This is a genomic window from Arthrobacter sp. Leaf69 (assembly GCF_001422645.1).
GTDB lineage: Bacteria > Actinomycetota > Actinomycetes > Actinomycetales > Micrococcaceae > Arthrobacter.
Window position 1 is genome coordinate 1 of record NZ_LMLR01000002.1, and the last position, 57,377, is coordinate 57,377.

A 57,377-nucleotide genomic window follows, 5' to 3' on the forward strand; every position below is an offset into this window, starting at 1 on the left:
TACCGGCCCCCGTACTACCACCCCGGCATGGACTCCCCCGAGATCCAGTACCTCATGGACCGCCGCCGCGCCCTCGGCGGCTTCGTCCCCGAACGCCGTTCCAAGCACACCGACGTCACCCTCCCGGATGACAAGGTGTACGAAGTCGCCAACCGCGGCTCCGGCAAGCAGCTGGCCGCCACCACCATGGCGTTCGTCCGCCTGCTCAAGGACCTCATGCGGGACAAGGAGTTCGGCAACAGGATCGTCCCGATCATCCCCGACGAGGCCCGCACGTTCGGCATGGACGCGTTCTTCCCGACGGCGAAGATCTACAACCCCAACGGCCAGAACTACCTGTCCGTGGACCGCGAACTCGTCCTGGCGTACAAGGAGTCCATCTCCGGCCAGATCGTGCACGCCGGCATCAACGAGGCCGGTTCGGTGGCGGCGTTCACTGCCGCGGGAACGTCCTACGCCACGCACGGCGAGCCGCTGATCCCGATCTACGTCTTCTACTCGATGTTCGGTTTCCAGCGCACCGGCGATTCCTTCTGGGCCGCCGCGGACCAGATGACCCGNATGACCCGCGGGTTCATCATCGGCGCCACCGCCGGCCGCACCACCCTCACCGGTGAAGGCCTGCAGCACGCCGACGGCCACTCCCCCATCCTGGCCGCAACCAACCCGGCCGTGCTCACCTACGACCCCGCGTACGGCTACGAGATCGGCGTCATTATGCGCGACGGCCTCAACCGCATGTACGGCCCGGGACCGGCGGACAACGACCCGTCGCGGAACGTGATGTACTACATCACGGTCTACAACGAGCCGATCTCCCAGCCGGCGGCGCCGGCGGAAATCGACGTCGAGGGCATCGTCAAGGGCATCTACCTGCTGGCTCCCGCCAAGATTGACGGCCCCCGCACGCAGATCCTCGCCTCCGGCGTTTCCGTCCCCTGGGCCCTCGAGGCCCAGCGGATCCTCGCCGAGGACTGGGGCGTTTCCGCCGATGTCTGGTCCGTGACGTCCTGGAGCGAACTGCGCCGCGACGCCATGGCCGCCGAGGAAGAAGCCTTCCTCAACCCCGGCCAGCCCGCCCGCGTGCCGTTCGTCACCGAACAGCTCGCCGGCGCGACCGGTCCGATCGTGGCAGTCACCGACTACATGAAGGCCGTGCCGGACCAGATCCGCCAGTTCCTCCCGAACGAGTTCGCCTCGCTCGGAGCCGACGGCTTCGGTTTCTCCGACACCCGCGCCGCAGCGCGCCGCTTCTTCAAGAACGACATCCACTCCGTGGTTGTCCGTTCACTGCAGATGCTGGCCCGCCGCGGCGAGGTGGATGCCCAGGCTCCGGCCCAGGCAATCGAGAAGTACCGCCTGCACAACGTCAACGCCGGCACCACCGGCAACGCGGGCGGCGACTCCTAGGTCCTCCCCGCAACGTACGACGGCGGTCCCCACCGGAAGGCGGGGGCCGCCGTCGTCGTTTAACCCTGATGGCCGCACCCGCGCGGCACGCCGGTCCAGCCGGGCGCCGGCACTGCGGTCCGGCACTGCGGTCCGGCGCTGCGGTCCCCCACTGTGATCCAGCACTGTGATCCAGCTCTGTGATCCAGCTCTGTGATCCAGCACAAGGCGCGTTGTAGCCTTTGCACAAATGGAGCTTGGACGGCGGGCACCGTATGCTCAATGCATGGCCGAGCCGATCACCACTCCTGTAAAACGCACGCCCACATCCAGGGCGATGCCCCCGGAGAAGGTGGAAACCCTCAAGAAGCTCCGTTCGAGCGTCGGCCAGCTCTCCACAACCACCCTCCGCCAGCTGGAGAAATCCCTGCCCTGGTACAGCCGGCTGAACTCCGACGAGCGCTCGGCCTTGGGGATGGTGGCCCAGAACGGCATCGCCGCCTTCGTCACCTGGTACGAACGGCCCAGCTCACCGTCCTGGATCCTGTCCGACGTTTTCGGCACCGCGCCCACCGAGCTCACCCGTTCCATCAGCCTGCAGAAGGCCCTCCAGCTGATCCGGATCGTCGTGGAGGTGGTGGAGGACCAGGTCCCCGTGATTGCTCCGGAGGCGGACCAGGGCGCGCTGCGTGAAGCGGTGCTGCGATACTCCCGCGAGGTGGCCTTCGCCGCGGCCGACGTCTACGCCCGCGCCGCCGAATCCCGCGGATCGTGGGACACCCGGCTGGAAGCCCTCATTGTGGACGCCATCCTGCGCGGCGAAAACACCGATGCCCTGCGGTCGCGGATTGCCGCCCTGGGCTGGAAGGCACAGGAGCGCTTCACCGTTATGGTGGGCAATTCCCCGTCCGAACCGAGCGCCAGCTACGTCAGCGAACTGCGCCGCACGGCCGGGCGCTTCGCCGAGGACGCCCTCGTCGGCATCCAGGGCGACCGGCTCATCCTCATCCTCGGCGGCGTCCACGACCGCGAGACCGCCTACCTGAAACTCGCCGAACTCTTCGCGCCCGGACCGGTCGTCTACGGCGCCGAAGCCGGATCGCTGCTCGAAGCCAGCGGCTCTGCCCAGTCCGCGTTCGCGGGACTGACCGCCGCGCGCGCCTGGCCCGCCGCGCCGCGCCCGGTGGCAGCCGATGACCTCCTGCCGGAGCGCGTGATCTCAGGCGATGATGCCGCCCGGCGCTCCCTCGTCAAGAACATCTACCGGCCCCTGCTCGCGGCGTCCAACGGCCTCGTGGAGACCCTCGGCACCTACCTCGAACTGGGCCATTCGCTGGAGGCCACGGCCCGCGAGCTCTTCGTCCACGCCAACACCGTGCGCTACCGGCTCAAGCGGGTCTGCGACGTCACGGGCTGGGATCCGCTGCTGCCGCGGGAGGCCTTTGTCCTCCAGACGGCCCTCGTCGTCGGCCGGCTTGCGGCCCCGCCGAAGCCCGCCACGGAACGGCAGCCGACGCGCAACAGCACCTGAGCGGTTGTAGACTTCCTACAAAGTGACCCTGTGAGCTTGGTGTATGAATGCACCGATAATCACGCCGCAATTTGGAAAGCTGGATACGTGCTTGCAATCGTCTGCCCTGGACAGGGCTCCCAGACCCCCGGTTTTCTGGCCCCTTGGCTGGAACTCCCCCCCGTAGCAGGCCAGTTGGCCTCCCTCAGCGAAATCGCAGGCATCGATCTCACCGCCCACGGCACCACCTCGGACGAAGAGACCATCAAGGACACCGCCGTCGCGCAGCCCCTGATCGTCGCCGCCGGGCTGGTGGCCGCGAAGTCCCTGTTCGACGTCGAGCTCGGCACCCTGCCGGTGATCCTCGCCGGCCACTCCGTCGGTGAAATCACCGCCTCCGCCCTGGCCGGCGTGCTGACGGAAACCGAAGCCATGACCTTCGTCCGCGAACGCGCCAACGGCATGGCGGCCGCGGCCGCTGCCACCCCCACCGGCATGAGCGCCGTGGTGGGCGGCGACCCCGCCGAGGTCCTCGCGGCCATCGAAGCCTGCGGGCTTACCCCGGCCAACGTCAACGGCGCCGGCCAGACCGTCGCGGCCGGGACGCTGGACCAGCTCAAGGCCCTCGCCGACAATCCGCCGGCCAAGGCCCGCGTCATCCCGCTAAAGGTCGCCGGGGCGTTCCACACCTCGCACATGTCCCCCGCCGTCGCGGCGCTGCAGACCCTCCGGCCGACACTGCACCCGCGGAACCCGCAGGTCCCCCTGCTCTCCAACTTCGACGGCGCAGAGGTCACCGATGGTGCCGCCGCCGTCGAAAGCCTGATCGCCCAGGTTTCCCGCCCGGTCCGCTGGGACCTCTGCATGGAGACGCTCGTGAAGCGCGGCGTGACCGGCCTGATTGAACTGGCCCCAGCCGGGACGCTGGCCGGACTCGCCAAGCGCGGCATGCCCGGCGTGAAGACCGTCACCGTCAAGACCCCGGACGATCTGTCCGCCGCCCTGGCCCTATTCGCAGAACTGGAAGGACAGGCATGAGCGTTCCCACCCTGAAGCAGGCGCCCCTGCACGAGAACACCCGCATCATGGGAGTCGGCGCGTACCGGCCCGACGTGATCGTCACCAACGATGACGTCTGCCAGTGGATCGACTCCTCCGACGAGTGGATCCGCCAGCGCACCGGCATCATCACGCGGCACCGGGCCCCCGCCGACGTCAGCGTGATCGACATGGCCGAAGGCGCCGCCCGCGAGGCCCTGCAGAAGGCCGGGATCGAGGCCTCCCAGCTCGGCGCCGTCATCGTCTCCACGGTGACCCACCCCTACGCGACGCCGTCCGCCGCCGCGAGCCTCGCCGACCGCCTCGGCGCGACGCCGGCCCCGGCCTTCGACATCTCCGCCGCCTGCGCCGGTTACTGCTACGGCATCGCCCAGGCTGACGCGCTGGTGCGCTCCGGCGCCGCCGAGTACGTCCTCGTGGTCGGTGCGGAAAAGCTCTCCGACGTCATCGACAACACCGAACGCACCATTTCCTTCCTGCTCGGCGACGGCGCGGGCGCCGTGGTGATCGGCCCCTCCGACACCCCGGGCATCGGCCCGTCAGTGTGGGGCTCGGACGGCAGCAAGTGGGACGCGATCGGCATGACCCACTCGATGTTGGACCTCCGCGAGCTCGCCTCAGCGGGCAAGCAGGGCGGCGCGCTGAGCGCCGAGGAAGCCGCCGTCACGGACGCGGCCTCCTGGCCGACGCTGCGCCAGGACGGCCAGACGGTCTTCCGCTGGGCCGTCTGGGAAATGGCCAAGGTGGCCCAGCAGGCGCTGGACGCCGCCGGCATCTCCGCCGAGGACCTCGCCGCGTTCATCCCGCACCAGGCGAACATGCGGATCATCGACGAGATGGCCAAGAAGCTCAAACTCCCGGAAAACGTCATCATCGCGCGGGACATCGCCGACGCCGGCAACACCTCCGCGGCCTCCATCCCCCTGGCTACCCACCGCCTGCTGCTGGAAAACCCGCAGCTCAGCGGCGGGCTTGCACTGCAGATCGGCTTCGGCGCCGGTCTGGTCTTCGGTGCCCAAGTGATCGTGCTTCCGTAGGCGTTCCTGCTTTCCGTTTTCCTGTTTTTCCTGTCTTCAAATCCCACAGCAAACCGAACCCTCGGTTTGAATCATTACCGCCCGAAGCCGCCGGCACACCGGCAGCCCACGGCAACAACTAGAAAAGGAGCCATCAATGGCTAGCAACGAAGAGATCCTGGCCGGCCTGGCTGAAATCGTCAACGAAGAGACCGGCCTGGCCACCGAGGCTGTCGAAATGGACAAGTCCTTCACCGAGGACCTGGACATCGACTCCATCTCGATGATGACGATCGTTGTCAACGCCGAAGAGAAGTTCGGCGTGCGCATCCCGGACGAAGAGGTCAAGAACCTCAAGACCGTCGGCGACGCTGTCAGCTTCATCGCCAGCGCACAGGCCTAATTCAGGCCCGGGCCGGTCCGGGGGCGCAGCTGCACCCCCGGACCGCGCCCTCTGCAGCACCATCCACTGCACCACCCCAGAGTTTTTCAAACGCAGGCCCCGGCAACCGCCCCCAGGTTCCGGATAAAGCAGGCGCACCGACAGAGAGTGATCCCATGGCACGCAAAGTAGTCATTACCGGTCTGGGTGCCACCACACCCATTGGCGGCGATGTCCCCACGATGTGGAAGAACGCGCTGAAGGGCGTCTCCGGCGCGCACACGCTTGAGGACGACTGGGTGGCCAAGTATGAGCTGCCCGTCCACTTTGCCGCCCGCGCTTCCAACCCCGCGACCGAGGTCCTGAGCCGGGTCGAGGCCAAGCGCATGGACCCCTCCACGCAGTTCGCCGTGGTTGCCTCCCGCGAGGCATGGGCCGACGCCGGCATCACCGAAATCGACCACGACCGGCTGGCAGTGGCATTCGCCACCGGGATCGGCGGCGTCTGGACGCTCCTGGACGCCTGGGACACCCTGCGCGAAAAGGGCCCGCGCCGCGTCCTGCCGATGACCGTGCCCATGCTGATGCCCAACGGCCCGGCCGCTGCGGTGAGCCTTGACCTGGGTGCCCGCGCCGGCGCCCACACCCCGGTCTCCGCCTGTGCGTCCGGCACCGAAGCCGTTCACATGGGCCTGGACCTGATCCGCTCCGGCAAGGCCGACGTCGTCGTCTGCGGCGGCGCCGAAGCCGCCATCCACCCGATGCCGATCGCCGCGTTCGCCTCCATGCAGGCACTCTCGCGCCGCAATGACGATCCCGAGCACGCCTCCCGCCCCTACGACATTGACCGCGACGGCTTCGTTATGGGCGAGGGCGCCGGTGCCCTTGTGCTCGAAGCCGAGGAACACGCCTTGGCCCGCGGCGCCCGGATCTACGCCGAGCTGGCCGGCACGTCGGTCACCGCCGATGCCTACCACATCACTGCCCCGGACCCCGAGGGCCTCGGCGCCACCCGCGCACTGAAGGCCGCCATGTTCGACGGCCGGATCCAGCCGGAGGACGTGGTGCACGTCAACGCGCACGCGACCTCCACCCCGGTCGGCGACAAGCCCGAGTATGCGGCCCTCAAGGCCGCCCTCGGCAAACAACTGGACAGCGTCGCCGTCTCGGCCACGAAGTCGCAGATGGGCCACCTGCTGGGCGCCTCCGGTGCGGTGGAAGCCGTGCTGACCGTTATGGCCATTTACGACCGCAAGGCCCCCGTGACCATCAACCTGGAGAACCAGGATCCGGAGATCCCGCTCGACGTCGTCACCACCGCCCGCGAGCTGCCGTCCGGCAGCATCGCGGCGCTGAGCAACTCCTTCGGCTTCGGCGGCCACAACGCCGTGATCGCGGTGCGGAGCATCTAGCCCGACCCGCGCGCAGCACGCCGAGATGACAGATGGCGGCAATGTTCTTGGTGAACATTGCCGCCATCTGTCATCTGCCGTAGCTATGGAGTGTTGTTGCCGGTCCTGCGGAGGAGGCTTAGCCCACTTGGTGGAGCCAGCGCACGGGAGCGCCTTCGGCGGCGTGCCGGAAGGGCTCGAGTTCCTCGTCCCACGCTTCGCCGAGGGCCAGGGACAGCTCGTGGTAGACCGCCGAGGGGTCGCCGGCGCCGGATTCGTAGGCGTAGCGGATGCGGTCCTCGGAGACCATGATGTTGCCGTGCACGTCCGTGACGGCGTGGAAGATGCCAAGTTCGGGCGTGTGGGACCAGCGGCCACCGTCAACGCCCTGGCTGGGCTCTTCCGTGACTTCGTAGCGCAGGTGCGCCCAGCCCCGGAGAGCCGATGCCAATTGAGCCCCCGTGCCCGGGTTACCGGTCCACGACAGCTCAGCCCGGAACATTCCGGGCGCTGCTGGCTGAGCAGTCCACTCAAGGTCCGTCCGCTTGTCCACAACCGACCCTATGGCCCACTCTACGTGGGGGCACAGGGCAGTCGGGGCCGAGTGAACGAACAACACACCGCGGGTCAGTGCAACAGACATTCCATCCTCCATAGCTGTAGGTACGTCTTCCCCAACGACCTCTGCCTGGATGTCTGTCTGTTGCGCGGGTCCGTAGTGATGCGGTGGTCCTGGCCAGACTATTAAGTTATTGCCCGGATTCTCCGTGCGACTTGATGCGTGGGAGCTTCAAGCAACACTTGAAAGTTGCCGGGCATGAGTCTTATTCTGCCGTACCCTACCTAATTACGCCAGTGCAATTCGGCGCGTCTTTTCCGGCGCGCCGCGCGGTGTCCTGGCGCGGATCGTTCGAGGCAGCCGGCGCGGCCCGTGGTGGCGACTTCAGGCCCTCGGATGGGCCTGCTGGTAGCTCTGCCGGAGCCGCTCGACCGAAACATGGGTGTAGATCTGGGTGGTGGCCAGGCTGCTGTGGCCCAGGATTTCCTGCACCGCGCGGAGGTCGGCACCGCCGTCGAGCAGGTGCGTGGCGGCGGAGTGCCGGAGGGCATGCGGTCCGGTGGCGGCGGTGTCCCCCAGCGCTGCCAGCAAGTCGTGGACAACGCTGCGGACCTGCCGCTGGTCGACCCGTTTGCCGCGCACTCCAAGGAACAGCGCCGGGCCGGAGGTCTCCGTGGCGAGGGCGGGCCGGCCCCGGCGCAGCCAGTCGTCGACGGCGAGCGCCGCCGGCAGACCGTAAGGCACCGTGCGTTCCTTGTTGCCTTTGCCGAGTACCCGGAGGGTCCTGCGGTCGGGATCGAGGTCGTCCACGTCGAGGCCCGCCAGTTCGCCGACCCGGATGCCCGTGGCGTAGAGGAGCTCAACCATGGCCCGGTTACGCAGGGGCAACGGCCCACCCTCGGCGGCAGCGGCTTCGGTGCCTTCGACGAGCCGGAGGACCTGCTGCTGGTGCAGCACACCGGGCAGGGACTTCTCCCGCTTCGGTGCATTCAGCCGCAGCGCAGGGTCCGCGTCGATCAGTTCCTCGCGGACGGCCCAGGCCGTGAACGCCCTGGCAGTGGCGGAGCGGCGGGCCAGAGTGGCGCGCGACATCCCGGATTCGCTTTGCGAGCCGAGCCAGCGGCGCAGGGTTCCCAGTTCCAGGCCCGCGAGGTCCTCCACTCCCTCCGAGGCCGCGAAGCCCAAAAGGCTTCCGACGTCGGCGAGGTACGCGCGCACGGTGTGGGCCGAACGGCCGCGTTCGGCCTCCAGGTAGCGGCCGAAACCCTGGGCGGCGGTGGCCAGTGCGGCCGGGATCTGCTGTGTGGGCACTCCCCTACTCTCGCAGGATTCACCCGGCGATCAAGGAGCCCGGCGGCGAGCCGCGGGTCCGGTCGTACCACCGCTGCCTGTTAGCCGATGCGGCCGGAGCCATGCCTCCGGGTTCCACCCGCCGGTCATCCTGCCTTGCCCGACCGTTTCCAGCCCCCGCCGCGCGACTCGGCCAGGCCCAGCAGCCCAAGCCGGCCGAGTCCGGCCTTGACCGAGTCAGCGCTCAGTCCCGCCACGGCGGTGAGCTTTTCGACTGAACTGGTGGTCCGCAGCGGCAGCGCATCGAGCAGGATGAGGTCCTCCAGGGTCAGTCCGTCGTGGATGGCCGCTGGGCCGGACCTAACCTCGGGCAGCGATTCGCCACTGGGCGCGGCGAGCTCCGCGATCTCGCCCGCGTCGGTGACGCAGACTCCCCCGCCTTCGCGGAGCAGCCGGTGGCAGCCCGCGGAATTGGCGCTGTGTACCGAGCCCGGCACCGCGCCGACGGCCCTGCCCAGGGTCTCCGCATGGTGGGCCGTGTTCAGGGCGCCGGACCTCCACCGCGCTTCCACAACGACCGTCACTGAGGCCAGCGCGGCGATCAGCCTGTTGCGCTGCAGGAACCGATACCGCGTGGGCGCCGAACCTGGCGGAACTTCGGCCAGGACTGCGCCCTGGTTGGCGACGGCCCGCAGCAGATCCTCATTGCCCGACGGGTAGAAGCGGTCCACTCCCCCTGCCATCACGGCGATGGTGGGCAGGCTCCCGGAGGTGGCGGCGGCCAGGGCCGCCCGGTGGGCGTGCGCATCGATGCCGTAGGCGCCGCCCGAGATGATCGTGAACCCCCTCTGGACCAGCGAATACGCGAGGTCCCCCGTCACGGACGAGCCGTAGGAGGTGCTGTCCCTGGAACCGACCAGCGCGACGGACGTGGCGGCCGGAGGCAGCTCCTGCTCGATGCCGCGCCACCAGAGGCAGATCGGTTCCTGCAGTCCAAGGTCGGCCAGTTGCCGGGGCCAGAGTCCGTCCGATGGAATGATCATGCGTCCGCCGAGCCGCTGCATCGTCGTGAGGTCCCGGTCCGGTGCAAGATCCTGGATCCTCGGCGCCCAGCGTTTGCGGGCCGTCCCCAGGCCCGTCCAGCCACCGCCCGAGCCGTTCTCGTCCAGAAGCCGGAACAGCTCCTGTTCCAGTTCGGCACCGGCTGTCAGCTGGCCGGTGGCGATCCTCAACGCGTCCTCGGCCCCGGCGACGCGCACGAGCGCGAGGCCCGCGGCGTCCTGCGGTTCGAACAGCCGGGACAACGCCGCCCGCGCGGTCCGCTCGCTCTCTGTCATGGTGTGGTCCTTTCACGGGCCTGCGATGGGTGGTGGCACTGCGGCGTTCGAGGCACCGCCATGGGCGTAGAGCCCTGCTAGGCGGCGACGGCGGCCTGCCGAAGGTTGAGGGCAAGCCCGATATCGTCCGCCTCCGGTACCTCACGGAGGGCCAAATCCGCCAGTGTCCACGCCAGACGCAGCACGCGGTCGTAGCCGCGTGCTGTCAGCACCCCTCGTTCCAGGGCGTGGTCCAGGATACGCGTAGTGGGGGCGCCGAGCCGCAGGGCACCCCGGAGGACCCGCCCCGGTACCTGGGCGTTGGTTTCCAGGCTGAACGGCAGCAGCCTCCCGAGCTGGCGCTCCCGTGCGGCCTGGACACGGGCCGCGATGGTGGCGGTATCCTCCTCCGCCGCGGGCTGGCCAAAGTCCGCCAGCGACACCCGTTCCACCTGTAGCTGAATGTCCACCCTGTCCAGCAGCGGGCCGGACATGCGCGCCAAATACCGCCGGCGCATGGTGGGAGTGCAGATGCAGTCGACTCCCTTGCCGGTGGCCTTACCGCAAGGGCACGGGTTGGCGGCAAGAACCAGCTGGAAGCGGGCGGGGTAGGCCGCTGTGCCCGCCGACCGGTGAAGGACCAGCTCTCCGCTCTCCAGCGGCTGCCGGAGCGCGTCGAGGACGCGTCGTTCGTATTCAGGGGCCTCATCGAGGAACAACACCCCGCGGTGGGCCCGGGACGCCGCCCCGGGCCGCGGCAGCCCGGAGCCCCCTCCGATGATGGCCGCCGGAGTGGCCGTGTGATGCGGGTTCTCATAGGGCGGCCGGCGCACGAGATGCAGGGAGGCCGAGGTCAGCGAGCAGAGCGAATGGATGGCGGTCACTTCCATGGCCTCCGCGTCTCCCAGGTCCGGCAGGAGCCCGGGAAGCCGTTCAGCAAGCATCGTTTTACCCGCCCCCGGAGGACCTGTGAGCAGCAGGTGGTGCGCGCCGGCGGCGGCCACCTCCAGCGCCCTCCGTGCATCTCCCTGCCCGGAGACATCGCGCATGTCCGGCGGCACCAGGGAAGGCACTCCAGCTTCGGCCTCCGCTTCGCTAGACTCGGGCGCGGGATCGAAGTCCAAGGCCAGGTCCTGCGGATCGGCGCCGAAATCGAACGCCAGGCGGGCCAAGGTGGCGTAGCCCTGCACGCGGGCGCCTGGCACCAGCTGCGCCTCGGCGGCGTTCGCCTGCGCCACGACGACATCGGCATAGCCAGCGCGTACCGCGGCCATCACCGCAGGGAGGACTCCACGGACCGGCCGCAGCCTGCCGTCGAGGCCCAGCTCGGCGATGAACACTGTCCGGCCCGTGGACCGGACATCGTTCGAGGCCAGCAGCGCGGCCATGGCGATGGCGAGGTCGAAGCCGGAGCCCCGTTTAGGCAACGACGCCGGGATGAGGTTGGCCGTGATCTTCCGGCGGCTCAGGGGAATACCGGAGTTCTGAGCGGCCGAGCGGATCCGTTCCTTGGCCTCGTTCAGCGAGGCGTCCGGCAGCCCCAGGATGATAAATGCAGGCAGGGTCTGGCCGATATCGGCCTCCACCTCCACGATGTAGCCGTTCAGCCCGACGAGGGCCACCGAGTAGGTCCGGCCGAGCGCCACCTACCCCACCCCCTTGAGGTGCTCCACGGCGGGCTCGCCGATACCGTCGTCGAGCACGGCGACCACGTCGACCCTCCTCAGCGGCATGCGGAGTTCATGGTCGCGGCACCAAGCCGACGCCAGCCGGTGCAGCCGGGCCAGTTTGTCCACACCGACGGCCTCAAAGGGATGCCCGTAGGCGAGGGACTTGCGCGTCTTCACCTCGGCGATGACCAGCGCGTCGCCGTCGAGCGCCACAATATCGATTTCGCCTTCGGAGCACCGCCAGTTGCGGTCCACGATCCGCATGCCCTGGGCTTCGAGGTATCCGGCGGCGAGTTCCTCCCCGCGCCGGCCCAGCACGTCCTTAGCTCTCATGACCCCAGACTGCGCCGCCACGCGCAAGCAGCACAGAGGGTCAGGCCGCTATGTGGGAAACCGAGCTCGAGGGTGGCGGTGTGGAGGAAGAGTTCACAGACGTTGCCCGGCCACCACCAAAATCAGTTCCCGAGGCCCTCCACCTTGGGCAGGGCGAGCTCCTCGCTCCGCGGGAGTTCTTCGACGTTGACGTCCTTGAAGGTGATTACGCGGACGCTCTTGACGAAGCGGGCGGAGCGGTAGACGTCCCAGACCCAGGCATCCTGCAGCGTCAGGTCGAAGTAGACCTCGCCGTCGGCGCTGCGTGCCTGCAGGTCAACGTGGTTGGCCAGATAGAATCGCCGTTCGGTCTCGACCACGTAGCTGAACAGTCCGACAACGTCGCGGTATTCGCGGTAGAGCTGCAGCTCCATGTCGGTCTCATAGTTTTCAAGGTCCTCGGCACTCATGGTTCCATCTTGCACCATCCGGCGCCGCCCGCGCGCCACGGGACGTCCCGCGGCGCCCGCGGGACTATCGCGGAGCCGGCGTCAGTCCGCGAGCAGCTGCCAGCTCACACGGTGGTAGGGCGTGGGGCCGGCGGCGCGGAGGGCATCCTTGTGGATGGCGGTGCCGTAGCCCTTGTTTACGTCCCAGCCGTAGGCCGGGTATTCGCTGTGCAGCGCGCGCATCATGCCGTCGCGTTCCACCTTGGCCAGGATGGACGCCGCGGCGACGCTCAGGCACTGCATGTCCGCCTTGACCAGCGTGTGCACCGGGGCGTCGCAGCCTGGCTCCGCCGGGCCGTCGTCGAACAGGGAGGGCTGGGTCTCGGGCGAGAGCCAGTTGTGACTGCCGTCCAGGAGCACAACGTCCGGGGTCACGCCGGCGGCCAGCACCGCGAGCCAGGCGCGGGTGCCGGCGAGTCGCAGCGCGGCCACAATGCCGACGTCGTCGATCTCCTTCGCCGAGGCATGCCCGACGGCGGAGGCCACACTCCAGCTCCGGACCAGCGGTACCAGGCGTTCCCGGTCCGCCACCTTGAGCAGCTTGGAGTCCCGCACATCGGCGAGCAGCTTCAGCTCGTGCAGGTCCACGACGGCGATTCCCACACTGACGGGGCCGGCGAGGGCGCCGCGGCCCACCTCGTCGATGCCGGCAAGGAGCCGGGCGCCGGACCCGAGGAAGCGGCGCTCGTAGTCGAGGGTGGGGGCTTCGGACATAACTCGTGACGCTACTTTCCGGCCGGGGCGGGCACGTCGCGGAAGACGTCGGGGTAGTTGTCGAGGGCGGTGATGCGGTTGAGCGGCCAGGCGATGACGGCGGCCTTGCCTTCGATGTCGGCGATGTCCACGAAGCCGCCGTTGGTGTCCGTGTGGGCGCGCGAATCGGCCGAATGGTTCCTGTTGTCGCCCATGACCCAGACCTTGCCGTCGGGAACCACGACGTCGAACTCGCGAACCTGGGGCACTTCGGCGGAGTTGATGTAGGGCTCATCGAGCGGGACGCCGTTAACGGTAAGCCGGCCGCCGCCGTCGCAGCAGGCCACATGGTCACCCGGCAGTCCGACAACGCGCTTCACCAGGTGCTGTTCCGAGTTGTCCGGCAGGAGCCCGATGAATGTCAGCCCGTCCTGCACCCACGTGAACGGACCCGCATCCTTCGCGGCCGCGGGAACCAGCCAGCCCTGTGTGTCCCTGAAGACCACAACGTCGCCGTGCTCCAGGGCGAAGGGCTCCGGGACCAGCAGGTTGACGAAGATCCTGTCGTTCACGTCCAGGGTGTTGACCATGGATTCGGACGGGATGTAGAAGGCCCGGAAAAGGAAGGTCTTGATCAGGAAGGACAGCACGATCGCGACGAGCACCACCGTGGCCACTTCCTTGGCCCAGAGGAACATGGGGCTGTGGTTCTCCCGGGCCTTCGCCCGGCGCGCCCGCTTCGACGCGGCGCCCGCATGGGCAGGTCCCCCCGCGGCCGGAACGTCCCGGACATCGGCATCGGGGCCGGACGCGTCGGGGCCAGTGGCGCCGGTGCCGGAAGCGTCGGTGTCAGAAGTGCCATGGCCAGTAGCGTCGGGGCCGGAAGTGACGCGGGACCGGGCGTCCGGGGCAGCACCGTAGCCGCCGTCCACGGGGGCCTCCGGGGCGGGGATCGGGGAGGAGGTCACCCGGGGCTGGTCCTGCCCCCGCGGATCAGGAGTCCGGGGTCCGGTCTCGGGCATCTACTGTCCGTTCTTCGCTGTGGTCGTGGTGGTTTCAGGAGGCCGTTCTACTGCCGTAAATCTATCAAGCGGCCAGATGATCTGTACGGGTCTGCCGATCACCCGGTCCAGCGGCACCATGCCTCCGCCGGGGGCACCCAGAAGACTGCGGGAATCTGCCGATTGTGAGCGGTGGTCCCCCATCAGCCAGAGCCGGCCCGGGGGAACGATCACACTGAACTGCAGTTTGCTCGGGGAGTCGCCCTCGTGGAGGTAGGGTTCCGCGACCGGCTGTCCGTTGATGGTGAGTTTGCCACCGGCGTCGCAGCAGATGACCCGGTCTCCGGGGAGCCCGATCACCCGTTTGATGTAGGTGTTGTCGCCTCCGGACAGGCCTATCCAGTGCCCGACGCCGCTGAGAAAGTCCAGCACGGGGCCGTTGCCGCTGTTCAGCGGGGCGAAGGAGCCGCGTCCGTCGAAGACGACAATGTCGCCGCGGCCCACAGGGTCGTCCCGGAAGTCCGTCCGCGACACAACGATCCGGTCGCCCTCCTGGAAGAGCGGCTCCATCGAGGCAGAGGGGATGTAGTAGACATCGAGCCACAGTGACCGGACCAGCCCGCCGATGAGGACGGCCAGGACCACGGCCGGCAACACAAAACGCCAGCCGAGTTTCCTGGGCTGGCGTTTTGTGTGTTCCATGAGCCGTATCCTTCTAACGCTTTTCTGAAGTGAACAGCGCTGTTGCGGATGCTCCGGCGCTGGCCGGACACGGTCCGTGGACCCGCGATGGAAGACTCCGGAGAAAGACTCCGGAGAAAGCCGGAAGAGTCTTACTTTCCGGTCTGGAAGTCGCGCTTTTCCTTGATCTTCGCGGCCTTGCCGCGCAGGTTGCGCATGTAGTACAGCTTGGCGCGGCGCACGTCACCCTTGGAGACGACCTCGATCTTGTCGATGATCGGGGAGTGCACCGGGAAGGTACGCTCCACGCCGACGCCGAAGGAGACCTTGCGGATGGTGAAGGTTTCGCGCAGGCCGTCGCCGTGGCGGCCCAGGACGAAGCCCTGGAAGACCTGGACGCGGGAGTTCTTGCCTTCGATGATGTTCACGTGAACCTTGAGGGTGTCACCCGCACGGAAGACGGGAACATCGGTGCGCAGCGAGGCTGCGTCTACGGAATCGAGAATATGCATTGATTCACTCCTGGTGAACGCCACAGGTCCTTCACGTTGGGTCACGGCGGCCAAGCCCGGGCGCGGATACGGCCCGGAAATTCCCGCCGAAAATTTGTCGATCCGGCTCCGCCAGGACTTGGCGGCGGCCGGGGTGCCGCGCTGTTGGTGACGCTCCCCCTGTGGCAGGTTCGCACCCAGCAGGCACAAGGACTAATTTTGCCACACCCGGGGCCTTCCAGCCAATCCGGTCAGGCGGAGTCCCCAACGGCGTCGGCGCGGCGCTTGAGGTGACCGTCGACGACGTCGTACCCGAGGTCCGCGAAAGCGGTGCGGTCCGCGCGGGGCAGCTTGGCGGCGTCGAACTCCTCCAGCAGGTCCGGGCGCCGTTCGGCGGTGCGCCGGTACTGTTGGTGCCGGCGCCACTGGGCGATCTTGCCGTGGTTGCCGCTGAGCAGCACGGCCGGGACGTCGCGGTCCCGCCAGCTGGAAGGCTTGGTGTAGACCGGGTACTCCAGCAGCCCGTCCGAGTGCGATTCCTCCACGAGGGACTCGGGGTTGCCGACGACGCCGGGCAGCAGACGCCCGATGGCTTCCACCATGGCCAGCACCGCCACTTCACCGCCGTTCAGGACGTAGTCGCCCAGGCTCATCGGCCGCACGGTGAAGTGCTCGGCGGCCCATTCCATCACGCGCTCGTCGATGCCTTCATAGCGTCCGCAGGCGAACACCAGCCGGTCTTCTCCGGCCAGTTCATGGGCCGCGGCCTGGGTGAAGCGCTCCCCCGCCGGCGACGGAACAATGAGGACCGGCTTCGACGCTTCCGGCCCGGCTTCCGCTTGTCCGGCGGCGTCGGGTCCGGCAGCGCCCTGCCCGGAAGTGTCCTCGCCGGCCGCGTGCTGGCCGGCGGCCGCTACCGTGGCCAGCGCCTGCGCCCACGGCTCGGGCTTCATGACCATGCCGGCGCCGCCGCCGTACGGGGTGTCATCCACGGTCCGGTGGCGGTCCGTGGTGAAGTCCCGGAGGTCGTGGACGTTCAGCTCCAGCAGGCCGTCCTGGCGCGCCTTGCCGATCAGCGAAAGTTCCAGCGGGGCCAGGTATTCGGGGAAGATGCTGACGACGTCGATCCTCATTTAGGCGTTGTCTCCGGCGTCGGCGCGGTCTCCGGAGGTGCCGGCGGCTGCGGACGTCTGCGCGTCGCCGGACTTGGCCTCGTCCTCGGCGTTGACGTCAAAGAGGCCCGGCGGAGGGGTGACCAGCACATAGCCCTCTCCGACGTTGACCTCGGGAACGATCTGCTCCACGAAGGGGATCAGGATTTCCTTGCCGTCGGTCGCGGTAACCACCAGCAGGTCCTGGACCGGGAGGGTGTGGAGGCCGGAAACCTTGCCCACCACCTGGTTACCCACGCGGACCTCCAGGCCTTCGAGCTCGTGTTCGTACCAGCCTTCGTCGTCGTCATCGTCGTCGAGGTCTTCGGTTTCGATGAACAGCTTGGCGCCGCGCAGGGTCTCCGCCTCGTTGCGGGTCTCAATCTCCTCGAACGCGAGCAGCAGGATGTCCTTGTTCCAGCGGGCGCTGAGGATGGTGAGCGGGCCGGCCGAGGCTGGCTCAACCACGAACATGGTGCCCGGGACGAAGCGGTCGCCGGGCGCATCGGTGAGCACCTGGACGGTTACTTCGCCGCGGATGCCGTGGGGCTTGCCGATTCGTGCCACCTGAAGCTGCATCTGTTCCTCTGTTCGGGGTTGGTGAGTCTGGGTCTACTGGTAATGACCGGGAAATCCGGGGAAAACAGTCCGGCCCCTCCACCATTATCTGGTGAAGGGGCCGGACTCAAGACAAGTGTTGCTGAAAGCGTTACCGGCGGCGGTCGGTGTCGACGACGTCGACCCTGACCGGCTCGCCATCCGCCAGTGCTGCCACCACAGTGCGCAGTGCGCGTGCGGTGCGGCCCTGGCGTCCGATCACCCGTCCGAGGTCGTCCTGATGAACGCGCACTTCGAGGGTGTCCCCGCGGCGGTTGTTCTTCGCACTGACCTTGACATCCTCAGGACTGTCAACGATCCCGCGGACGAGGTGTTCGAGCGCTTCTGCCAGCAATTTACTCAGCCTCGGTGGTCTCTGCTTCGGCGTCGGCGGGAGCCTCGGCTGCGTCGTCCTTCTTGGCCTTCTTGGTGATGGCTTCCGGGATGATCACGGAACCCTTTTCCGGGGCAACGAAGGCAGCCTTGGGAGCCTTGGTCTTCAAGGTGCCCTCCTGGCCCGGGAGACCCTTGAACTTCTGCCAGTCACCGGTGATCTTGAGGATCGCGGCAACCTGCTCGGACGGCTGTGCGCCGACGCCGAGCCAGTACTGGGCACGGTCCGTGTCGACCTCGATGTACGAGGGCTCTTCGGTCGGGTGGTACTTGCCGATCTCTTCGATGGCACGGCCATCACGCTTGGAGCGTGCATCCATGACGACGATACGGTAGTACGGTGCGCGCATCTTGCCAAAGCGCTTAAGGCGAATCTTTACGGCCACTTTTGTGGTCACTCCTGTTTCTGAAACGGGGTCGAGCCCGGCGTTCTGCACCCGTGGGGCGGGCCATACTAGGGGGTTCTAAAAGGACAAGATCCAGACGCGGAGAGAGGGGCCACGCAGATCGAGTACCTGTTTATTGTGCCAGATCAGCGGCGGGATTTCGACTTGACACCCGCAACCGGTCCATTCAGTGGCCTGTCAGTGCCCCAGGTGCGTCAGGAAGTCCAGACGTAGAGGCCGGTTTTGCTGGCGGGATCGACGGCGGTGGCCAGTTCGGCGAGTTGCCGGACGTAGCGCGCAGCCTGCTCCGCGCCGAAAGGCATGTCCTCCTCGGCGGCCCAGGATTCGGCGACGTCGTCCAGCACGACCTCCTCGCCCTCCGTCTCATAGGTGAGCAGCTCGGCCAGGGCGCGGACCATCGCCGGCGGCACGCCGAGAAGGGAGTCGCTGGCCACATCCACCATGGCCAGCTCGTAATCGGCGCCGGACGCGTGGACGGCAGTACCGGCAAGGTCACCCAGGCGCTCGACTTCGAAGTCGGTGATGTCCGCGATCCGGACGGCCCCGGGCGCCGCAGCGGCCCCGCCGTCGAGGGCGGCGGCACGCTTGAGGGCTTCGGCGTGCGTGGAGACAAAGACTTCGGTGAATCCCATGGAACTCGTCCTTAGCTGTTCGGCGGCGCTGGTCCGCTGTTTGAGGCGTCGCTTCAGCCTAGCCGCTTCAGCCCACGCCGGCGCCCGGACGGGACTTGCCCTCCCCTGGCCGCGGCCAATGAACATAGACCCACCATGTCCGTTCCTGGCAGCGAAAAGTGGACATGCTCCGCGTTGCTGCTAGCCACACCGGCGCCCGGACGGGACATGCCCTCCCCTGGCCGTGGCCAATGTACATGAAGCCACTTTGTCCATTCCTGGCCGCGCCCCGTGGGCATGCTCCGCGTTATTGCCGGCGAGAACTGGACATGCGCCGCGTTCCTGCCAGCCACTCCGGCGCCCGGACGGGACATGCCCTCCCCTGGCCTGCGCGAATGAACATAGACCCACTATGTCCGTTCGCTGACTCCTGCGCTGGACATGTCCCTGAAGTCAGGGCGACAAAGTCCAGCACTCCGAGTACAGCAGGCCGGCGCCGCAAGGAAAGACTGGCACTCAGCGGACGGCGACGCGGATCCGGTTACGCCACGGGTCTTCGAAGCGAAGTTCGGCTCCGGTGTGGTGGGACTGGACGCCGGCGGTCTTGAGTCGGTCGGCGAGGGATCCGAGGTCGTCTCCGGCCGGTACTTCGATCAGCACCTCGCCGAGGCCCAGGGTGTCGCGGCGCGGACCGGCGCCGCGGCTGTTCCAAACGTTCATGGCCATGTGGTGGTGGTATCCGCCGGCGGAAACGAACAGTGCCTGGCCGTGCCAGCCCGCCGTCTTTTCGAACCCGAGGGTGCCGACGTAGAAGTCCTGCGCCGACTGGACGTCGCCCACCTGCAGGTGGACATGTCCGACGCCGGCCTCCGCCTCGCGCTGGCCGGCCAGGGACGCCTCGGTCAGGTGCTGCTCGAGGTAGCGCTGCGGCGGCAGGGCGAGGCTGTCCATCACAACGTTCTTGCCGTCCCAGGACCAGGCGTCGCGGGGCCGGTCCCAGTAGAGCTCGATGCCGTTGCCTTCGGGGTCATTGAAGTAGAAGGCCTCGCTGACGAGGTGGTCGGCGCTGCCGGTAAAGGACTGCGGCTCGAACTGCGCTGCACTGGCGACGGTGGCGGCCAGCGAGGACTGGTCCTCGAACAGCAGGGCGGTGTGGAAGAGGCCGGCCTCGCCGCGGGAGGGAAGGTTCAGCCCGGGCGCCGGGGCCAGGTGCACCAGCGGCTTCTGCCGCCGGCCGAGGTAGAGGCCGCCGTCCTGCTCGGCCACGATGTCGAGGCCGAGGGCGCGCTGGTAGTAGTCGGTCATGAGCTTCATGTCGCCGACCTTAAGCATCACAGTGCCCATGGTGAGTTCGGCGGGAAGGAGATCCTGGGTGCTGGCTTCTGGGGTCATTTCATCGCTCCGGTGCTACGGGGGCCACCGTCCGTCGATGACCCTTCATAGATATAAATTACTTGAAGCTTCAATTTATTCCTAATGGAGCCGGCAGGTTCCTACCGGACCAGTTGCCCCCGCAGCACGATCTTCTCCAGGTTCTGCAGGGTGGCCAGATGAAGGCGCGGGTCCTCGGCGCAGACCAGGACGTCGGCGCTGGCGCCCTCGGTGATGCCGTCCGCCCGCAGCCAGTCCCGCGCGGCCCAGGCGCCGGCGTCGAGTGCCGCCCCGGCCGGGAGTCCGGCGGCATGCAGCGCCTGGAGTTCGTCCACGATGCGCCCGTGTTTGATGACGCTGCCGGCGTCCGTTCCGGCGTAGATCGTGACGCCGGCTTCGAAGGCTGCCAGGACGCGTTCGGCCCTCCGCTCCCAGAGAGCGCGCATGTGCGCCGCATAGCGCGGGAACTTGGCCTCGGCCTGGGCGGCGATCTCGGGGAACGTGGCAATGTTGATCAGCGTCGGGACGATCGGCACGCCCTGTTCGACGAACCGCGGCAGGTGCCGCGGGAGCAGGCCCGTGGCGTGCTCGATGCAGTCGATCCCGGCGTCAAGCATGTCATCGAGCGTGTCTTCGGCGAAGCAGTGGGCGGTGACCCGGGCGCCTTCGTCGTGGGCGGCCTTAACGGCGTCCTTCAGCGTCCGGGCCGGGAAGCTCGCGGCGAGGTCGCCGGCGTCGCGGTCGATCCAGTCCCCCACGAGCTTGACCCAGCCGTCCCCGGCGCGGGCCTGCTTGCGCACGGCCTCCACCAGGTCCTCCGGCTCCACCTCGACGGCGAACCCCCGGAGGTAGCGCCGGGTCCTCGCGATATGCCGGCCCGAGCGGATGAGGCGCGGCAGGTCCGCGCGCTGCTGGATCCAGCGGGTGTCATGGACGGCTCCGGCGTCGCGGACCAGCAGGGCGCCGGCGTCGCGGTCGGTCACGGCTTGTTCCTCTGCCAGCTGCTCCGGGACGTCGCCGCCGGGGCCCAGCCCGATGTGGCAGTGCGCGTCGACCAGCCCGGGGATGACCCAGCCGGCCAAGGTGAGGTCCGGGGCGGCGGCGGGCCGGCGGAAGGTCAAAAGACCATCGACGGACCACAGTCCGTGATGTTCCGTGTGGGGTCCGGTGAGAACGGTGCCGCTGAACTCGATGATGCGGGTCATGGCTTAAAGCCTAAGCGCGACGGCCGCCGTCACACTCGCAGGCCTTTCGGACGGCACGTGGTAGCTTCGTCTACGACCACACGGGTGCCCCTGCAGGGGCTGAGATCGGGCTGACGCAGCCTGCGACCGTTGAACCTGTCCGGGTAATGCCGGCGAAGGAAGTGAGCAGTCCCTTGAGCACCACAGAAACACAGCACAGCCCTGTCCAAAACCAGGCCCCCACCCAATCGCTGGAGTCCCATTCGCTGGCGTTCACCACCGACGCCGAACACGGCATCCGCGTCCCGGTGACCGAAATCGCGCTGGCCGACTCGCCGGACGGCCGCGGCAACGCCCCGTTCCGGGCGTACCGCACCGCCGGTCCCGGCAGCGATCCGGTCCGCGGGCTGGAGCCGTTCCGCGCCCCCTGGATTGCCGCCCGGGCCGACACTGAACCGTACGCCGGCCGTCCCCGGGAGCTGCTCGACGACGGCAAGTCCGCGGTCCGCCGGGGAGCCGCGTCCGCAGAGTGGCGGGGCGCCCGCCCGGTGCCGCGCCGCGCCGTCGACGGCAGGACCGTCACGCAGATGCGCTATGCGCGGGACGGAATCATCACGCAGGAGATGCGGTTCGTCGCGTTGCGGGAAAACTGCGACGTCGAGCTGGTCCGGAGCGAGCTGGCGGCGGGCCGTGCCATCATCCCCAGCAACGTCAACCACCCCGAGTCCGAGCCGATGATCATCGGCAAGGCCTTCCTGGTGAAAATCAACGCCAACATCGGCAACTCAGCAGTGACCAGCTCCATCGCCGAGGAAGTCGACAAGCTCCAGTGGGCCACCCAGTGGGGTGCGGACACGGTGATGGACCTCTCTACCGGCGACGACATCCACACGACACGCGAATGGCTCATCCGCAACTCCCCCGTACCCATCGGCACGGTCCCCATCTACCAGGCGCTGGAGAAGGTCAACGGCGAGGCCAACGCCCTCACCTGGGAAATCTTCCGGGACACCGTGACCGAACAGTGCGAGCAGGGTGTGGACTACATGACCATCCACGCCGGGGTCCTGCTGCGCTACGTGCCGCTGACAGCCGGCCGGGTCACCGGCATCGTGTCCCGCGGCGGCGCGATCATGGCCGGCTGGTGCCTGGCCCACCACCAGGAGAACTTCCTGTACACACACTTCGATGAGCTGTGCAGGATCTTCGCCCGCTACGACGTCGCTTTTTCGCTGGGCGACGGGCTGCGGCCCGGTGCCACTGCGGACGCCAACGACGCGGCACAGTTCGCCGAACTGGACACCCTGGCCGAGCTCACCCGGCGGGCCTGGGAATTCGATGTGCAGGTCATGGTGGAGGGTCCGGGACATGTCCCGTTCCACCTCGTCCGGGAAAACGTCGAGCGCCAGCAGGAACTCTGCAACGGCGCCCCGTTTTACACGCTGGGGCCGCTGGTCACCGATATTGCACCTGGCTATGACCACATCACGTCCGCGATCGGCGCCACCGAAATTGCCCGCTACGGCACCGCCATGCTGTGCTACGTCACGCCCAAGGAACACCTCGGACTGCCCAACAAGGACGACGTGAAGACCGGGGTCATCACCTACAAGATCGCCGCCCATGCCGCCGATCTCGCCAAGGGCCATCCAGGAGCGCATAAACGCGACGATGCCTTGTCCAAGGCACGGTTCGAGTTCCGCTGGCGGGACCAGTTCGCGCTGTCCCTGGACCCGGTGACGGCCGAGGCTTTCCACGATGAGACGCTCCCCGCGGAGCCGGCCAAGACGGCCCATTTCTGCTCGATGTGCGGGCCCAAGTTCTGTTCCATGCGGATCAGCCAAGACATCCGGGACGAATTTGGCACCGGCAGCAACGGCCCGGCGGACCCGCAGGCCGCGGTGGCGGCGGACCCGCAGGCCGCGGTGGCGGCGGGCATGCGGGCGAAGAGCAGCGAGTTCCTCGCCTCGGGCGGCAAGGTCTACCTGCCGGCGCCTGCGGTGGGCGGACCTGCCACCGGCTAGGACGCGTGCGCGTGCTGCTGCCGGCCGACGTCGGCGATGAACGACCGGATGACCCGGTTGCCCTCGGCTGAATCCTGGGGCCGGTGCCCGCCCGCCGCGGTGCGGTGCAGGGCGCCGGTCTCCCGCAGGTAGCCGGCGATCTCTTCGTAGAGCGGTTCCCACCCCCCGGTCAGGACCAGGGTGGGGACGCCGGGGACGATCTGCAGCGGGGCCTCCCACGGCGGGGCCTGCAGGCGCAGGCGGCGCGCCTCGCGCTGGTCCTCCGGGCGCGGGGCGCCAAGGGTCGCTTCCGCGGGGGTGTGGGCCGCGAACACCCGGCGGACGAATTCTCGGTGGAAATCCTCGTCGCCCAGGTGGTGGCGGACCTCGAAAAGCGGCTGCATCAGCGCCCGGTGCGCCGCGGTGGCCGGCAGTTCCGCGGTGAGCGAGAGGCACGCCGGTTCCACGAGGGTCAGCGACTGCACCAGGTCGGGACGTTCGACGGCGGCCATCATCGCCGCGATGGCACCTTGGGAATGCGCGACGACGTGACCGCCGGCCTCGCCGCGGCCGTCGTCGGCGAGGGCACGCAGGACGATGGCGGCATCGGCGGCGAAGTCGGTTTCCAGCGGCTCGGCGACCGGGTCAAACCCGTGGCGGCGCAGGAACAGCGCATCGTAGCTCAGCGCCATGCCGTGCTGTTTCGGCCATGCCGCAGCGCCGAAGCTGCCCGCCCCGTGGACGAAGACTACGCGCTGCTTGAACATGGTCTAACCCTATGGCACCGGCCCCGCAACGGGGCCGGCGACATTGCGGCCGGCAGGGCCTATTTCCCGCCGCCCAGGAACTTGTCGAAGCCCTTGGGCAGGTTCAGCTGGGAGGCATCGAAGTCGCCGCCCTGCTGGCCGAACGAGGCACCGGTCGGAAGGGCCTTGGCGCCCGCGGCACGCCGGGCCTCGGCGTCCTTGAGCTCCTGCGCGGCCTTGGCCGGGTTGCCGGAACGCGCCTTCTTCTTGGGCGCGCTCTTGGCGCCCTTGCGGGCACCTCCGCCGCCGCCCATGCCGGGCATCCCCGGCATTCCGGGCATTCCGCCGCCGGCAGCCATCTTCTTCATCATCTTCTGGGCCTGGGCAAACCGTTCCAGCAGGCCGTTGACCTCGGAGACGTGCACACCGGAACCGCGGGCAATACGGGCCCGGCGGGAGCCGTTGATGATCTTTGGCGCGACGCGTTCGTGCGGTGTCATGGACCGGACGATCGCCTCGACACGGTCGATTTCACGCTCGTCGAACTGCTCCAGCTGCTGCCGGATGTTCTGCGCTCCGGGCATCATCATGAGCATCTTCTTCATGGAACCCATGTTGCGGATCTGCTGCATCTGGGCCAGGAAGTCATCCAGGGTGAAGTCCTCCTGGTCGGCGAATTTCTTCGCCATCCGGGCGGCTTCGTCCTTGTCCCAGTTCTGTTCAGCCTGCTCGATCAGGGTGAGGACGTCACCGAGGTCCAGGATGCGTGAGGCCATACGGTCCGGGTGGAAGAGTTCGAAGTCGTCCAGGCCTTCGCCGGTGGACGCGAACATCACGGGCTTGCCGGTGACGGAGGAAACCGAGAGCGCGGCACCGCCGCGGGCGTCGCCGTCGAGCTTGGAGAGCACAATGCCGGTGAAGTTGACGCCTTCGTCGAAGGCCATGGCCGTGTTGACGGCGTCCTGGCCGATCATGGCGTCCACCACGAACAGCACTTCGTTCGGAACGATGGCGCGGCGGATCTGGCGCGCCTGCTCCATCATCTCCGCATCGACGCCGGTCCGGCCGGCGGTGTCAACGATCACGACGTCGTGCAGCGTGCGGCGCGCTTCCTCGACGCCGGCGCGGGCGACGGAGACCGGGTCGCCCGCCGGGTGCTCCAGTTCGGTGGAGGTGGCGCCCGGGTGCGGGGCGAAGACCGGCACCCCGGCGCGCTTGCCCACCACCTGGAGCTGGGTGACGGCGTTGGGGCGCTGCAGGTCACAGGCCACCAGCATGGGGCTGTGGCCCTGCGCCTTGAGGTACTTGGAGAGCTTTCCGGCCAGGGTGGTCTTACCGGCACCCTGCAGGCCGGCGAGCATGATGATGGTGGGACCGGTCTTCGCGAGGCGGATCCGGCGAGTCTCACCGCCCAGGATCTCGACGAGCTCCTCGTTGACGATCTTCACGATCTGCTGGCCCGGGTTCAGCGCCGCGGACACCTCGGCGCCGAGGGCACGCTCGCGCACCCGTCCGGTGAATTCGCGGACCACGGGCACGGCAACGTCAGCGTCCAGGAGGGCACGCCGGATCTCGCGGACTGTGGCGTCAACGTCCGCCTCGGTCAGGCGGCCCTTGCCACGGAGATTCTTGAAGGTTGCTGTCAACCGGTCAGAGAGTGAATTGAACACGCGCCGTGCACTTCTTTCAGTGGATCTACGGATGGCGGCCGGTGCGGCACGCCAGCGTCGCGACTGAAGTTCGCCTGAACGAACCGCCTCGACAACGGGACTCGACTATCTAGGGTACCAAGACGCGCGTTCAAGATGGCATGCTGACTTAGGTGACCAGCCAAACAACAGTGAAAACCCTGCTCATCCTGGGCGCCTCGGGCGACCTCACCGGCAGGCTCCTGCTGCCGGGCCTCGCCCGGCTCGTGTCCCGGGGCCGCGCCGACGGCCTGACCCTGGTGGGTGCCGGCTCGGATGACTGGACCCCGGACCAGTGGCTGGAGCGCCTCGAGGAGTCCTTCGCCGACGCCACCTCCCAGGCCGGCGCGTCCGGCCGTCGGGAGCTGAAGCAGATCCGGGAATCCACCAGCTACCACCAGCTGGACGTCACGGCAGACGGGCAGCTCGCCGGCCTGCTGGCGCAGCTGGAGGGGCCCGTGGCCGTCTACTTCGCGCTGCCGCCACGCGTCAGTCAGCTGGCCTGCGAGGCGTTGGACCCGGGCCAGGTGCCCGCCGGGACGCGCCTGGTCATGGAGAAGCCGTTCGGTTCCAGCGAGGCGTCCGCCCGCCAGCTCAATGAAACCCTGGCCGCCCTGGTCCCGGAGGACCACATCCACCGGGTGGACCACTTCCTGGGCAAGGCGACGGTGCTGAACATCCTGGGACTGCGCTTCGCCAACACCTTCCTGGAGCCGGTGTGGAACCGCGGGCACATTGAAAAGGTCGAGATTGTCTTCGACGAGGACCTCGCGCTGGAGGGGCGCGCCCGCTATTACGACGGCGCCGGCGCCCTGCGCGACATGATCCAGAGCCACCTTCTGCAGATCATGGCCCTGATGGCGATCGAACCGCCCGCCTCGGTGGATGAGCGGGACCTCCGCGACGCCGTGGCCACGGTGCTGCGGGCCAGCAGCATCAAGGCCCCCTACGCGAAGAGCACCCGCCGGGCCCGGTACACCGCGGGCTCGATCGGCGGCCGGACAGTGCCGGACTACGCCAAGGAAGAAGGCGTCGACGCCGCCCGCGGCACCGAGACGCTGGCCGAGGTGGTGGTGGAGATCGACAACTGGCGCTGGCAGGGCGTCCCGTTCATCCTGCGCTCCGGCAAGGCCCTGGGCTTCAAACGCAAGGAAGCCGTGGTGACGTTCCGGCCGGTGCCGCACCTGCCCCGGGGCTTCACCGGCGTGGACTCCCCCAACCAGCTCAGGATCGGCTTCGGGCCGGACACCCTGCAGTTCGACGTCGATGTGAACGGCCCCGGCGACGTCCTCAGCCTGGACCGCGCCACCCTCCAGGCCGAACTGAGCGGCTCCGAGCTGCTGCCCTACGGGGAGGTCCTGGAGGGCGTCCTGACCGGCGACCCCCTGCTCTCCGTCCGCGCCGACACTGCGGAAGACTGCTGGCGGATCCTGGAGCCCGTCCTCAAGGCCTGGGCCAGGGACAGCGCCCCGCTGGAAGAATACGCCGCCGGGAGCGACGGGCCGGAAGGCTGGCAGGCGGACTGACGGGCGCCGACCATCCGCGGGCTGGTGCGGGTGTGGGTGGTGGGGGTGCACAGGTGCGGGCCGGCGTCGGGCCTTCTGGCGACGCGGTTCACCCTCCACGACGCGCAATCAGCCGGACGACACTCGAATACCGCCGCGCCAGACAATTCGCGCGTCGTCAGGACCTGCACGCCGCGTCGGACAATTCGCGCAGCGCCAGACCAATCGCGGCGCGCCGCGCCCTTTGTGCAACGGCAAGCACATCGCTAGTCGATGGACACTTCGCGCAGCACCAGGCCGTTTGTGCAGCGTGGAGATGCGAGTGCTGGCCGACCTCATCTCCAGGCGACGCGATTCCCCCTCCACGACGCGCAACTAACCGGACGACACCCGAATACCGCCGCGTCAGACAATTCACGCGTCGAGGGGCCCGTTGCGCGTCGATGGACACTCCGCGCGTCGCCAGGCACGTCGAACGCCGCGCCAGACCCCCGCGCGCCGATGGACCACTCGCGTGCCGGGGCGCCCCGGGAAGCGGCGTAAGGTGCGGCCCGCCGTCGGGCGTTATCCCGAAGCCAGCGGGCACAACACAGCGGGCCGGGTACCTTTTCAGGTTCCCGGCCCGCTGTTTTGTTTGAAGCTGAGTGGCGCGTAGCTGCTGGTTAGATGGCAGCCGATCCGCGTTCACCCGTGCGGACCCGTACTGCCTCAAACACATCCATCGTCCAGACCTTGCCGTCTCCGGCCCGGCCGGTGTTCGAGCTGGCGATGATGACATCGAGGATGTCGTCCGCCTGTTCGTCGGTGGCCAGGACCTCTACCCGGATCTTGGGGAGCAGGTCCACGTTGTACTCGGCGCCGCGGTACACCTCGGTGTAGCCCCGCTGCCTGCCGTAGCCGCTGGCGGCGCTGACCGTGAGGCCCTGCACGCCGTAGGCTTCGAGCCCTTCGCGGATGGTGTCGAGCTTTTCCGGCCGGACGATTGCTGTGATCAGTTTCATGCCTCCACACTTTCCTTGCCTGCTGCTGCGGTCTTCTTGCCATTGGACGAGGCGTCCACCGTCTCGGCAGCCGGGGCTGCCGTGGCTGCGCCCTGGGCCTTGCCGGTGATGAGCTCGTGCAGCGGGGTGAAGCTTCCGCCGTGACCGCCCACACCGAATTCGTATGCGGTTTCGGCGTGCAGGCTGAGGTCAACGCCCACCACTTCCTGCTCCTGGGAGACCCGGAAGCCCATGGTCTTGTGGATGGCGTAGGCGATGATCGCGGTCATCACTGCGGAGTACGCGATAGCGATACCGGCAGCTGCGAGCTGGGCCCAGAGCTGTGTGAGTCCGCCGCCGTAGAAGAGGCCGCCGCCGACACCCTCAACTGGGAGGGCAATGAAGCCCAGAGCGACGGTACCGATGATGCCGGAGACCAGGTGGACACCGACGACGTCGAGCGAATCGTCAAAGCCCCAGCGGAACTTGAGGCCGACGGCGAGGGCGGATGCCGCACCGGCGACGACGCCGAGGCACAGTGCGCCGATCGGGCTGACGTTGGCGCAGGCCGGGGTGATGGCAACCAGGCCGGCAACCACACCGGAGGCGGCACCGAGCGATGTCGGGTGACCGTCGCGGATGCGTTCCGTGATGAGCCAGCCGAGCATGGCCGCTGCGGGGGCTGCGAGGGTGTTGACCCAGATCAGGCCGCCCTGCTCCGCCGTCGTTGCTGCGCCGCCGTTGAAACCGAACCAGCCGAACCACAGGATCGCGGCACCGAGCATCACGAACGGGATGTTGTGCGGGCGGTGGTTGGGGTCCTTGCCGAAGCCCTTGCGGTTGCCGATGATCAGCACGAGGATCAGCGCGGCGACACCGGCGTTGATGTGGACTACTGTGCCGCCGGCGAAGTCAATCGCCGGGCCGAGAGCCTGGCCGATTGCGCCTTCCGGGCCGAACAGCCCGCCGCCCCAGACCATGTAAGCCAGCGGGCAGTACACCAGCGTGACCCAGACAGGGACGAAGACGGTCCAGGCGCCGAACTTGGCGCGGTCAGCGATCGCGCCGCTGATCAGGGCGACGGTGATGATGGCGAAGGTGGCTGCGTAGCCCACCTTGATGAGTCCGTCAGGAGTGTCGATGCCCTCCAGCCCGAAGGTGGCGAACGGGTTGCCCACCATCTGCATGAAGCCCTCGCCGGAGCTCATCGAGGCGCCCCAGAGCACCCAGACCACACCGACCATGCCGATGGAGATAAAACTCATCATCATCATGTTCAGTGCAGCCTTGGCGCGCGTCATGCCGCCGTAGAAAAATGCGAGTCCTGGTGTCATGAACAGCACGAGCGCTGCTGCCACCATCAGCCATACGTGACCTGCGGTAAGTTCCATGGTGCACGTCCTCCCTTTTAGAAGCGAATCTTTTGGGTGTTTTGCGGAGTTCTCCGCATGCCTCAACGCTGTTTGCGTTCTAAGAAGAGTTTGTCCGTGGCGTGTTTCGCCGGTGGAGGAATTAGATTGCCGGGTTGTTACAAGAACCTCCCGGAAGTAAATGGTGTAAATCCTTCTTGTTACGGTTATGTTTCACGCGTTCCAACACCGCCTCTCCCGCACCCCCGCATCGCCAGGAAGCCATCACGATGAGTAAGACCCCCCGCCCCGCGGGTTCCCCGCCGCAGGCCACTGCCCGGAACACCGGCAAGCCGGTGCTGCCCCGCGACATCAAGGTGATGTTGGTCGCGGCCTTCCTCATCGCCCTCGGCTTCGGCCTGGTGGCCCCGGTCCTCCCCCAGTTCGCCACCACGTTCGACGTCGGCGCGACGGCGGCCGCCGTGATCGTGAGCATCTTCGCATTCATGCGGCTGGTGTTCGCCCCCGCCGGCGGGGCGCTGATCGTCCGGCTCGGGGAACGGCCGGTGTACGTGGCGGGCCTGCTGATTGTCGCGGCGTCGACCGCGGCCTGCGCCTTCGCCCAGGACTACTGGCAACTGCTGATCTTCCGCGGTCTCGGCGGCGCAGGCTCGGTGATGTTCACGGTCGCATCGATGGCCCTTGTGGTCCGGCTGGCGCCGCCGGAGAGCCGCGGCCGGGTCTCCGGGGCGTACGCCTCGGCCTTCCTGATCGGCAACGTGTGCGGGCCGGTGGTGGGCGGCCTGCTGGCAGGATTCGGCCTGCGCGTGCCCTTCCTTGTCTACGCGGCCGCCCTGGTCCTGGCCGCCCTGGTGGTGCAGACGCAGTTGAGCCACGTGCCGGCCGCCTCCCGCCCGGGCGGCAGCACTGCGCCGGCAATGGAACTGCGCGAGGCACTCCGGGACAGCGCGTACCGGGCGGGACTGTTCTCCAGCTTTGCCAACGGCTGGGCCACTTTTGGCGTGCGGATGGCCACGGTTCCGCTCTTCGCCGTCGCCGCCCTGAACGCGGGCCCGGAATCGGCGGGCTGGGCCCTGGCGGTATTTGCCGCGGCCAACGCCGTGGCGCTGACGTTCTCCGGCAAACTGGCGGACAGCCTGGGCCGGAAACCCCTGATGATCTCCGGCCTGCTGGTGACGGGCACCGCGACGGCGGCCATCGGCTTCACGCACGAACTGCTGTGGTTCCTCCTGGCCACCGCCGTGGCCGGCATCGGCTCGGGTCTGCTGGGCCCGGCCCAGCAGGCGGCCATGGCCGATGTGATCGGCAATGAGCGTTCCGGCGGCCGCGTGCTCGCCATCTTCCAGATGACGGCAGACACAGGCGCGATCGTCGGCCCCGTGCTGGCCGGGCTCCTCGCAGACCGGCTGGGCTACGGCTGGGCTTTCGGCGTCACGGGCGGCGTCCTGGTGGCGGCCGCCGCCGGTTGGCTCCTGGCCCGGGAGACGTTCAAGCGTCCGTCGTCCTGAGTCGCGGTCGGCGGGCCTTCCGGTATTGGCTAGGCTGGGTGCAAACCAACCACAACTGCTGGAGAATCCGTCATGCCCGATACTGACCATCCGCCGAACGGCACGGAGCCCGCCTCCACCAGGCCCCGCCCCTCCCGCAGGGCCAGGCTGCGGCTGATCGGGGTGATCGCGGCCCTGGCGGTCGTTGCTCTGATCGCCGTCCTGCTCACCGTGTCCGGAAACCCGAACCAGGCCTCCGGGAACGCCGACGCCGCGCCCCAGGTCACGCCGACGCAGACCACGCCGGCCACTCCGCTTGGCAAGGCACCGGCAGTCACCTACTACAAGCAGACACCGCCCCCCGCCGGCTCGCCGTTGGAGAAAGTGGAACCGCTGGAGCTGACGGTCAAGAACGAGCCCGTAGGAACCACCCTGAACAAGGGCACTGTAGGAATTTCGCTGGAAGCGACCGACCTCGCAGATCCCACCCTGAGCTCCGCCAATGCCTCGATGGTGACGCTCCTCAAGGACTCCGACGACACTGTGCTCCGTTTCGGCGGCAACGCCGTCGACCGCCGGTTCTTCTGGACCTCCTCGGGCGAAGCCCTGCCGTCGGACTACAAGGGAGACAAGGCCCACCCGGCCAAGGTGGTCACCCCACAGGACCTGGAACGCGTGGCCACCCTCTTGGACGCGACCAACGCCAAGGTCAGCCTCACCGTGGACCTGGGACACTACAACCCGGCCCGGGCAGCGGACATGATCAAGCACGCGTCCCGGATCTTTGGCAAAAGGCTGCTGAGCTTCACCGTCGGCAACGAACCGAACGGGTTTGCCTACACAAAACTGCGTCCGGCCAGCTACGGCATCGAGGAATACGCCGTGGAGCTCAAGGCCTATGCCGAAGCCATCCACGCGGCCGCCCCCGGCGTCGTGATCTCCGGGCCCGGTGTGTACGACCAGAAATGGTGGAAGCCGTTTATCGACGCCGACCTGCCGCAGAAGAAGGTCCTGTCGTTCCACAACTACCCGCTCTTCAGCTGCAAGGATTCGAAGTCGAACGCCTTCCCCACTATCCCCAACCTGCTGGGCGCGGCAACCCACCAGCGCGCCGAGGACTATCAGAAGCACGCCCTCGACGCCGCAAAATCGGCCGGGCTTGAGACCTGGCTCGCGGAGACGGGCATGTCCGCGTGCCCCGGCTCTAACCAGACCACCAAAACCCATTCGACGGCCCTGTGGGCCGCGGACTATGCGTTGAATGCCGCCCGCCTTGGCATCACCCGGCTGGGCTTCCACAGTTCCATGCTGACCTGCAAAGGCGGGCCGCCGATGTCCGTGATCTGCAGCGGCGGCGCTTACCTCAAGCCGAACGGCGAGATGGCCCCCCGGGCGAACTACTTTGGCATGGCGATGGTGGCCGACCTGGAGCCGGGCAAGTTCCTCGGCCTCGACAGCAAGGGCGGCGGGCTGTCCAACAGCTACGCGCTGCAGAACAAGGACGGCAGCACCACGGTTGTCATCGTCAACAAGAACGACCCGGAGAAGGCGGCCCAGACCCAGGTCACCCTCGAACTGCCCGGGCCGGCGCTGACGGGAACCATGACCCAGCTGTCCGGGCCCAGCTACGCGGCCGAAGACGGTACGGTGATCGACGGCGCCAAGTCCGATCCGACTCCGCTCGGCGGCCGCGCCACCGTTGAAGGTTTCAAATACGGTTCACAGACGCAGACCTTCAAACTGACGGCCGGAACGGTGACGGTGCTGAACTTTAAGCACTAGTCACCATAAACCGCTGGCTCCCAGTTGTTGTCGTTTCGACAACAACTGGGAGCCAGCAGGGTTTAAGACGGTACTTCGGCTTTTAGAGGTACCGCGGCGAGCTTAGTTCAGGATGGCGTCGACGAAGTTCTCGGCGTCGAACGGGGCGAGGTCGTCCGCGCCCTCGCCGAGGCCGATCAGCTTCACCGGGACACCCAGCGACTTCTGGATGGCCACCACAATGCCGCCCTTGGCCGTGCCGTCCAGCTTGGTCAGGACGATGCCGGTGATGTTCACTACCTCCGCGAAGACCCGGGCCTGGTTCAGGCCGTTCTGTCCCGTCGTGGCGTCCAGTACCAGGAGCACCTCGTCCACCTCGGCCAGCTTCTCGATGACGCGCTTGACCTTGCCGAGCTCGTCCATCAGGCCGGTCTTGTTCTGCAGGCGGCCGGCGGTGTCGATCATCACGACGTCGACTTCCTGGTCGATGCCGGCCTTGACCGCTTCATAGGCGACGGACGCCGGGTCCGCGCCGTCGACGTCGGACTTCACCGTGGGAACGCCGACGCGCTGGCCCCAGGTGGCGAGCTGTTCGGCGGCGGCGGCGCGGAAGGTATCCGCGGCACCCAGCAGGACATCCTTGTCTTCGGCGACCAGCACGCGGGCGAGCTTGCCCACCGTGGTGGTCTTGCCGACGCCGTTGACGCCCACCACCAGCACGACGGCGGGCTTGTTGGCGTGGCGCTCCACCTGCAGGCTGCGGTCCATCGTGGGGTCCACCAGCTTGATGAGTTCCTCGCGCAGCAGGGCCTTGACCTGCTCCGGGGAGCGGGTCCCCAGCACCTTGACGCGTTCGCGGAGCGCGTCAACCAGCTGCAGGGTGGGCTCGGTGCCGAGGTCGGCGAGCAGCAGGGTCTCCTCCACCTCGTCCCAGACGTTCTCATCGATCTTGTCCGCGGACAGCAGCGCCAGCAGCCCCTTGCCCAGGATGTTGTTGGACTTGACCAGGCGTTCACGCAGGCGGATCAGGCGGCCGGCCACCGGCAGCGGCGTCTCCACCGGAATGGTTTCCAGGCCGGCCACGTTGTCCGGGACCTCGACTGTTTCCAGGCCCTCGACGTCGGCCGTGACGGTTACGTCGTCAGGTGACACGCGGTCCGGCGCCGGCGCGTGGCGGTCGTCGAGCAGGGTACCGCCGCCGGCGCGCGGCTCCACGGGATCGTTCGCGTCACGCTTTTCGGGGTAGTTGGTGATGTTCTTCCGGGTCTTCATGAGGACCGGAATCAGCGCACCGAGAACCACCAGGGCGGCGAGAATGGGCAGAAGAATAGGGAGGATGTCGTTCACTCCCCTAGCTTCTCACAAACCGGAAAGCCGTCGCGGAGCCCGGAAAACGCCGACGGGAGCGCGCCGGACCGGGCCTCAGACCTGGGCGCCGAGGCGCTGGCTGATGACGGTGGAGACGCCGTCGCCGCGCATGGTGACGCCGTAGAGGGCGTCAGCGACTTCCATGGTTCGTTTCTGGTGCGTGATGATGATGAGCTGGCTGGATTCGCGCAGTTCCTCGAAGATGGTGATGAGCCTGCCCAGGTTGGTGTCGTCCAGGGCCGCTTCCACCTCGTCCATCACGTAGAACGGCGAGGGCCGGGCCTTGAAGATCGCGACGAGCAGGGCCACCGCGGTCAGGGATCGTTCCCCGCCCGAGAGCAGGGAGAGCCGCTTGATTTTCTTGCCGGCCGGGCGCGCCTCCACCTCAATGCCGGTAGTGAGCATGTCCGAGGGATCAGTGAGGACCAGCCGGCCCTCGCCGCCGGGGAACAGCCGCGCGAAGATCCGGACGAACTGCGCCGCGGTGTCCTCGAAGGCCTCGGCGAAGACCTTCTGGACGCGCTCGTCCACTTCCTTGATGATGTCCAGCAGGTCCTTGCGGCTGGATTTGAGGTCTTCGAGCTGGGTGCTGAGGAACTGGTGACGTTCCTCGAGGGCCGCGAATTCCTCCAGCGCCAGGGGGTTGACCCGGCCAAGGGCGGACAGGTCCCGCTCGGCCCGTTTCAGGCGCTTCTCCTGTTCCTCGCGGACAAAGGGCTTGCCAGCCACAATCTCGCGGCCGTCCTCGTCCACCGGGGCGCGCAGGGCAGCCCACTTGTCCCCCGATTCCCCGGCCGGCACGGGAACGGGCTGGTCCGGGCCGAAATCCGCCACGAGCTGGTCGGCGGTCAGGCCCAGCTCCTCGACGCTCCTGAGCTCGAGGGCTTCGATCCGCAGGCGCTGCTGGGCGCGGGCCAGTTCGTCGCGGTGCACGGAGTCCGTCAGTTCGGCCAGCTCGCGGGCCAGCGCATCGTTGCTGTTCCGAACGGCGGCCAGCTCCGCGTCCATCTGTTCCTTGCGTTCCTCGGCACTGTCGCGTTCCTGCCGGGCGAGTTCCACGGACACGTCAATGAAGCCGATAACCCGGCCGACGGCGGCGGAGACGGCTGCGGCGCGTTTGGCCTGCAGCCGTCGGCGGCGGGCCCGTTCAGCCGCTTCCTCGCGGGCGCGCCGTTCGGTGGCGGCGGCGCGTTCGAGCGACGACGCCCGGTTGCGGGTGGCGGTGAGCTGTTCCTCGGCGCTGCGCAGGGCCAGCCGTGCTTCCATTTCGGCGCTGCGGGCCAGCGACGCCGCCAGGGCCAGGGCATCACGGTGTTCCGGGGAGAGTTCCTCCTCGGCCGGCGCTTCCTGCGCGGCGGCCAGCCTGGCCGCTACCGCCGTGAGCGCTTCCTGTTCGCTGACGATGTTGGCCTCGGCCTTGGCGAGGGACGCGGCCAGCCGCTCGCTTTCGCCGACGGCGCTGCGCAGCACGGAGTTCAGGTGCCCCAGGCGCTCGGCGACGGCCGCCAGCCGGGCGTCCGAATCGTGCAGCCGTTCCAGGGCGGCATCGGCGCGGTCCTGCGCCGCGGCACGCTTGGCCTGCGCGGCGGCGAGGGCGAACCGCTGGCGTTCCAGCTCGGCGGTCACGGCGGCAAGCCGCGCAGAGGCGTCGTCGACGGCGGCCTGCACCTCGATCAGCGACGGCGCCTTGGCGGAGCCGCCGCTGACCGTCAGCGCGGTGAAGACATCGCCGGACGTGGTCACTGCTGTCAGGTCCGGGCGCGCCGCGATCAGTTGCGCCGCGTCGTCCAGCCCATCGACGACGGCGATCCCAGCCAGCAGTCCGGCCAACGGCAGCCCGGAGGCATCCTCTGCACCGGATTCCTTGTCTGATGCCGTGACCAGCAGGGCGGCCCACCGGGCGTTCCCGGGGAGCTCTCCTCTGAGCTCAGCGCGGGGAGCTGCCGGCGCGGTGTCCGTCCCCGCGAGCAGCAGGGCGGCGCGTCCGGCGTCGTCGTCCTTCAACCGCTGGACCGCGGCGGCGGCGGCACAACCGTCCTGCACCACAACGGCATCCGAGGAGGCGCCGAGGGCCGCCGCGATGGCGGCCTCGAAGCCCGGTTCCACCGTGATCATGGATGCCAGGGATCCAAGGACCCCGGGGATCCCGGAGCCGAGCACGTGGTCCGAGCCGTCCTTGCGGTTCAGGCCGAGCTGGAGGGCATCGCGGCGGGCAATCAGGGCGCCGCGCTCCCGGTCGCCCTCACGTTCGGCAGCCTTCAGGGCGTCAATCTCCATGATGATGGCGTCCAGCGCGGCGCTGGCGTCCTCGTAGTCGGCGTCGAGGGTTTCCTCGCCGTCCTCCACGCCGGCCACCTGGGATTCGAGGGCCGTGAACTCACTCTGGGCCTGCCTGCGGCGCTCCTCCCCCGCCTTGAGGGACTCACGGAGCCGCCCGAGTTCCGCCTGCGCCGACTCCACCCGCGAGCGCGCGGCGCCCACCTGCCCGGCCAGTTTGGCCAGGCCCTCGCGGCGGTCGGCGGCGGCGCGGAGCAGGGACGCGAGGCGCCTGTCCTCGGCGGCGGCGGCGTTTTCGGCATCCTGCTTCGCGGCCGTGGCGGTGTCCAGGGTGCTGCGGCGCTCCAGGATCTGGCGCTCCAGCCCGGCCTGTTCCGCACGGACGCCAGCGGCCTGCCGATCGAGCTTGTCCGGGTCGCGGCCGGAATCGGGAACGGCGTCGGAGGCCCCCAGCAGCCGTCGCCGCTCCTCGGCGAGCGAGCCTAGGGAGCGCAGCCGCTCCCGCCCGGCGGAGAGCTGGTACCAGTTGTCGCGGGCGGCGCTTAGCTTCGGTGTGGCCTCGGCGGCGAGCTGTTCGAGGCCGGCCTGCCGCTGCCTGCCGAGCTCAAGTTCCTGCCCGACGACGCCGCGGCGGGCTTTCAGCGCGGTCTCGTCCGCCACGTCCTGGGCCAGGGCCGACTGCAGCTGGACCAGGTCGTCGGCGAGGAGGCGGGAGCGCGCGTCGCGGACCTCGAACTGGACGGTCTGGGCCCGCCGGGCGACTTCCGCCTGCTTGCCCAGGGGCGTGAGCTGCCGCCGGATTTCGCCGGTGAGGTCGCTGAGCCGGGCCAGGTTGGCCTGCATGGCTTCGAGTTTGCGGACCGTTTTTTCCTTGCGGCGGCGGTGCTTGAGGATCCCGGCGGCCTCTTCGATGAACCCGCGCCGGTCCTCCGGCGTGGCGTGCAGCACCTTGTCCAGCTGTCCCTGCCCCACGATCACGTGCATTTCCCGGCCCAGGCCGGAGTCGGAGAGGAGTTCCTGGATGTCCAGCAGCCGGCAGCCGGCGCCGTTGATGGCGTATTCCGAACCGCCGGTGCGGAACAGGGTGCGGGCAATGGTGACTTCGCTGTAGTCGATCGGCAGGGCGCCGTCGCTGTTGTCGATGGTGAGTGAGACGTGGGCACGGCCCAGCGGCGGGCGGCCGGACGTGCCCGCGAAGATTACGTCCTCCATCTTGCCGCCACGGAGTGTCTTGGCGCCCTGCTCGCCCATCACCCAGGACAGGGCGTCCACCACATTGGACTTGCCGGAGCCGTTGGGGCCCACCACGGCGGTGACACCTGGTTCGAATTCGAAGGTCGTCGCCGAAGCGAAGGACTTGAATCCCCGGACGGTCAGGCTTTTGAGGTGCAAGGTGTTTCGGTTCTCCTGGCTGGCGGAAACGGCTGTTCCTGCCCTAAATCTACCGCCACCGCACCAAATTCAGCGGATTTAGGCTTTTCCCAAGGAAATCCTTTGGAGCGCTTCCGAACCGGACCATAGGCTGGCGCCAAGAGTTGCTGGACACAGCTCGGGCCGGCGGGCTCACGCCGGCCCGACGTGGCAGAACGCAGGTGGATCCGTGTTCTGCCAGGGGCGCATGGCGCGTGGCCGGCAGCTCGGTGTAGGGACAACTGGAAACTCGGTTGGCTGCCCGGGGGGGGTGCGGCACTGGGGCGGCGCATGACGTGCCGGTCCGATACCGACGCAGCGCCCACTCAGGAGTTCACATGTCCGTTTCTGCAGCCGGCCGCACACTGAAAGCGCTCCAGCGGGTCGCCGCCCCGCTGGCGTTGGCCCTCGTGGCAGCGCTCCTGCCCGTTGCGGCGGCGCCGGCACTGCTGCCCGCCGCCAGCGCGGCCGATCCCTGCTCCCCGCTTCTGAACGCCGTGGCATGTGAGAATTCGAAGCCCGGCAGCCCGCCGTCGGAATGGGACATCTCCGGCGCGGGCGATCCAGACATCCAGGGATTCTCGACCAGCATCAGTGTCAACGCGGGCCAGCCCATCAGCTTCAAGGTGGACACCACCGCGGCCAGCTACACGATCGGGATCTACCGGACCGGCTGGTACCAGGGCCTCGGCGCACGCAAGATTGCCGACATCACGCCATCTGCCTTCCGGCAGAACCAGCCGCAGTGCCTCTCTGACGTCACCACGGAACTCTACGATTGCGGGACGTGGGCGGTGTCCGCGACCTGGCAGGTCCCCGCGGCGGCCGTCTCCGGCGTCTATATCGCCCTGCTGACCCGGCCGGACACCGGCGGCCAGAGCCACATCACCTTCGTGGTCCGCTCGGACGGCAGCCATTCCGACGTCGTGTTCCAGACCTCCGACACAACCTGGCAGGCCTACAACAGCTACGGCGGTTCGAATTTCTACCAGGGCGCCGGGAACGGCCGGGCCTACAAGATCAGCTACAACCGTCCGGTCAACACGCGCAGCGGAGTGGACGGCCGCGACTTCTACTTCAGCAACGAGTATCCCCTGGTCCGTTTCCTGGAGAAAAACGGGTACGACGTCAGCTACCTCAGCGGGGTGGACACCGACCGGAACGGCGCGCAGCTGCTCAACCACAAAGTGTTCCTCTCCGTGGGCCACGACGAATACTGGTCCGGCGCGCAGCGGGCCAACGTGGAGGCAGCACGCGACGCCGGCGTGAACCTGCAGTTCCTCTCCGGCAATGAGATGTACTGGCGGACCCGGCTGGAGCCTTCACCCGTGGATGGTGCGGCCGGCCGGACCATCACGTCCTACAAGGAAACCTGGGCCAACGGCAAGATCGACCCCGCCACCGGGTGGACGGGAACATGGCGCGATCCCCGCTACGCCGCCCCGGCCAACGGCGGAGGGCTGCCGGAAAACGCGTTGACCGGGACAATGTACGTGTCCAACTTCACGGACCTGGCCGTCACGGTCAGCGCCGCCGAAGGCAAATCGCGCCTGTGGCGCAACACCGCCCTGGCGTCCCTCGCCGCCGGCAGCTCCGCGGAGCTGGCTCCGCACACCATCGGCTACGAATCCAATGAAGACCTGGACAACGGGTTCAGGCCCGCGGGGCTGATCCGGCTTTCCACCACCACGGGGCCAACCCCGCAGTACATGCAGGATTTCGGCAACTCCGTCCTGCCGGGAACCACCACCCACAACACCACCATGTACCGGGCGCCCAGCGGGGCGCTGGTCTTCTCCGCAGGCACGGTCCAGTGGACGTGGGGCCTGGACCAGGAGCACGACGGCGGTGGCGCGCCGGCGGATCCCCGGATGCAGCAGGCGCAGGTCAACCTGCTGGCAGACATGGGCGCCCAGCCAGCCACCCGCGATGCCGCCCTGTCCCCGGCGTCGGCCAGCACCGACACGGCCGGTCCGTCCGTTGCGATCTCCTCCCCCGCCGAGGGAACCACCGTCCCGCACGGAACGGCCGTCACGGTCTCCGGAACGGCCACCGACACCGGCGGCATCGTCGCCGGCGTCGAAGTCTCCACCGACGGCGGAACCAGCTGGCACCCGGCCCAGGGCAAGCAAACCTGGACCTACACCTACATCCAGAAGGGCCTCGCCGCGGCCAGCATCCGGGTGCGCGCTGTCGATGACAGCGCCAACATCGGCGCCCCTTCCACCCGCAACCTCAAGCTCACCGGACCGTACTCGGTCTTCGGCCGGCAGGTGCCGGCCGTGCCGGATGCCCAAGACGGCGAGGCCTACGAACTTGGCTTGAACATCACCCCGAGTGTGGACGGCTTCATCACCGGGGCCCGCTTCTACAAGAGCGCAGCCAATACCGGCACCCATAGCGGTTCGCTCTGGAGCGCCACGGGCCAGCGGCTCGCTTCGGCAACGTTCACGTCGGAAACGGCGACCGGCTGGCAGGAAGTGCGCTTCGCCCAGCCAGTGGCCGTCTCCGCCGGGCAGAAGTACGTCATCTCCTACACCGCACCGAACGGCCATTACGCCAGCAAGGACTACCAGTGGGCCAGCTTCGGCCTGACCGACGCACCCCTGACCGTCGCCGGCGGCTTCGGGAGCGCTCCGGCCGGTGTGTACGCCGGGCCGGGTTCGTTCCCGGCAAACAGTTACAACAACGGCAACTACTTCGTGGACGCCCTCTTCGACACTGTCGACACCTCCGACCTGACGGCGTCCGGGCAGTGGCCGCTGGACGGCTCGTCAAGCGTCCCGCAGGCCACAACAGTGGGGGCAGTGCTGTCCAAGGCCGTCGTCGCGGACAGTGTGAAGCTCACCCTGACGGCGGACGGCACGCCGGTGCCGGGCGCCACCGCTTACGACCCCGCCACGCGGAAAGTCACCTTCACCCCCGACGCCGGCCTGGAACTCGGCACAGCTTACGCGGCTGCGCTCAGTGCCACAGCCGTCAGCGGCGGCCCGCTGACCAGCGGCACCACGTGGCAGTTCACCACCGTGGTGTCTCCGCCCACGCCGGGCAGCTGCCCCTGCAGCTTCTATGACGACTCGGTTGTCCCGGGAATCCAGGAGGTCCGGGACGGTGTGCCGCTGACACTGGGGGTCCGCTTCTCAAGCACCGCGGCAGGGACCGTCACGGGCGTCCGCTTCTACAAGTCGGCCGGCAACACGGGCACCCATACCGGCACCCTGTTCACCGCGGCCGGCGAGCAGCTCGCCACAGTCACCTTCGCCAATGAGAGCTCATCCGGCTGGCAGACAGCCAACTTCAACCAGCCCGTTGCCATGGCGGCGAACACCGAGTACATCGTGGCGTACAAGAGCACCACGGGATCCTACTCCGCGACCGTAAACGGCTTCGGATCCGGGCTGAGCGTCGGGAACCTGAGGACCGTCTCCGACGCCGGGGCCTACTCCTACACGAATGACTTCCCGGGTGCCCGCTCCGGCGCCAGCTACCTTGTGGACGTGGTGGTCCAGTACCCGGATGCACCGTTCGTGGCCGGCGCGCAGGCACCGCTTCCTGGCTCGTCGAGTGTCGCGTTGAACGCCACGGTGACCGCCACTTTGTCCAAGCCTGCTTCGGATGCGGCGCTGACCCTGACCGGCAAGGACTCCGCCGAAGTTCCGGGCACAGCCGCCTATGACGCGCCGACGCGCAAGGTCACTTTCACGCCGTCGTCCCCCCTGGCGGCAGCCACCACCTACACGGCCACGCTGACCGCCACGTCGGCGACGGGTCAGCCGCTCGGCGGCGGCACGTGGACTTTCACCACCGTTCCGGCCCCGCGGCCCGACGGTGTGTGCCCCTGCTCGCTGTACCAGGACACCGTGACGCCCGGATTGCCGGAATTCGACGACGGCGTGCCCTTGACGCTGGGCGTGCGGTTCGCCAGCGCTTCCCCGGGCCAGGTCACGGGCATCCGGTACTACAAATCGGCGGGCAATACCGGCGCCCACGCCGGGGCCCTGTACACCGCCGACGGGCAGCAGCTGGCCGCCGTCACGTTCACCGGCGAATCCTCCACCGGGTGGCAGACTGCCTCCTTCAGCCAGCCGGTGGACATCGCCGCGGACACCGAGTACGTGGCCGCCTACCGCTCGCCCACCGGTGTCTATTCGGCGGTACCGAGCGGTTTCGGCTCTGGAATCACCAGCGGACCCCTGCGCACGGCGTTCGACTCCGGCGCGTACACGTACAACGGCGATTTCCCATCCTCCTCCTCGACCGCAAGTTACCTCGTGGACGTGGACTTCGTCGCGACGGTGCCGCCGCTCACTGTGACATCCCAGATGCCGGCGGCCGATTCCGTCGGCTTCCCGCTGACATCGGACCCGTCGGTGACTTTGTCGGCGCCGATCAAGGAGGGCTTCACTTTTGAGCTGTCAGCCGACGGTTCCGCCGTCGCCGGCACCACCGCCCTTTCGGCGGATGCCAGGACCATCACGTTCTCGCCGGCGCAGCCGCTGCCGGCCGCCACGGTGCTCTCCGCCAGCGTCGGCAACCTCGTCTCTGCCCAGGGCGCGACGCTGGCACCGCTCACGTGGCAGTTCACAACGGCAAATCCCAGCAGCCCCGGGCAGTCGCTGTTCGGCCCGCTCCTCCCGGCAGTGCCCGCCGCCGGGGACTCGTCGTCCGTGGAGCTCGGCACCGCCTTCTCGGTGTCCGCAGCGGGCGGTGCCACGGGTGTGAGGTTCTACAAAGGCACCGGCAACACCGGAACACATGTCGGTTCGCTGTGGACGGCCGCCGGAGAGCGACTTGCCCAGGTGACGTTCACGGATGAGACAGCCACCGGCTGGCAAACAGCCCTGTTCGCTGATCCCGTCGCACTCGAGCCCGGGCAGAGCTACGTCGTGTCCTACCTGGCCCCCAACGGAGGCTACGCCTACACGGCGGCGTTCTTCGCGGAACCCTGGATCAACGGACTCCTGACGGCGCCCGGCACCAACAATGGCCGGTACGAGTACGGGGCCGGCGGTTCCATGCCGTCGAACTCCTGGAACGCCACCAACTATTTCGTCGATATCCTCTTCGCACCCGCCGCCCCCTGACCCGGATCCGGTGTGGGCGACCTACCCTTGACCATGACCAACGAATCCCTCGAACTGTTCATGGCCGAAGCGCTTCCCGCGGCTAACCGGGAGACCGACTCCCCTACGCCTGCACGGCGGTGCGCCTGATGGCGGGCCAGTTGACCGTGGTCACCGGCGGGAGCCGCGGAATCGGCGCTGCGATCTGCCGCCGGTTGGCGGCAGAAGGGCAGGACGTCGTGATCACCTACCTGCGGGACAGCGATGCGGCCGACGAGGTGGCCGCAGATGTCAGACGCCTGGGTCAACGCGCCCTCGTCCTGCAGACCGACACGACCGAGGAACACTCCGTCGTCGAGCTCTTTGACCGGGCCCAGGCGTTCGGCCCCCTGACGGGACTGGTGAACAACGCCGGCTCGGCATCTGCAGTCGGTCCGCTTGAGGGTAATAGCCTGCAGGCAATCAGCCAAGATCTCAACGTGAACCTGTTGGGCGTGATCTCCTGCATTAAGTACGCCATCGGCCCGATGAGCCAGGCCGGCGGCGGCTCCATCGTCAACATCTCCTCCGCCGCCGCGACGCTGGGCGGCGCCGGCACCTACGTCCATTACGCCGCGGCGAAAGCTGCCGTCGAAGCACTCACGGTCGGCCTTTCCAAGGAGCTCGCAGGCAAGAACATCCGGGTGAACGCTGTCGCTCCCGGGACATTGTGGACCGACTTTCATCAGGACCCCGACCGTCCGGCGAAGATCGCACCAACAATCCCAATGGGCCGTGCCGGACAACCGCACGAAATCGCGGGAGCCGTTGCCTGGCTGCTCTCCGACGACGCAAGCTATGCCACAGGCGCAACGATCCGCATAGCCGGCGGGCTCTAACTACAGGCCGGTTTGCATCGGATGCTCCGTAACGGCCCTTGGCGGCTGAAAACGGCAGTTACGGAGCAGCCGATGGGGGTTCGGTGGTTTGGTCAGCGGATCACGGACGGCGACCAGGCGTGCTCGATGAAGATCGAGGAACGGGACGCCGGGTTGGTGTTGATCTGCCAGATGTCGCTGTCCCCGGCGGCACCGTCGCGGGCGAGTCCGTAGAGGAGTGTCTGCTCGTCGAGCCATTCGATCTGGTCGTCGACGCTGCGCGGCTCGGACAGCACGGTTTCTTTCCCGCTGGCCACATCGAGGTACGCAACGCCCCAGTGCGCGGCCACCGGGCTCCCGGTGTTCTTCTTGTAGGCGATCCGGGTGCCGTCCGGTGACAGCGAAGGGCACTCGACGCCGTCGTGGATTGCCGTCAAGGTGCGCGCCGAAATGCTTCCCTTGACCAGCCAGATGCGGCCGGATGATGCCGCCGTCGCATAGAACGTGTCGCGCTGGCCCGGGACGAAGGTGACGCCCCAGATGTTGCGGTCCGCAGCGGTGACACGGGCGCCGTTGACCAGGAGCGTGAAGTCCTCAAGGTTCCCCGTGACGGAGCCGCCCTGCACCGCGGAGATGGATGTCGCCGTCGAGAAGCTCCCGTTGCCGTAGGAGTGCCCGGAGACGAAGACTGTTGTCGCGACGAGGGAACCGTCCGGACTGATCCGGGTCCGGCTGGGGATGCCGGGCAGGGACCAGCTCCCGGCCGGCCGCCAGTCCGGGGTCAGCATGACGGCTTCGAAGTTGGTGACCAGGCCGCGGTTGGTCTTGAGGCAGACGATGTGCTGCAGCGTTCCGTAGACCCGGTCGCAGGCCACCGCCGCCAAGGACCGCTCACCGGCAGGGTCAGACAGGGGGACGACGCCGACTGTCCCGTAGCCCTGGCCGGGCGCCGTGTTGCGGAACAGGACCGAGGACTTTTCCAGCACGGCGGCGCCGGAGGCCACCCGTACTGTCGACGCCGCCGTCCGGCTCTCCTGGAAGCGCCCGAACGCATTCGCGGCGTAGGCGCCGGCCGCGGCGATAACCAGCATCGTGACCACCAGGAGAATCCCCCAGCGGGCCCTGCCCACGGCGGCGGTCAAGCTGCGGCCCTCTGCAGCAGGCCACCGCGCAGCATGAACCAGGACGCCACGACGCCGGCGGCGAGGAGGGTGCCAACCACCAGCATCGCCACGGCCGGACCCAGGGCGAACCACAGGACACCAAAGCCCACCGAGGCCGCCATCCGGCTTAGCGCCACCACGGTCTGCGCGGCGCCGAGTCCCGTGGCAAGTTTGTCCGGCGGGGTCAGCTGGCTGGCCAGGGCCGCCAGCACCCCGTCCGTCGCGGCGTAGAAAGCCCCCAGCAACACCAGGCAGGCCAGGGTTGGGCCGAATCCCCCGACCGGGGCCGCGGCCAGCAGGTAACAGGCAATCAGCGCGACGTGCCCGAGGATAAAGACCCGCGCCTTGCCCCAGCGGTCCGCGAGCCGGCCCACCGGTACGGCCAGGAGCAGGAACACCACGTTCGTGCCCACGTAGAGCAGCGGAAACCACTGCACGGCAAAGGCGTCCCTGTCCTGCAGCACCAGATAGATGAAGCCGTCCCCCACGGTGAGCAGGCCCAGCATCCCCGCGGCAGCCAGAAGCCTGCCCAGGCCCGGCTCGCGCAGCAGGCGCCAACGGAATCCCCAAACAGGACCGGGTTTGCCGGCCGGCGGCACCTCCGCCGCCTCTGCCCTGTCCTTCTCTGCTTTGCCCTTCTCTGCTTTGCCCTTCTCTGCTTTGCCCTTCTCTGCCCTGTCCTTCGGACGGGTGCTCAGGTTCGGCACCAGGAGGACCAGCACCGCGACGCCGATGACGGCGAACGCCAGCGAGACCACAAAGACGGTGACGTAACCGTTGGGGATCAGCATGAGGATGAAGAAGGCCAGCAGCGGGCCGCCCGCCGCACCGATGTTGTCCAGCATCCGGTGCACCCCGAAGTGCCGCGCGAGGTGTTCGGGCTGGGCGGACACGGAGATCAAGGCATCGCGCGGGGCCGTGCGGATGCCCTTGCCAATGCGGTCTGCCGTCACGACGGCGGTCAGGGCCCAGAACCCGCTGGCGAACAGCAGGCCGATCCGGGCCACCATGGAAAGCCCGTAGCCTGCGACGGCCACACGCTTGGGGCGTCCGGTGCGGTCCGAGGCGTAACCCGCGGCGATCCGGACAATGGCGCTGGCACCCTGGTTGATGCCGTCAAGAATTCCAAACGCGATGGTGGACAGGCCCAGGAACGCGGTGATGTACAGGGGCAGGATGGCGGAGACGGATTCGGACGAGACGTCGGTGAGCATGCTGACCACACCCAGCCAGAGGATGACCGGAGAGAGGCGGAAAGGTTTTGTGACGGGTCCCGCCGGGGTCCAATCCCCCGGCTGCTGGTCCTTCTTGCCGCCGTTGCGATCCGACATGGAGATGTACACGGCGCTATCCCCCGGCCGCCACGTGCAGAGTTCCCAGGAGCATAAACCGGGTGCCTCCCGTGCCCGTCGTGGAGGCCGTGAGGGTCACGGAGTCAGCACCGCGGCCGAACCGCAGGGCCCGTTGTCCCTCCGCGGCAGGGACGGGTTCGGACCAGAAGCCCCGGCTGCCCAGCACCTGCTGGTAGTGCCCTGTCACCGAGTCCTGGCTCAAGCCGACGATGGCGTCGGCGGCCACCTGCAGGGTTCCCTCCGCCGGGGACACCGCCGTCGAAACTAACACCGTTCCTTCCGGAAAGGGGAGGACATCCGCGGGGTACCCGTCCACTACCTTGCCCTGGGCTGAGGCCGATTTCGGCAGGGGCGCGCTGACCAGGGCCGCCGGTGGTGAGGGCACGGGCAACCCGGAGGGGGTGGCACTTACGGGGGGAAGGACTTCGCGGCCCGCGGGGGCTGAGGCCGGGCTCTCAGCCGACCCCTCGGGCGAGGCTGGGGCTTCTTTGCCGGCCCCCTCAGACGCTGTGGCCTCCGGGGCGGCACTGGCGCCGGCGGTTTGTGGGCCACTGCGCGCCAGCGGCGCGGCGCTCGACGCCGGGGGTGTGTCTGCGGTCATCTGGTCCAGCACGACGGCGGCGCCTCCCAGGAGCGCGGCGAGGCCAATCCCCGCGATGACCAGCCGCTTGGCTTTCACCGGCTGTCCCCGGCACGGACGCAGGCATCCGGTGAGACCATGGTTGTTTTTCCCCTAGCACCCATCGCCACAGTCTTTCAGCGGGAGGAACGGCTGCGTAAGAGTAGGACTACCTGTTTAACGGGCGTCCGCTACCAGCGCCCGTTCCGGGGCCGGGGCTGGCAGACCGGGCACGTGTAAGACGAACGGTTCATGAACTGGTCCCGCCGGAGTAAGCTGACCCGGCCTGCCTGGGCACAGCGCGTGCATTCCTTGCCCTCCCGCCCGTAGGCGTTGAGGGAACGGTCAAAGTAGCCGGATGCGCCGTTGACGTTGACGTACAGCGAGTCGAAGCTGGTGCCGCCGGCCGCCAGGGCGTCGGTCATAACCTCGCGGGCGGCGTCGATGACCCGCTCGGCGTCAGCCCGCCGGAGGGTGTCCGTGGGTCTGGCGAAGTGCAGCCGGGCCTTCCAGAGAGCCTCGTCCGCATAGATGTTGCCGATCCCCGAGACGAGCCCCTGATCCAGCAGGGCGCGTTTGAGGCCGGTTTTGCGGGCGCGGAGCCGGCGGTAGAACTCGTCGAAGGAGAAGTAGGGGTCCAACGGGTCGCGGGCGATATGCGAGGCTTCCTCGGCAATGAGCGGCAGCGGCGTTTCGGCGAGTCCGCCGGGGCCGCCGTCGGCCGTGGGGATCAGCGAGGTGAGGAACAGGCCGCCGAAGATCCGCTGGTCCACAAACCGGAGCTGCTCCGGCATGCCGTCGGCCGGGCTGAGGCGCAGGCGCACTTTCAGGTGTTTCTCGTCCGCGGCCTCGGCGTCCTGCATGAGGAGCTGCCCGGACATGCCCAGGTGCGCCATGAGCGCGACGGCGGGAACGGCCTCCGCTGCCCCGCCGCGGGGATCAGCCGCGGGGGTGTCTGCGGGGGTGTCTGCCAGGGGCATCCAGAGGAATTTTCCGCGCCGGACCACGTCCAGGACGCGGGCGCCCTCAAGGTTGCCGGCGAAGTCCTCCGGGCCCAGTGCGTGCCGGCGGATGGAGCGCGGATCCACCACCTCAACAGCGGTGATGGTCCGGCCCCGCACCCAGCTCACCAGACCGCGGCGAACCACTTCGACCTCGGGCAGTTCAGGCACGGTGCGTGCCTAGGCGCCGGTCTGGGAGCGCAGCTGCTGCGCGCCGGGCGCGGCGGATCCGGCGGACGGCGTTGCGCCCGGCCCGGTTCCGGCGGACGGGGAGCCGTCCTCCCCGGCAGCTTCCGCAGCTACTGCTTCCGTAGCCGCAGCCGTAGCCGCAGCCGACGGCGCGGACAGCCTGCGCCAGGCATCCGCGGCTGCTTCCTGCTCGGCTTCCTTTTTGGAGTTTCCGCTGCCGGTGCCGTAGTCGTTGCCGCCGATACGCAGAACCGCTTCAAAGGTCCGGGCGTGGTCCGGGCCGGAGCCCTCCACGGCGTAGTTGATCGTCCCCAGCTGGCGGCTGGCCGCCAGCTCCTGGATGCTCGTCTTCCAGTCGGTGCCGGCGCCGAGCGCGGCAGCGTCCTTCAGCAGCGGCCCGATCAGGCGCATGACCAGCTGGCGTGCTGTCTCAATGTCGTTGGAGACGTACGTGGCGCCGATCAGCGCCTCCATGGTGTCCGCGAGGATGGACGCCTTGTTCTTGCCCTCGGTGAGCTTTTCGCCCTGTCCGAGGTAGATGTACTCCCCCAAGCCGATGCTGCGACCGATGCCCGCGAGTGCCCGGGTGCTGACGACGGCGGACCGGCGCTTGGCCAGGTCACCTTCGGGCAGCGTGGGGTTGTCACGGTACAAAGCGTCGGTGACCGAGAACCCCAAAATGGAGTCACCCAGGAACTCAAGGCGTTCGTTGGTGGGGATGCCGCCGTTTTCGTAGGCGTAGGAACGGTGTGTGAGCGCAAGACGAAGCGTCCCGGCGTCAATAGTGACACCGAGACGCTTCAGAAGCTCTTCAGTTGAAGACATCTTAGTCAGCCAGTTGGCGGATTAGACGTCTGCGACCTTGCGGCCCTTGTATTCAAGGAACAGCGCGGTGCCAGCCGAGTCGGTAACGACCTTTGCCTGGTGCGGCAGGCTGTACGTGACCTGGCCGTTCTCGACAGTCTTCACCAGGTGGGGGGCGGTTGCCTTCCACTGGGAGCGGCGGGCGCGGGTATTCGAGCGAGACATTTTCCGCTTCGGGACAGCCACGGCTAACTCATTTCTCTCTAGTCCAACACTTACAAATCAGTTTTGCCGGTCAGGCTTAGCCAAGTCAGCTAGGGCAGCCCAGCGAGGATCTACCACCTCGTGGTGATGCCCCGGCTCGTCTTCCAGGCGAACTCCACATTCGGAGCAAAGGCCCTGGCAGTCTTCCCGGCACACCGGCTGGAACGGCAGCATGGTTACAACTGCGTCCCGCAACACCGGCTCAAGATCGATCAGATCGTGCTCGACTCGACGTTGCTCTTCTTCGTCTTCTTCATCCGAGAACTCAGCGTCCTCGTAGAAGAAAAGTTCTTGCACATTGACCTCAAGGTCATACGCAAGGGGATCCAGGCATCGGCCGCATTCGCCGGTTACTTCGACGTTCGCGGTACCTGATACCAAAATTCCTTCGTGTACGGCCTCCAGCCGCAGGTCCAGCTCGACATCCGAGCCTTCCTGCACGCCAATGAGTGCCACACCAAGATCACTCGGTGCGGGTACATGTTCTGTCAGCGTCCGCATGCTTCCCGGACTGCGTCCGAGGTCCTTGACGTCGAACGCCAAGGGCGAACTAGCATCTCGTTTAATGAGAACTCCTGTTGAACATATGACCGACGTACCATCTTAGCCTGATCTTCCGGACGGACTCAAACCGGGGACACGCCGGCGGTTCGCACCGCGGTCCGGCCCCGGAAAGGGCCGCGCACCGGCAGCAGGCCGCCGAGTACCGATCAAGCTTACCCTCTGCGCGGCTGGTCCCGGACCGGCTCGCCCGCGTGCAGCCGTTTCAGCACGGAGCGCGGCACAAAGTCGGACACATCGCCGCCCAGGGTGAACACTTCCTTGATCAGGGTCGAGGACAAGTGGAGGTAGTGGCTTTCGGCGGGCAGGAAGACCGTTTCGACGCCGGTGAGCTGCCGGTTCATCGTCGCCATCGGCAGTTCGTAGTCGAAGTCGGAGGAGGAACGGAGGCCCTTGACGATGGCGTCCACGCCCCGCTGCCGGCAGTACTCGGCGAGGAGTCCCTCCCCCACCGGCTCCACCACGATGCCGCGCAGTGAGGCCAAAGTTTCCCGGGCCATGTCAATGCGTTCCTCGAGCGTGAAGCGGTATTTCTTGGCGTAGTTCGTGGAGACGCCCACAATGACCTCATCAAAGAGGCCGGCGGCCCTGGCAATGACTTCCAGGTGTCCGTTGTGGATGGGATCAAAGGAGCCAGGGCATACGGCGCGTCTCATGCTCCGAACCTACCGTATCGCCGGCTCAGCCCGGGATAACATGACTGAATGTCAGCATCGAACCTTCCCTTCACCGTGTCCGGAGGCGTGGTCCTCGTGACGGGCGCCGCCATGGGCATGGGCCGTCTGTACGCCCTGCGAGCGGCCCGCGAGGGCGCGGGCGTCGTGATTCTCTGGGACGTCGACGCCGACGGCCTGGCGAACACCGCCGCCGAAGTGACTGCGCTCGGGGCGCGCGCCGTCGTCCGCCAGGTGGACCTCGCCGACCGCGCGGCCATCGCCGAGGCCGCCGCGGAGTGCACGTCGGAAGGTCCGCTGACGCTGCTGGTTAACAACGCCGGAATTGTCCGGGGGGCGCTCTTCTGGGACCACAGCCCGGAGCGGGACATCGCCCTGACCATGGACATCAATGCGCTGGCGCCGATGTACGTCACCCATGCGTTCCTCCCGGGCATGATGGCCGACGCCGCCCGGCCGCGCCGGATCCTCAACATCGCCTCCGCGGCCGGCACGGTGTCCAACCCGCGGATGAGCGTTTACGCGGCGTCCAAGTGGGCGGTTATCGGCTGGAGCGACTCGCTCCGGCTGGAACTCGAACAGCAGGGCTTCGGCCACCTTAAGGTCACTACGTTCTGTCCCAGCTACATCTCCACCGGGATGTTCGACGGCGCCCGCGGGCCGCTGCTGACACCGCTGATGACTCCGGAGGACGCCGTGGACCGGGCCTGGCGGGCCACCCTTGCCGGACAGCCGCAACTGATCGCCCCGGCGACAGCGCAACTGGGCAAGGTCCTGCGGGGCCTGCTGCCGGTGCGGGCCTGGGACTTTGTGGGCGGGAAGGTCTTCGGGATCTACTCCACCATGGACAAGTTCACCGGCCGGGACCAGAAGGCGGGCACCCGATGAACTCCCCGACACCCCTCCCGTGGCAGCGGACCGCGACCGGCGCCAACCTGCTCTCCCCCGACGGCACCCTCGGCGTAACAATCTTCGAGGAGATGACCACCCTTGCGCTGCAGACCGGCGCCATCAACCTGGGGCAGGGTTTCCCGGACGAGGACGGCCCGGTGGAGATCAAGGCCGCCGCCCAGGCCGCGATCGCCGCCGGAGCCAACCAATACGCACCCGGCAAGGGCATCCTGGAACTGCGCGAGGCAATCTCCCTGCACCAGGAACGCTTCTACGGCCTGACGCCGGACCCGCAGACCGAGATCATCGTCACCACCGGCGCCACCGAGGCCATTGCCGCCTCGCTGCTGGCGCTGGTGGGCCCCGGCGATGAGGTCCTCACGTTCGAGCCCTTCTACGATTCCTACGGCGCGATCATCGGCCTCTCCGGCGCCCGCCACGTCACCACCCCGCTGCTGGCCCCGGACTTCATGCCGGACCTGGACGCCCTCGAAGCGGCGTTCAGCAGCCGGACCAAGGTGGTGTTGATCAACAACCCGCACAACCCCACCGGCGCCGTGTTCCCCCGCGAGGTGCTGGAACGCGTCGTCGAGCTTGCCACCCGGTACGACGCCGTCATCATCAGCGACGAAGTCTACGAACACCTCACCTTCGGTGTCCGCCACATCCCGGTGGCCGGCCTGCCGGGCGCCGCGGAACGCACCCTGACCATCTCCTCGGCCGGTAAGACCTTCTCCTTCACCGGCTGGAAGATCGGCTGGCTCTGCGGCCCGGAACACCTCGTCTCGGCCGCCCGCACGGTCAAGCAGTTCTTGAGCTACAGCTCCGGCACCCCGTTCCAGACGGCCATCGCGGCCGGGCTGGGGCTGCCGGACGAGTTCTACACCGGCATCGCCGATACCCTCCAGCTCAAACGGGACATCCTCAGCGAGGGACTGCGCGCCGCGGGGCTGGACGTCTTCACCCCGCAGGGGACGTACTTCGTGAACGTGGACACCGCGCCGCTGGGCATCACCGACGCACTGGACCTGGCCCGCCGGCTCCCCGCGCTGGTGGGCGTCGCCGCCATTCCCGTGCCCGTGTTCTGCCACCCCGAAGGCGCCGAACGCACCCGGACCCTTCTGCGGTTCGCGTTCTGCAAGCGGATTGACGTCCTGCAGGAAGCCGCCGGACGGCTCGCGACCCTCCGCGACCTCCTCTGATGGCTGACACCCCCGACGCTTCGCGCTTCCTCCGCACCACGGGCCAGCACGCCGCGATCGAGCCCGACGAGTTCACCGAGGGCGGCTTTGTGCTCAGCATCGGCGGGGCGGAACAGTCGCACGTCAACTTGGCAGACCCCTCGGACATCTTCTACGAGTACCTGCGCAGGATCGGCCACGTGGTGGACCTCGCGGCGCCCTGGGGCGAACCCGTCACGGCGCTCCATCTCGGGGCGGGTGCCCTGACGTTAGCCAGGTACATCCAGGCCACCCGGCCGGGCTCCGTGCAGTACGCGGTGGAGCTGGAACGGGAACTGCTGGACTTCGTGATGCAGCAGCTCCCCCTGCCCGACGGCACGCAGCTGCACACCATCATCGGCGACGCGCGGGACGCCCTGGCGGAGCTGCCGCCGGAGCTGCGCTTCGACGTCGTGATCCTGGACATCTTTTCAGGTCCCGAGGCGCCGGAGCACATCGCGTGCACGGAGTTCTACCTCGAGGCGGCGGCGAAGCTGAGCCCCCGCGGGGTGCTGATCGTCAACGTGGGCGACGAACCGGGCCTCACGCTGGTCCGGAGCCAGGTGGCCGCGCTGCGCCGGGCGATGGTCGACGTCGCCGCCTTTGCCGAGGCCGGGATGTTCAGCGGCCGCTATCCCGGCAACATCATCCTCACCGGGACGCAGGGGCCCTGGCCGGAAGTGTGGACCGCGGCGCTCACCGCTCGCGGGCCGCACCCCGCGAAGGTGCTGTCCGGCGTCGGCCTCGACGAAATTTCGGACTAGCCCGGCTGGGATCTGATGGTTGCGATCCTCCTGACCGGCATGTCCGGCGTCGGCAAGTCTTCGGTGCTGGCAGAACTCGCCCGGCGCGGCTTTGACACGGTGGACACGGACGACGGCGGCTGGATCCGGCGGGACGGTGGCGAGCAGTTGTGGCATGAGCCCCTGATGGAGGCGTTGCTGTCCAGTTCGCGGCAGCGTCCCCTATTTGTGCAAGGCACCGTCGCAAACCAAGGGCACTTCTATGACCGGTTCAACGCGGTGGTGCTCCTCAGCGCGCCCCGCGAAGTGATCCTGGAACGCCTGCGCACGCGGACCACCAACGATTTCGGGAAGTCTGCTGGTGAGCGGGCGAAAATTATGCGCGACGTCGCGGAAGTGGAGCCGCTGCTGCGTGCCGGTTCCACGCACAAACTCGACACGAGGCGGCCGCTTGACGAAACCGTCGGTGCGTTGATCGCGATCGCTGCACTGAAGTAACCGGGCTGGCGCGGGGCGCGTCTGCACGTTTGAGGCCGTTCGTCGGCGTTACGGCCGTCGTACCTTTCAGTGCACCACTCGCGGGGTCCGGCGGATCATTCATCCAGTGCAATACCGCAGCGGCCCCTTTATTGTCGGTGGCTCGCGGGATCATAAGAGTGTGGAAAGCAGGGCAGGGTGGAGTGCGGAATGCCGGGAGGCGGTGGACGCCGTTACCGGGTCCGTTGCTGCGCTGGCTGCCTTGATCAACGCAGCGGAGGAACGCGGAGATTTGCCTGGTGCTGATCTGTTGCGGGAGTTGGCGGATGCGTGTCTGGACGGGATGGCCGGGGTGGCGCGGCTGGATGCCCGGTCGGCGGCGGTGAAGGTCCGGCTGGCCGCGGCGTACGCGGAGGTTTCCCGGGCTCTGGCNCGCACTGCGCAGGAGATGGCTGTGGTCGCGGAGGTCGCGTGTGTCCTCACGGTCAGTGAACGGTCCGCCTCCGCACTTCTGTCTGACGCTCAGGTATTGACGACGGCGCTGCCGCTGACCCTGGAGGCGTTGCAGGCGGGGACGATTTCCTGGCAGCACGCCCGGATCATGGTCGATGAAACCGCCAGTCTTGATCCGGCGGGCGCGGCGGGGCTGGAGGCGCATTTCCTGGACCCCGATGTCCCGGATCCGGCCCGGGGGTGCCCGGCCGGGGAGCTGGTGCCGGGCAGGTTCCGGGTGAAGGCACGCACCTGGCGCGAACGCCACCACCCGGTGAGCATCGAGAAACGCCATACGAAGTGTGCGGCGGACCGGAGGGTGGAGTTCGTTCCGGACCGGGACGGCATGGCCTGGCTCAATGCCTACCTTCCGGCCGACGCCGCCGCGGGGTCTGGGAACGGACCACCGCCGAGGCCCGGGCCCTGCAGGGCCCGGGCGAGGCCCGGACCCTGACCCAGCTCCGCGCCGACATCGCCGCGACCTGGCTCCTCACTGCCGGACTTGAGGATGGCGGTACCGCCGGCGGCCGGACCGGGCTGGGTGGTGCGGGCGGGGGTGTGCCGTCGCCGCGGGCGCAGGTGCTGGTCACCGTCCCGGTGATGTCGCTGCTGGGCGTCACTGACGAACCCGCCGTCCTGGACGGGTACGGGCCGATCCCGCCGTCGATGGCGCGCCGGCTGGTCGCCGACGGCGCCGGTTCCGTCTACCGTGTCCTGACCGACCCGCGCGACGGGGCGCCGCTGGAAATCGGCCGGGCCAGCTACCGTGTCACGAAGGCCCTGCGGCAATGGCTCCGGCTCCGCGACGGCAAGTGCTCCTTCCCGGGNAGGCGGACCACCTCCTGGCCTGGGCCGACGGCGGCACCACCGGCATCTCGAACCTGGGACAGCCCTGCCGCAAACACCACCGCCTCAAACACGGATCCGCCTGGACCCCCACCATGGCCACCAAGGACGAACCGCCGGGATGGATCTCACCGTCCGGCCGGACCTACCCCAGCGAACACCAGGACTGGGAACCACCCCACTGGCCCAACCAAGGCATTCCCCCTGATCCCGGCTGCGACCCCGACCTGGAACTGCCCATAGACCCGTTCCCGGAGTGGCACCAATTCACGGCCGCGCATGCACTTGGGAATGTCAATGCTGCTTGAGTCCACCTGTCAGGCGACCGCAGTATCAACGGGGACCACATCCTCCAAGGAGAGGGGTGCGCCGCCTCGTTCAGAATTGCGGTTTCGCGGGGCCCTGGTTGCTCTGCAGTAGCATGAACGGCAGAGTGTAACACCAGCGCTGCGGACGGGACGGCCCGTTCGTTTCGATCGGCACGGGGACGGCCTCGTGGAATGGGGGTCAACCCTTGGTTTCCTCTACTGCACGATCCGTTATCACGCCCGCCGCCACAGTCCGCGTCGTGGTCGGTTGGGGCGCCGTTCTCGGATTGGTGTTTGCCGGACCCCTGCTTGAACCGCCTGTTCCCACCCTGCTGCTTATTGCTGCACTCGTGCTCATCGTCGGAGTCGTTCTGGTCTGCGCCTTCGGGGTGGTCCATGAGGCTGAACATCTCGCCCACCGGCTTGGTGATCCGTATGGCTCCCTGGTGCTCACACTTTCGATTGTGCTGATCGAGGTGGTGCTCATTTCCGCCGTCATGCTTGGGCCTGGCGAGCACACCACCATCGCACGCGACTCCGTGATGGCCGTATCAATGATCATTCTCAACGCCGTGATCGGGCTCTCTGTCCTCGTCGGGGCGATCAAGCACGGCAACCTGGGCCATAACCGCACCGGCACTTCCTCGTATCTCGCCCTGATAGTCGTGCTCGTCTCGCTGGCCTTCGCCCTCCCGACCCTGATCGGGCGTGACGGCTCCTTCACACCCGGGCAGGCGATCCCTATCGTCGTGCTGACACTTGCCCTGTATGCCTTCTTCCTGTACCGGCAGATGGGCAGGCAGGCCGACGACTTCCGCGAAGTCGATCAACGCTTCGCCGCCGATACTGCGACGCGCGGCAGCGGCGCCGCCGTTCAGAGCCGCCGAAACGTCACCCAGGTCATCGCAGAGCACCGCACCGAGATATTGCTGCGGATCACGCTGCTTATTGTGACCGTCGTGCCCATCGTGCTGCTCTCGCATGACATGGCCACGCTCCTGGACGACGGGCTTGACCGCGTCGGTGCGCCGGTGGCGCTTTCGGGCATCCTGATCGCCATGATTGTTTTCCTGCCCGAGTCGATCACATCAGTGCGTGCAGCCTTGCAGGGTGAGATCCAGCGAGTCAGCAATCTGTGCCATGGAGCCCTGGTCTCCACAGTCGGCCTGACGATTCCCGCCGTACTCATCATCGGCGCCCTCACCGGACAGGCCGTCGTATTGGGCGAGTCGCCGGCCAACCTCTTGTTCCTCGGCGTCACTTTGATGCTGTCGGTGACAACGCTTGCCTCCAAGAAGGTCACTGCCATGCACGGCGCAGCCCATCTCGTGGTCTTCGCGGTCTACGGCATCGCTGTCTTTTCATAAACCCCGCGGCGAGGCTTTTCGCCCTGGCCATGTTTAGCTGGGCGTGTCTACGTAGCACGCGTTCTCATTCCCGAGCCAGGGCGACCGGTGGGTACGACGTTGACTAGTCGGCGTCGTCCGCAGCGCCGGCGTCCCGGCTTTCGTCCGCCAAGAGGTCGTCCGCCGGCCCTTCTTCAACGCCGGGTTCGGCGAACCAGAGTTTGGTCTCCCCGTACTTCCGTTCCGCGAACCGCTCCATACCTTCCGGCCAGGACGGTTCCGGGGTCCGGGAAGAGCGCTCCACAACGACGACGGCGCCCTCGGCCAGGTGCGGGAGCAGCTTGGCCAGCACCCCGGCCAGCGCGGGCTCGTCGAGGGGGTAGGGCGGATCGAGGAAGACGAGGTCCCAGCGGACAGCGGCCTGGGTCCGTTCCAGGAACGATTCCACCTTGGACCGGTGCACGGAGACCATCTTGCGCCGCGCCACCGTGTTGACCAGGTCCGCGTTGCGCTGGCAGACCTCGCTGGCCTTGCCGTCGGATTCCACCAGGTCCACGGACTCCGCGCCGCGGCTGGCGCTTTCCACACCGAGCGACCCGGAGCCGGCGTAGAGATCCAGCACGCGGGCGTCGGCGATGACCTCGAAGGCGTCCAGCCGGGAGAAGAGCGCTTCCTTGACCCGGTCCGTGGTGGGGCGGGTCAAGGATCCGGGGACGCTGACCAAGGTGGTTCCGCCGGCGGCGCCGGCAATGATGCGACTCATGGCCGTGCCGCTCGGGACACATGCACGGATGCCTGGATTCTGTTAGCCGCGTTCAAGGAACGCCTCCTTTTCCGGATTGAGGTATTCGTCGATCGCCGCGGCCAGGTCGGGGTGCGCGCCCAGGGACGGGTCGGCGCCGACAATCTGCAAGGCGTCCTGCCGCGCC

50 protein-coding genes, 4 pseudogenes and 1 riboswitch (1 of these 55 running past the window's edge) are annotated in these 57,377 nt (G+C 68.0%); of the genes and pseudogenes, 21 read left to right on the top strand and 33 right to left on the bottom strand.

What is annotated here, in order from left to right:
• The 7 genes and pseudogenes from ASE96_RS19470 to fabF form a co-directional block, all read left to right on the top strand.
• Window positions 1-560: pseudogene (locus ASE96_RS19470) on the top strand (pyruvate dehydrogenase (acetyl-transferring), homodimeric type); the annotation flags it as partial.
• Window position 561: 1 nt separating this feature from the next.
• Window positions 562-1,410: pseudogene (locus ASE96_RS19475) on the top strand (transketolase-like TK C-terminal-containing protein); the annotation flags it as partial.
• 265 nt (window positions 1,411-1,675) lie between these two features.
• Window positions 1,676-2,920 (top strand): PucR family transcriptional regulator, encoded by a 1,245-nt coding sequence (locus ASE96_RS04465; protein ID WP_056426711.1) that lies wholly within the window; start codon window positions 1,676-1,678, stop codon window positions 2,918-2,920.
• A gap of 87 nt (window positions 2,921-3,007) precedes the next feature.
• A complete protein-coding gene (locus tag ASE96_RS04470) occupies window positions 3,008-3,937 on the top strand; it encodes an ACP S-malonyltransferase (RefSeq protein WP_056426714.1) in 930 nt (309 codons plus the stop codon).
• Window positions 3,934-4,995: a beta-ketoacyl-ACP synthase III gene (locus ASE96_RS04475; protein ID WP_056426717.1), complete on the top strand. Its 1,062-nt coding sequence runs from the start codon at window positions 3,934-3,936 to the stop codon at window positions 4,993-4,995. Before ASE96_RS04470 ends, ASE96_RS04475 begins: the two co-directional genes overlap by 4 nt.
• 136 nt (window positions 4,996-5,131) lie before the next feature.
• Window positions 5,132-5,377: an acyl carrier protein gene (locus tag ASE96_RS04480; protein WP_056426718.1), complete on the top strand. Its 246-nt coding sequence runs from the start codon at window positions 5,132-5,134 to the stop codon at window positions 5,375-5,377.
• A gap of 155 nt (window positions 5,378-5,532) precedes the next feature.
• Complete coding sequence (gene fabF / locus ASE96_RS04485; protein WP_056426721.1) at window positions 5,533-6,768, top strand: beta-ketoacyl-ACP synthase II; 1,236 nt, start codon at window positions 5,533-5,535, stop codon at window positions 6,766-6,768.
• Between the two features lie 118 nt (window positions 6,769-6,886).
• Here the strand turns inward: fabF and ASE96_RS04490 are convergent, their stop codons facing one another.
• The 17 genes from ASE96_RS04490 to ASE96_RS04570 all read right to left on the bottom strand — a co-directional run bounded on the left by ASE96_RS04490 (window position 6,887) and on the right by ASE96_RS04570 (window position 21,004).
• Window positions 6,887-7,390, bottom strand: coding sequence for a DUF3145 domain-containing protein (locus ASE96_RS04490; RefSeq protein WP_056426723.1), 504 nt, complete (start codon window positions 7,388-7,390; stop codon window positions 6,887-6,889).
• Between the two features lie 300 nt (window positions 7,391-7,690).
• The gene (locus ASE96_RS04495; RefSeq protein WP_056426726.1) at window positions 7,691-8,617 is read right to left on the bottom strand and encodes a tyrosine recombinase XerC; all 927 of its coding nucleotides are present in this window, start codon (window positions 8,615-8,617) and stop codon (window positions 7,691-7,693) included.
• Window positions 8,618-8,742: 125 nt separating this feature from the next.
• A complete protein-coding gene (dprA, locus tag ASE96_RS04500; protein WP_056426728.1) occupies window positions 8,743-9,933 on the bottom strand; it encodes a DNA-processing protein DprA in 1,191 nt (396 codons plus the stop codon).
• Window positions 9,934-10,010: 77 nt separating this feature from the next.
• Window positions 10,011-11,558 carry a YifB family Mg chelatase-like AAA ATPase gene (locus ASE96_RS04505; protein WP_056426731.1) on the bottom strand — a complete coding sequence of 516 codons (1,548 nt, stop codon included), beginning with the start codon at window positions 11,556-11,558 and terminating at the stop codon, window positions 10,011-10,013.
• On the bottom strand, window positions 11,559-11,915 hold the full coding sequence (locus ASE96_RS04510; protein WP_056426734.1) for a YraN family protein: 357 nt from the start codon (window positions 11,913-11,915) through the stop codon (window positions 11,559-11,561).
• 122 nt (window positions 11,916-12,037) lie between these two features.
• A complete protein-coding gene (locus ASE96_RS04515; protein WP_056426737.1) occupies window positions 12,038-12,364 on the bottom strand; it encodes a DUF2469 domain-containing protein in 327 nt (108 codons plus the stop codon).
• 81 nt (window positions 12,365-12,445) lie between these two features.
• Window positions 12,446-13,117 (bottom strand): ribonuclease HII, encoded by a 672-nt coding sequence (locus ASE96_RS04520; RefSeq protein ID WP_056426739.1) that lies wholly within the window; start codon window positions 13,115-13,117, stop codon window positions 12,446-12,448.
• A gap of 11 nt (window positions 13,118-13,128) precedes the next feature.
• A complete protein-coding gene (gene lepB / locus ASE96_RS04525) occupies window positions 13,129-14,118 on the bottom strand; it encodes a signal peptidase I (protein ID WP_056426742.1) in 990 nt (329 codons plus the stop codon).
• Window positions 14,119-14,799: a signal peptidase I gene (lepB, locus tag ASE96_RS04530; protein WP_056426745.1), complete on the bottom strand. Its 681-nt coding sequence runs from the start codon at window positions 14,797-14,799 to the stop codon at window positions 14,119-14,121.
• A gap of 131 nt (window positions 14,800-14,930) precedes the next feature.
• On the bottom strand, window positions 14,931-15,290 hold the full coding sequence (rplS, locus tag ASE96_RS04535; protein WP_056426746.1) for a 50S ribosomal protein L19: 360 nt from the start codon (window positions 15,288-15,290) through the stop codon (window positions 14,931-14,933).
• 230 nt (window positions 15,291-15,520) lie between these two features.
• Window positions 15,521-16,402: a tRNA (guanosine(37)-N1)-methyltransferase TrmD gene (gene trmD, locus ASE96_RS04540; protein WP_056426750.1), complete on the bottom strand. Its 882-nt coding sequence runs from the start codon at window positions 16,400-16,402 to the stop codon at window positions 15,521-15,523.
• Window positions 16,403-16,999 (bottom strand): ribosome maturation factor RimM, encoded by a 597-nt coding sequence (gene rimM, locus ASE96_RS04545; protein WP_056426752.1) that lies wholly within the window; start codon window positions 16,997-16,999, stop codon window positions 16,403-16,405.
• A 130-nt stretch (window positions 17,000-17,129) separates the two neighbouring features.
• Complete coding sequence (locus ASE96_RS04550; RefSeq protein ID WP_056426755.1) at window positions 17,130-17,372, bottom strand: RNA-binding protein; 243 nt, start codon at window positions 17,370-17,372, stop codon at window positions 17,130-17,132.
• A gap of 1 nt (window position 17,373) precedes the next feature.
• Entirely contained in the window at window positions 17,374-17,796 is a 423-nt protein-coding gene (gene rpsP / locus ASE96_RS04555; protein WP_056426859.1) for a 30S ribosomal protein S16, read from the bottom strand.
• Between the two features lie 215 nt (window positions 17,797-18,011).
• On the bottom strand, window positions 18,012-18,449 hold the full coding sequence (locus ASE96_RS04560) for a hypothetical protein (protein ID WP_056426758.1): 438 nt from the start codon (window positions 18,447-18,449) through the stop codon (window positions 18,012-18,014).
• A gap of 495 nt (window positions 18,450-18,944) precedes the next feature.
• Entirely contained in the window at window positions 18,945-19,820 is an 876-nt protein-coding gene (locus tag ASE96_RS04565) for a VOC family protein (protein ID WP_056426760.1), read from the bottom strand.
• A 101-nt stretch (window positions 19,821-19,921) separates the two neighbouring features.
• Entirely contained in the window at window positions 19,922-21,004 is a 1,083-nt protein-coding gene (locus ASE96_RS04570) for an amidohydrolase family protein (RefSeq protein ID WP_056426763.1), read from the bottom strand.
• Window positions 21,005-21,074: 70 nt separating this feature from the next.
• Window positions 21,075-21,182, top strand: a riboswitch (TPP riboswitch).
• Between ASE96_RS04570 and thiC the strand changes: the two genes are divergently transcribed.
• A complete protein-coding gene (thiC, locus tag ASE96_RS04575) occupies window positions 21,178-23,007 on the top strand; it encodes a phosphomethylpyrimidine synthase ThiC (protein ID WP_056426766.1) in 1,830 nt (609 codons plus the stop codon). Its footprint overlaps the riboswitch before it by 5 nt.
• Here thiC and ASE96_RS04580 read toward each other — a convergent pair.
• A complete protein-coding gene (locus tag ASE96_RS04580) occupies window positions 23,004-23,753 on the bottom strand; it encodes an alpha/beta fold hydrolase (RefSeq protein WP_056426768.1) in 750 nt (249 codons plus the stop codon). The genes thiC and ASE96_RS04580 overlap by 4 nt on opposite strands.
• Window positions 23,754-23,812: 59 nt before the next feature.
• The gene (ffh, locus tag ASE96_RS04585; protein WP_056426771.1) at window positions 23,813-25,402 is read right to left on the bottom strand and encodes a signal recognition particle protein; all 1,590 of its coding nucleotides are present in this window, start codon (window positions 25,400-25,402) and stop codon (window positions 23,813-23,815) included.
• A 152-nt stretch (window positions 25,403-25,554) separates the two neighbouring features.
• Here ffh and ASE96_RS04590 point away from each other — a divergent pair, with 152 nt between their 5' ends.
• Window positions 25,555-26,946: a glucose-6-phosphate dehydrogenase gene (locus ASE96_RS04590; RefSeq protein WP_056426774.1), complete on the top strand. Its 1,392-nt coding sequence runs from the start codon at window positions 25,555-25,557 to the stop codon at window positions 26,944-26,946.
• Window positions 26,947-27,587: 641 nt separating this feature from the next.
• Here the strand turns inward: ASE96_RS04590 and ASE96_RS04595 are convergent.
• Together ASE96_RS04595 and ASE96_RS04600 are read right to left on the bottom strand one after the other, a co-directional pair.
• The gene (locus ASE96_RS04595) at window positions 27,588-27,926 is read right to left on the bottom strand and encodes a P-II family nitrogen regulator (RefSeq protein ID WP_024366371.1); all 339 of its coding nucleotides are present in this window, start codon (window positions 27,924-27,926) and stop codon (window positions 27,588-27,590) included.
• Window positions 27,923-29,296 (bottom strand): ammonium transporter, encoded by a 1,374-nt coding sequence (locus ASE96_RS04600; RefSeq protein WP_056426777.1) that lies wholly within the window; start codon window positions 29,294-29,296, stop codon window positions 27,923-27,925. Before ASE96_RS04600 ends, ASE96_RS04595 begins: the two co-directional genes overlap by 4 nt.
• Before the next feature lie 248 nt (window positions 29,297-29,544).
• Here ASE96_RS04600 and ASE96_RS04605 point away from each other — a divergent pair, with 248 nt between their 5' ends.
• Window positions 29,545-30,783, top strand: a complete 1,239-nt coding sequence (locus ASE96_RS04605) for an MFS transporter (protein ID WP_056426780.1) — start codon at window positions 29,545-29,547, stop codon at window positions 30,781-30,783.
• 72 nt (window positions 30,784-30,855) lie between these two features.
• Window positions 30,856-32,544, top strand: coding sequence for a hypothetical protein (locus ASE96_RS04610; RefSeq protein WP_235500121.1), 1,689 nt, complete (start codon window positions 30,856-30,858; stop codon window positions 32,542-32,544).
• Window positions 32,545-32,646: 102 nt separating this feature from the next.
• Here the strand turns inward: ASE96_RS04610 and ftsY are convergent, their stop codons facing one another.
• Entirely contained in the window at window positions 32,647-33,870 is a 1,224-nt protein-coding gene (gene ftsY / locus ASE96_RS04615) for a signal recognition particle-docking protein FtsY (RefSeq protein WP_056426782.1), read from the bottom strand.
• A 75-nt stretch (window positions 33,871-33,945) separates the two neighbouring features.
• Entirely contained in the window at window positions 33,946-37,560 is a 3,615-nt protein-coding gene (smc, locus tag ASE96_RS04620) for a chromosome segregation protein SMC (RefSeq protein WP_200912992.1), read from the bottom strand.
• A 356-nt stretch (window positions 37,561-37,916) separates the two neighbouring features.
• Between smc and ASE96_RS04625 the strand changes: the two genes are divergently transcribed.
• Together ASE96_RS04625 and ASE96_RS04630 are read left to right on the top strand one after the other, a co-directional pair.
• Complete coding sequence (locus tag ASE96_RS04625) at window positions 37,917-42,662, top strand: DUF4082 domain-containing protein (RefSeq protein WP_056426785.1); 4,746 nt, start codon at window positions 37,917-37,919, stop codon at window positions 42,660-42,662.
• 128 nt (window positions 42,663-42,790) lie between these two features.
• Window positions 42,791-43,519 carry an SDR family NAD(P)-dependent oxidoreductase gene (locus ASE96_RS04630; protein ID WP_056426869.1) on the top strand — a complete coding sequence of 243 codons (729 nt, stop codon included), beginning with the start codon at window positions 42,791-42,793 and terminating at the stop codon, window positions 43,517-43,519.
• A 92-nt stretch (window positions 43,520-43,611) separates the two neighbouring features.
• Here the strand turns inward: ASE96_RS04630 and ASE96_RS04635 are convergent, their stop codons facing one another.
• The 8 genes from ASE96_RS04635 to coaD form a co-directional block, all read right to left on the bottom strand.
• A complete protein-coding gene (locus ASE96_RS04635) occupies window positions 43,612-44,589 on the bottom strand; it encodes a hypothetical protein (protein ID WP_056426871.1) in 978 nt (325 codons plus the stop codon).
• Window positions 44,590-44,636: 47 nt separating this feature from the next.
• On the bottom strand, window positions 44,637-46,004 hold the full coding sequence (locus tag ASE96_RS04640) for an MFS transporter (protein ID WP_235500122.1): 1,368 nt from the start codon (window positions 46,002-46,004) through the stop codon (window positions 44,637-44,639).
• Window positions 46,005-46,008: 4 nt separating this feature from the next.
• Complete coding sequence (locus ASE96_RS04645; RefSeq protein ID WP_056426788.1) at window positions 46,009-46,692, bottom strand: hypothetical protein; 684 nt, start codon at window positions 46,690-46,692, stop codon at window positions 46,009-46,011.
• A 131-nt stretch (window positions 46,693-46,823) separates the two neighbouring features.
• Entirely contained in the window at window positions 46,824-47,804 is a 981-nt protein-coding gene (gene mutM, locus ASE96_RS04650) for a bifunctional DNA-formamidopyrimidine glycosylase/DNA-(apurinic or apyrimidinic site) lyase (RefSeq protein WP_056426790.1), read from the bottom strand.
• 9 nt (window positions 47,805-47,813) lie between these two features.
• Window positions 47,814-48,647: a ribonuclease III gene (gene rnc / locus ASE96_RS04655; RefSeq protein ID WP_056426793.1), complete on the bottom strand. Its 834-nt coding sequence runs from the start codon at window positions 48,645-48,647 to the stop codon at window positions 47,814-47,816.
• A 21-nt stretch (window positions 48,648-48,668) separates the two neighbouring features.
• Window positions 48,669-48,872, bottom strand: a complete 204-nt coding sequence (gene rpmF / locus ASE96_RS04660) for a 50S ribosomal protein L32 (RefSeq protein WP_009356569.1) — start codon at window positions 48,870-48,872, stop codon at window positions 48,669-48,671.
• A 36-nt stretch (window positions 48,873-48,908) separates the two neighbouring features.
• Window positions 48,909-49,433 carry a YceD family protein gene (locus ASE96_RS18725; RefSeq protein ID WP_082492579.1) on the bottom strand — a complete coding sequence of 175 codons (525 nt, stop codon included), beginning with the start codon at window positions 49,431-49,433 and terminating at the stop codon, window positions 48,909-48,911.
• A gap of 173 nt (window positions 49,434-49,606) precedes the next feature.
• Window positions 49,607-50,107, bottom strand: a complete 501-nt coding sequence (coaD, locus tag ASE96_RS04670) for a pantetheine-phosphate adenylyltransferase (protein WP_056426798.1) — start codon at window positions 50,105-50,107, stop codon at window positions 49,607-49,609.
• 48 nt (window positions 50,108-50,155) lie between these two features.
• Between coaD and ASE96_RS04675 the strand changes: the two genes are divergently transcribed.
• The 8 genes and pseudogenes from ASE96_RS04675 to ASE96_RS04700 all read left to right on the top strand — a co-directional run bounded on the left by ASE96_RS04675 (window position 50,156) and on the right by ASE96_RS04700 (window position 56,469).
• Entirely contained in the window at window positions 50,156-51,013 is an 858-nt protein-coding gene (locus ASE96_RS04675; protein WP_056426801.1) for an SDR family NAD(P)-dependent oxidoreductase, read from the top strand.
• Window positions 51,010-52,218 (top strand): aminotransferase class I/II-fold pyridoxal phosphate-dependent enzyme, encoded by a 1,209-nt coding sequence (locus tag ASE96_RS04680; RefSeq protein WP_056426804.1) that lies wholly within the window; start codon window positions 51,010-51,012, stop codon window positions 52,216-52,218. The genes ASE96_RS04675 and ASE96_RS04680 overlap by 4 nt, the downstream gene beginning before the upstream one ends.
• Window positions 52,218-53,000 carry a spermidine synthase gene (locus tag ASE96_RS04685; RefSeq protein WP_200912993.1) on the top strand — a complete coding sequence of 261 codons (783 nt, stop codon included), beginning with the start codon at window positions 52,218-52,220 and terminating at the stop codon, window positions 52,998-53,000. Before ASE96_RS04680 ends, ASE96_RS04685 begins: the two co-directional genes overlap by 1 nt.
• 15 nt (window positions 53,001-53,015) lie before the next feature.
• A complete protein-coding gene (locus ASE96_RS04690; RefSeq protein WP_056426807.1) occupies window positions 53,016-53,477 on the top strand; it encodes an AAA family ATPase in 462 nt (153 codons plus the stop codon).
• 322 nt (window positions 53,478-53,799) lie between these two features.
• A partial coding sequence (locus tag ASE96_RS19745) for a hypothetical protein (RefSeq protein WP_326951832.1) occupies window positions 53,800-53,888 on the top strand: 89 nt, incomplete at its 3' end.
• Window position 53,889: 1 nt separating this feature from the next.
• A pseudogene (locus tag ASE96_RS04695) lies at window positions 53,890-54,775 on the top strand (DUF222 domain-containing protein); the annotation flags it as partial.
• Window position 54,776: 1 nt separating this feature from the next.
• Window positions 54,777-55,102 (top strand): annotated as a pseudogene (locus tag ASE96_RS19485) (HNH endonuclease signature motif containing protein); the annotation flags it as partial.
• Window positions 55,103-55,362: 260 nt separating this feature from the next.
• Window positions 55,363-56,469 (top strand): calcium:proton antiporter, encoded by a 1,107-nt coding sequence (locus ASE96_RS04700; RefSeq protein WP_442853883.1) that lies wholly within the window; start codon window positions 55,363-55,365, stop codon window positions 56,467-56,469.
• Between the two features lie 103 nt (window positions 56,470-56,572).
• Here ASE96_RS04700 and rsmD read toward each other — a convergent pair whose 3' ends face one another.
• Window positions 56,573-57,211 (bottom strand): 16S rRNA (guanine(966)-N(2))-methyltransferase RsmD, encoded by a 639-nt coding sequence (gene rsmD / locus ASE96_RS04705; protein WP_056426815.1) that lies wholly within the window; start codon window positions 57,209-57,211, stop codon window positions 56,573-56,575.
• Between the two features lie 42 nt (window positions 57,212-57,253).
• On the bottom strand, window positions 57,254-57,377 hold the final stretch of the coding sequence (locus ASE96_RS04710; RefSeq protein WP_056426819.1) for an ATP-dependent DNA helicase RecG. It continues 2,150 nt past the right edge of the window; 124 of the gene's 2,274 nt are visible here — the last part of the coding sequence; its start codon lies off the right edge, out of view — the gene reads right to left on this strand; its stop codon occupies window positions 57,254-57,256.

What these genes read in the sequence shown, in the direction of transcription:
- ASE96_RS04480 (WP_056426718.1), top strand. Translation starts at nt 5,132, where the DNA reads ATGGCTAGCAACGAAGAGATCCTGGCCGGCCTGGCTGAAATCGTCAAC.
- ASE96_RS04490 (WP_056426723.1), bottom strand. Translation starts at nt 7,390, where the DNA reads ATGTCTGTTGCACTGACCCGCGGTGTGTTGTTCGTTCACTCGGCCCCG.
- coaD (WP_056426798.1), bottom strand. Translation starts at nt 50,107, where the DNA reads ATGAGACGCGCCGTATGCCCTGGCTCCTTTGATCCCATCCACAACGGA.
- ASE96_RS04465 (WP_056426711.1), top strand. Translation starts at nt 1,676, where the DNA reads ATGGCCGAGCCGATCACCACTCCTGTAAAACGCACGCCCACATCCAGG.
- ASE96_RS04475 (WP_056426717.1), top strand. Translation starts at nt 3,934, where the DNA reads ATGAGCGTTCCCACCCTGAAGCAGGCGCCCCTGCACGAGAACACCCGC.
- ASE96_RS04520 (WP_056426739.1), bottom strand. Translation starts at nt 13,117, where the DNA reads ATGTCCGAAGCCCCCACCCTCGACTACGAGCGCCGCTTCCTCGGGTCC.
- rimM (WP_056426752.1), bottom strand. Translation starts at nt 16,999, where the DNA reads ATGCAGCTTCAGGTGGCACGAATCGGCAAGCCCCACGGCATCCGCGGC.
- ASE96_RS04635 (WP_056426871.1), bottom strand. Translation starts at nt 44,589, where the DNA reads ATGCTGGTTATCGCCGCGGCCGGCGCCTACGCCGCGAATGCGTTCGGG.
- rsmD (WP_056426815.1), bottom strand. Translation starts at nt 57,211, where the DNA reads ATGAGTCGCATCATTGCCGGCGCCGCCGGCGGAACCACCTTGGTCAGC.
- ASE96_RS04595 (WP_024366371.1), bottom strand. Translation starts at nt 27,926, where the DNA reads ATGAAACTGATCACAGCAATCGTCCGGCCGGAAAAGCTCGACACCATC.
- ASE96_RS04560 (WP_056426758.1), bottom strand. Translation starts at nt 18,449, where the DNA reads ATGGGATTCACCGAAGTCTTTGTCTCCACGCACGCCGAAGCCCTCAAG.
- ASE96_RS04685 (WP_200912993.1), top strand. Translation starts at nt 52,218, where the DNA reads ATGGCTGACACCCCCGACGCTTCGCGCTTCCTCCGCACCACGGGCCAG.
- ASE96_RS04570 (WP_056426763.1), bottom strand. Translation starts at nt 21,004, where the DNA reads ATGACCCGCATCATCGAGTTCAGCGGCACCGTTCTCACCGGACCCCAC.
- rplS (WP_056426746.1), bottom strand. Translation starts at nt 15,290, where the DNA reads ATGCATATTCTCGATTCCGTAGACGCAGCCTCGCTGCGCACCGATGTT.
- ASE96_RS04580 (WP_056426768.1), bottom strand. Translation starts at nt 23,753, where the DNA reads ATGTTCAAGCAGCGCGTAGTCTTCGTCCACGGGGCGGGCAGCTTCGGC.
- ASE96_RS04630 (WP_056426869.1), top strand. Translation starts at nt 42,791, where the DNA reads ATGGCGGGCCAGTTGACCGTGGTCACCGGCGGGAGCCGCGGAATCGGC.
- lepB (WP_056426742.1), bottom strand. Translation starts at nt 14,118, where the DNA reads ATGCCCGAGACCGGACCCCGGACTCCTGATCCGCGGGGGCAGGACCAG.
- fabF (WP_056426721.1), top strand. Translation starts at nt 5,533, where the DNA reads ATGGCACGCAAAGTAGTCATTACCGGTCTGGGTGCCACCACACCCATT.
- ASE96_RS04610 (WP_235500121.1), top strand. Translation starts at nt 30,856, where the DNA reads ATGCCCGATACTGACCATCCGCCGAACGGCACGGAGCCCGCCTCCACC.
- dprA (WP_056426728.1), bottom strand. Translation starts at nt 9,933, where the DNA reads ATGACAGAGAGCGAGCGGACCGCGCGGGCGGCGTTGTCCCGGCTGTTC.
- trmD (WP_056426750.1), bottom strand. Translation starts at nt 16,402, where the DNA reads ATGAGGATCGACGTCGTCAGCATCTTCCCCGAATACCTGGCCCCGCTG.
- ASE96_RS04625 (WP_056426785.1), top strand. Translation starts at nt 37,917, where the DNA reads ATGTCCGTTTCTGCAGCCGGCCGCACACTGAAAGCGCTCCAGCGGGTC.
- ASE96_RS04690 (WP_056426807.1), top strand. Translation starts at nt 53,016, where the DNA reads ATGGTTGCGATCCTCCTGACCGGCATGTCCGGCGTCGGCAAGTCTTCG.
- rnc (WP_056426793.1), bottom strand. Translation starts at nt 48,647, where the DNA reads ATGTCTTCAACTGAAGAGCTTCTGAAGCGTCTCGGTGTCACTATTGAC.
- lepB (WP_056426745.1), bottom strand. Translation starts at nt 14,799, where the DNA reads ATGGAACACACAAAACGCCAGCCCAGGAAACTCGGCTGGCGTTTTGTG.
- ASE96_RS04675 (WP_056426801.1), top strand. Translation starts at nt 50,156, where the DNA reads ATGTCAGCATCGAACCTTCCCTTCACCGTGTCCGGAGGCGTGGTCCTC.
- ASE96_RS04565 (WP_056426760.1), bottom strand. Translation starts at nt 19,820, where the DNA reads ATGACCCCAGAAGCCAGCACCCAGGATCTCCTTCCCGCCGAACTCACC.
- ASE96_RS04605 (WP_056426780.1), top strand. Translation starts at nt 29,545, where the DNA reads ATGAGTAAGACCCCCCGCCCCGCGGGTTCCCCGCCGCAGGCCACTGCC.
- ASE96_RS04600 (WP_056426777.1), bottom strand. Translation starts at nt 29,296, where the DNA reads ATGGAACTTACCGCAGGTCACGTATGGCTGATGGTGGCAGCAGCGCTC.
- ASE96_RS04510 (WP_056426734.1), bottom strand. Translation starts at nt 11,915, where the DNA reads ATGAGAGCTAAGGACGTGCTGGGCCGGCGCGGGGAGGAACTCGCCGCC.
- ASE96_RS04680 (WP_056426804.1), top strand. Translation starts at nt 51,010, where the DNA reads ATGAACTCCCCGACACCCCTCCCGTGGCAGCGGACCGCGACCGGCGCC.
- ASE96_RS04515 (WP_056426737.1), bottom strand. Translation starts at nt 12,364, where the DNA reads ATGAGTGCCGAGGACCTTGAAAACTATGAGACCGACATGGAGCTGCAG.